Raw genomic sequence first — 56,683 nt, 5'->3', positions numbered from 1 at the left:
TGCAGCCTCCCTGGTTGTTCTTGTTTCCGGCGTTGATAGTCCGCCGGCTTTCGCCCTCGTCCACGTCGCAGCGCCGCAAGAACAGTGCCGCGTCGGGGCATGTTGTAGTTGTTTGTATTGCCACATGACGTTAACGGCAAGTATCACCCAACGTCACCTCGCAGGCCGAATTTTAGGATTCGCAGTTATATAGGTCGGCGCTGGCAACAGCCCCCGAATTGCCATCCCCAGCGATGATATAACTTGGCGCGGCGGAATCTAACGCGAAGTGCAAATGCCCAGCCAGGCAATGGAAAACGCTACTTTTCGACTATTTCGAAGTCATCTGTGGGTAAATTATTCTGCTTACCAAAGGGCAGGTAGGCGGGGAGTTCCAAAGCTGGGTAAACGGTGCTTATATGCGCGCCTGCGAGCCTGACGGGTAGGGCTTGGGAAAAATCATAGGGAGTGTTCAATGTTGAAAAAAACGACCTTTGCGGCCGCGTTGCTGGCTGCAACCGTCCTCAGCGGTGCGGCGAGCGCAAAGACGTTCGTCTACTGCTCGGAAGGTTCGCCGGAAGGCTTTGATCCGGGCCTCTACACCGCCGGAACGACCTTCGACGCCGCCGCGCACACCGTCTACAACCGCCTGCTTGAATTCAAGAAGGGCACCACCGAGACCGAGCCGGGCCTGGCCGAGAGCTACACGGTTTCCGATGACGGCCTGGAGTACACCTTCAAGCTGCGTGCGGGCGTCAAGTACCAGACCACCGAGTTCTTCACGCCGAGCCGTGACTTCAACGCCGACGACGTTGTGTTCTCGTTCGAGCGCCAGCTGAAGGCTGACAATCCGTGGAACAAGTACGTGACCGGCGCTTCGTGGGAATACGCTGCCGGCATGGGCTTCCCGGAAGTGATCAAGTCGGTCGAGAAGGTCGATGACCTGACCGTCAAGATCACTCTGACCCGCAAGGAAGCACCGTTCCTCGCCAACATCGCGATGCCGTTCGCTTCGATCGTGTCGAAGGAATATGCCGACAAGCTGCAGGCTGACGGCAAGATGAACCAGATGAACCAGCAGCCGCTCGGCACCGGCCCGTTCTCGTTCGTCGCCTACCAGCAGGACGCCATCATCCGCTACAAGGCCAACCCGGACTATTGGGGCGGCAAGCAGAAGATCGACGACCTCGTCTTCGCGATCACCCCTGACGCATCGGTTCGCTACCAGAAGCTAAAGGCTGGCGAATGCCACCTGATGCCGTTCCCGAACGCTGCCGACGTGGCTGCGATGAAGGCCGATACGAACCTGAAGGTCGTCGAGCAGGCTGGCCTGAACGTCGCCTACCTCGCCTACAACACCACCCAGGCTCCGTTCGACAAGGCTGAGGTCCGCACGGCTCTCAACCAGGCCATCAACAAGCAGGCCATCGTCGACGCCGTGTTCCAGGGTGCTGCAACGCCGGCTACCAACCCGATCCCGCCGACCATGTGGTCGTACAACAAGGCCGTCGAAGACGACAAGTACGATCCGGAGGCATCGAAGAAGGGTCTTGAAGCCGCTGGCGTCAAGGACCTCAAGATGAAGGTCTGGGCGATGCCGGTTTCGCGTCCCTACATGCTCAATGCCCGCCGCGCGGCGGAGCTGATCCAGTCCGATTTCGCCAAGGTTGGCGTCACGGTCGAGATCGTCTCCTACGAGTGGGCCGAGTACCTCGACAAGTCGAAGGCCAAGGATCGTGACGGTGCCGTCATGCTCGGCTGGACCGGCGACAATGGCGATCCGGACAACTTCCTCGACACCCTGCTCGGTTGCGATGCCGTCGGCGGCAACAACCGCGCTCAGTGGTGCAACAAGGAGTTCGACGATCTGGTAACCAAGGCCAAGGAGACCTCCGACGTGGCCGAACGCACCAAGCTCTACGAGCAGGCGCAGGTCGTGTTCAAGAAGGACGCTCCCTGGGCAACCATCGACCACTCGCTGTCGATCGTTCCGATGCGCAAGGGCGTTGAAGGCTTCGTTCAGAGCCCGCTCGGCGACTTCGCTTTCGACGGTGTTGACATCACGGAGTAAGGTTGCCTAAACAGGCCAACCTTGGGTTGGGGCGCTTGGATCACAAGCGCCCCAATGCACATTTTGTGCTACCCTTACCTTTTCTCGGAACATTCACTTAAAGGTTCGACATGCTCCGGTTCCTGTTGGGACGGCTCGCCGTCCTGATCCCGACATTCATCGGGGTCTCAATCATCGCATTCTCCTTCATCCGTCTGTTGCCCGGCGATCCGGTCGCCCTGCTTTCCGGCGAGCGCGTCATGTCGCCGGAGCGCCACGCGGAAATCTCCGCCCAACTCGGTTTCGACCGGCCCATCGTCATCCAGTACCTCGACTATCTCTGGGGCGTGGTGCGTGGCGATTTCGGTACCTCGATCGTCACCAAGAGGCCTGTCGTCGACCAGTTCTTCGAATTGTTCCCGGCGACGGTCGAGCTGTCGCTCTGCGCTATCATCTTCGCCGTCGTGCTCGGCGTTCCGGCAGGCATCATCGCTGCGATCAAGCGTGGTTCCTTCGCCGATCAGGCGATGATGGGCACTGCACTCGTCGGCTTCTCGATGCCGATCTTCTGGTGGGGCCTGCTGCTGATCATGCTGGTATCGGGCATGCTCGGCTGGACGCCTGTCTCCGGCCGCATCTCTCTGATGTTCTATTTCCCGCCCGTCACCGGCTTCATGCTGATCGACTCGCTGCTTTCAGGCCAGGCTGGCGCGTTCAAGTCGGCTATCAGCCACCTGATCCTTCCGACCATCGTTTTGGGTACCATCCCGCTCGCTGTCATTGCCCGCCAGACGCGCTCAGCGATGCTGGAAGTGCTGTCGGAGGATTATGTCCGCACGGCGCGCGCCAAGGGCCTGTCGACCTTCCGCGTCGTCGGCGTCCATGCGCTGCGCAACGCCATGATCCCGGTCGTCACCACCGTCGGCCTGCAGGTCGGCGTGATGCTCGCCGGCGCTATCCTGACCGAGACGATCTTTTCCTGGCCGGGTATCGGCAAGTGGATGGTCGATTCCGTGTCGCGGCGCGACTATGCCGTCATCCAGGGTGGCCTGCTCATGATCGCTGCGGTCATCATGCTGGTGAACCTTGCGGTCGACCTGATGTACGGCCTCATCAACCCGCGTATCCGGCACTAGGAGGGCACGATGTCTCAAGCTGCTGCAACCAGTGCTGTCTCGACCGACCCGTCCCGCCGGGCGCGACTGGCCGAGTTCTGGTACTATTTCTCTGAAAACCGCGGCGCCGTCATCGGCCTCGTGTTCTTCATCTTCCTCGTGCTCTTGGCGATCTTCGCACCACTGATCGCGCCACATGATCCGACCCAGCAATACCGCGACGCGGTTCTGGTTCCGCCGGTCTGGCAGGAGGGCGGCCGCGCCGACTACCTGCTCGGCACCGATGCTGTCGGCCGCGACATGCTTTCGCGCCTGATCTTCGGTACCCAGTTCTCGCTGTTCGTCGGCGTCATCGTAACGACCCTGTCGCTGGTCGTGGGCGTCGTCTTCGGCGTCATTGCCGGCTACTTCCGCGGCTGGGTCGACACCGCCATCATGCGGGTCATGGACATCATCCTGGCCTTCCCGTCGCTGCTGCTGGCACTCGTGCTGGTGGCGATCCTCGGGCCGGGCCTGGTCAATGCGATGATCGCGATTTCGCTCGTCTACCAGCCGCATTTCGTGCGCCTGGCACGTGCTGCGGTGATGAGCGAAAAGTCCCGCGACTACGTCGTCGCCGCCAAGGTGGCCGGTGCGGGCCATACCCGCCTGATGTTCAAGACCATCCTGCCGAACTGCATGGCGCCGCTGATCGTCCAGGCGACGCTGTCGTTTTCTTCCGCCATTCTCGACGCCGCCGCACTCGGCTTTCTCGGCATGGGTGCGCAGCCGCCGACGCCGGAATGGGGCACCATGCTGGCCGAGGCCCGCGAGTTCATCCAGAGCAAGTGGTGGGTGGTGACGCTTCCGGGCGTGGCGATCCTCATCACTGTGCTGGCGATCAACCTGATGGGCGATGGCCTGCGCGACGCGCTCGACCCCAAGCTGAAGAGGTCCTGACATGGCGCTTCTTGAAATCGAAAACCTGGTCGTCGAGTTCGAGACGGCATCCGGTCCCTTCCGCGCCGTCAACGGCGTGTCGATGAAGGTGCACGAAGGCGAGGTTCTCGCCATCGTCGGCGAGTCCGGTTCGGGCAAGTCGGTGTCGATGCTGGCCGCGATGGGGCTTTTGCCCTGGACGGCGAAAGTCACCGCCGACAAGCTGACTTTCAACGGCCGTGACCTGCTCGCCATGCCCGCCAGTGAGCGGCGCAAGATCATCGGCAAGGACATTGCCATGATCTTCCAGGAGCCGGTGGCGAGCCTCAACCCGTGCTTCACCGTCGGCTTCCAGATCGAAGAAGTGCTGCGTGTGCACATGGGCCTCGACAAGGCGGCGCGCCGCAAGCGCGCGATCGAGCTGTTCCAGGCCGTCGGCATTGCCGATCCGGCCGAGCGTCTCGGTTCCTACCCGCACCAGATGTCGGGCGGCCAGTGCCAGCGCGTGATGATCGCCATTGCGATTGCTTGCAACCCGAAGCTGCTCATCGCCGACGAGCCGACGACAGCACTCGACGTGACGATCCAGAAGCAGATCCTCGACCTGCTGATGAAGCTGCAGGCCGACCATGGCATGGGGCTGATCATGATCACCCACAACATGGGTGTCGTGGCCGAGACCGCCGACCGCGTGGTCGTGCAGTACAAGGGCCGCAAGATGGAAGAAGCCGACGTGCTGACGCTGTTCGAAAACCCCAAGAGCAACTACACGCGCGCGCTGCTGGCGGCACTGCCCGACAATGCGACCGGCGACCGGCTGCCGACGATCTCGGAACTGTTCGTCGACGACCAGGTGGAAGGGGCTGCACGATGAGCGTCATTCTCGAAGCGCGCAACATCGTGCGCGACTACCATGTGCCCGGCAGCTTCCTGAAGAAGGCCAAGACCGTTCACGCCGTCAAGGGCGTGAGCTTCCAGGTCGAGAAGGGCAAGACGCTGGCGATCGTCGGCGAAAGCGGCTGCGGAAAGTCCACGCTGGGCCGCATTCTGACGCTGATCGACCCGGCGACGTCGGGCGATCTGCTGATCGAAGGCAACAAGGTCGACATCGCCAAGGGCGACCTGACGCCCGAGATGCGCCGCAAGGTGCAGATCGTGTTCCAGAACCCCTATGGCTCGCTCAACCCGCGCCAGAAGATCGGCGACATCCTGACCGAGCCGCTGGTCATCAACACCAAGACGCCGGCCGACGAACGCCGCGACCGGGCGATGACGCTGCTGAAGAAGGTCGGTCTCGAAGAGAAGCACTACAACCGCTACCCGCACATGTTCTCCGGCGGTCAGCGCCAGCGCGTCGCGATCGCCCGTGCGCTGATGCTGAACCCGAAGCTTCTGGTGCTGGACGAGCCGGTTTCGGCGCTCGATCTGTCGGTGCAGGCACAGGTGCTGAACCTGCTCGCCGACCTGCAGGACGAGTTCCAGCTGACCTACGTCTTCATCAGCCACGACCTCTCGGTGGTGCGCTATATCGCCGATGAGGTGATGGTGATGTATTTCGGCGAGGCGGTTGAATATGGCAGCCGCGACGAGGTCTTCGCCGACCCCAAGCACAGCTATACCAAGACGCTTTTTGCCGCGACGCCGCGCGCCGACGTCGACAGCATCCGCGCCCGCCTGGCCAAGAAGAAGGCCGCCTGAACGGCGACCTGAAGTCGACTGACTGATCGCTGCTTCGGCCCGGAAATCGCAGACGGTTTCCGGGCCGACGCATTTTCGGAAGCATTCGCGTGCCAACGGGCTGCTCACGTAGCACAATGTTTTGGGCCAGCGGGTTAAAACGCCAATTTCGTCTCTCGCAAATCGGCTTTCCCGGATCATAATCCAGGCCATCACTACAGCGCCGCGCGACTTTTTGGACGCGCAACGGACGCTGTGAATTTTGGATCGGTGCATGATCCTTTCCGAAAATCGATTCCGATTTTCGGCGTCATGCACCAGGGCCGGCGATGTCGCCGTGCCGGGGGCATGGAGGCTGACATGGCGGGAATAGAGATTTCGAGGCGCAAGGTTCTGGCGGGGTCGGCGTTCCTGCTGGCCTCGACGGCGCTGCCGTCGATCGGCTGGACGCAGGCGAAGAAGGGCGGGCGCCTTGTCGTCGCTGCCGATTCCGAGCCGCGCAATCTGAACCCGGCGATTGTCGCTTCCAACGGCGTGTTCTTCGTAGCGAGCAAGGTTGTCGAGCCGCTGGCCGAAGCTTCCTTCGACGGCGAAGACGGGCTGGCGCCGCGGCTGGCGACGAGCTGGGAAGGCTCGGCCGACGGGCTTTCCGTCACCTTCAAGCTGCGCGAGGGCGTGACCTGGCACGACGGCAAGCCGTTCAGCTCCGCCGACGTGGCGTTTTCTGCGCTCAACGTCTGGAAGCCGCTGCAGAACCTCGGTCGCGTCGTGTTCAAGAACCTCGAGGCGGTGGAGACACCGGACGCGAACACTGCCGTCTTCAAGTTCTCCAAGCCGACGCCGCTGCAGCTGATCAAGAACGCGCTGCCGGCGCTGACTTCGGTTGTGCCCAAGCACGTCTACGAGGGCTCCGACATTGCCGCCAACCCGGCCAACAATGCGCCCGTCGGCACCGGACCGTTCAAGTTCGCCGAACACAAGGCGGGCGAATATTACCGGCTCGAGCGTTACGACAAATACTGGGGCGACAACGCGCCGGCGCTCGACGAGATCATCTACCGCGTGCTGCCCGACCGTGCCGCAGCGGCCGGCGCGCTGGAGGCTGAAGAAATCCAGCTGGCGGCGTTTTCTGCGGTGCCGCTGGCCGACCTCAAGCGCATCTCCAAGGTGGCGGGCATCAAGGTCATCAGCGAAGGCTACGAGGCGCTGACCTACCAGCTGGTCGTCGAGATCAACCACCGCCGCAAGGAGCTGGCCGACGCCAAGGTGCGCCAGGCAATCGCACATGCCATCGACAAGGACTTCGTCGTCAAAACGATCTTCCTCGGCTACGCCAAGCCGGCGACCGGCATCGTGCCGCAGAACGACAAGCAGTTCTACGCACCCGATGTGCCGACCTATGGCTTCGACGTCGCCAAGGCCAATGCGCTGCTCGACGAGGCGGGCTATGCGAAGAAGGACGACGGCAAGCGTTTTGCCCTGAAGCTTCTGCCGGCACCCTATTTCAACGAGACCAAGCAGTTCGGCGACTACCTGCGCCAGGCGCTAGCCGCCGTCGGCATCGATGCCGAACTGGTCAACAACGACTCGGCCGCGCACCAGAAGGCCGTCTACGCCGACCACGCCTTCGATCTCGCTATCGCACCTCCGGTGTTCCGCGGCGACCCGGCGATCTCGACGACGATCCTGGTGCAGTCAGGCATTCCCGACGGCGTGCCGTTCTCCAACCAGGGTGGCTACAAGAACGACGAGCTCGACGGACTGATCGACAAGGCGGCGGAGACGCTGGACCCCTCGGCGCGCATCGAGCTCTACAAGGAGTTCCAGAAGAAGGTGGCAGCCGACCTGCCGCTGATCAACGTCGCCGAATGGGGTTTCATCACGGTCGCGCGCGACACGGTCAAGAACGTGTCGAACAACCCGCGCTGGGCGGTTTCGAACTGGGCGGACACCTATGTCGAAACGTGACATCATCGCCTGAGCTGGATGATGATCCGTTACTGAGCATGCCCTTCGCATTTGTGGTGCCTTACGTTGCTTCCCTCTGGCCTGCCGGACATCTCCCCCTCAATGGGGGAGATTGGCCGCCGCGGGCGCATTCGAGCGCGCCTGCCACGGTCAAGGAAAGCGGCGGCGTCGATGACAACCGATCTCCCTCTCTGAAGGGGAGATGGCCGGGAGGCCAGAGGCCTGGGCCGCAATATCTCCTGTTGTGCGCGACCATTCGCGTTCGACGCCTGACGAAGATGGGACGCGCATGACCCGCGCCTGGCGTTTGCTGAAACGCCGGCTGGTCGGCAGCATTCCGGTGCTGCTGATCGTGGTCGTCGGCTCGTTCCTGCTGCTCGAGGCAGCGCCTGGCGATGCGGTCGATGCCTATGTCGTATCGGTTGGCGGCGACGCCGGCATGATCGAGGCCTTGCGTCAGAACTGGGGGCTGGACGCCTCGCCGATGACGCGGCTTGCCGCCTATCTCTGGGCGCTGCTGCATCTCGACCTCGGCCACTCGGTCGCTTTCTCCCGGCCGGTGCTGGATGTTGTGCTCGAACGGCTGCCGAACACGCTGCTTTTGATGGGGGCTGCGACGGCATTGTCTTTCGCGCTCGGAACCGCGCTCGGTATCCTTGCCGGCGCGCGGCCGGGCAGCGCCCGCGACCGGCTGCTGTCGATCGGTTCACTGGCGCTTTATGCCGTGCCCGGCTTCTGGCTGGCGTTGGTGCTGACGATCGTCTTTTCGGTCGAGCTGCGCTGGCTGCCCTTGTCGGGCATGGAGACCATCGCGTCCGGCAAGACCGGCATCGCCCGCGCGCTCGACATCGCCTGGCACATGGTGCTGCCGGTGACGAGCCTCGGCCTGATCTATCTCGCGCTCTATCTCAGGATGATGCGGGCGGGCATGGCCGAGGTCTGGCGCATGGATTTCACGCTTGCAGCGCGCGCCCGCGGCATCCCGAGGCGTCGCATCGTGCTTGGCCATGTCGCGCGCAACGCGTTGCTGCCGCTGGTCACCATGCTCGGCCTGCAGTCGGCCCAGATGCTGGGCGGCAGCGTCGTCATCGAAAGTGTCTTTTCGGTGCCGGGACTGGGCCGACTGGCGCAGGAGGCGGTGGGCTCACGCGACACGCCGCTGCTGATCGGCATCATCCTGGTCAGTGCCGTGCTGGTGATCGTCATCAACCTGCTGGTCGATATCGCCTATGCCGCGCTCGACCCGCGCGTCGACGCGAGCGAGGCCAACGCATGAGCCTCGGCCGCCTGTTCCGCTCGCCCGAGGCTGTCGCCGGTTTCGCCATTCTTGGCCTGCTCGTCGCCATTGCCTTATTGGCGCCTGTGCTGTTTCCGGGCGATCCTTTGGCCATCGCCGGCCAGCCTCTCACGAGACCGTTCCAGGATTGGACACTGCCGCTCGGCACCGACCGTCTCGGCCGCGACGTGCTGGCTGGGCTGTTCCATGGCGCGCGCACCTCGCTGGCCGTCGGGCTCGCCGCGGCTGCCGCCTCGATCCTCGTCGGAAGTGTCGTAGGCACTGTGGCAGGTTTTGCCGGCGGGCTGGTCGACGAAGTGCTGATGCGCATCACCGACGCCTTCCAGACGGTGCCGGGTTTTTTGTTGTCGCTGGCGCTGGTCAGCGTCGTCGGGCCTTCGCTTGGCGTGGTGGTGGCGGCGATCGCACTCAGCGCTTGGACCGGGCCCGCGCGGATCGCCCGGGCCGAGGTGCTGTCGATCCGCGAGCGCGACTATGTCGCCTCGGCGCGCGTCATCGGCATGCACCCGGTCGAGATTGCCTTTCGCGAGGTGTTGCCCAACGCGCTGCCGCCGGTGCTGGCGCTGTCGTCGGTGATCGTGGCGGCCGCGATCCTGACCGAGGCGGCACTGTCCTTCCTCGGCCTCGGCGACCCCAACCGCGTCACCTGGGGCGGCATGATCGCGGAGGGCAGGGCGGTGCTGCGCTCGGCGCCCTATCTGTCCGTCATCCCCGGTATCGCCCTGGTGCTGGCCGTGCTCGGCGTCTACCTCGCCGGCGAGGGGGTGGTTGAAGGTACCGCGGCGCGGGAGGGGCAGGCATGACGCCACTGCTCGAACTGCGCGGACTGGGCGTGCGCTACAAGGGGGCTGTGGCGCCGGCGCTCGAAGGCGTCGACCTCGATCTCGCAGCCGGTGAACGGCTGGCCATCATCGGCGAGAGCGGGTCGGGCAAGAGCACGCTGGCGCGGGCCGTCGCCGAGTTGTTGCCACAGACGGTGATCCAGCAGGGCACGGTCGCCTGGCCGGGCCTCGACCAAAAGGCGCGCAATGGCCGCGATATCGGCTTCGTGTTCCAGGATCCGGCATCGAGCCTCGATCCAGTCATGCCGGTCGGCGACCAGGTGGCCGAGGTGGCGCATGCCAATCTCGACATGGACTGGCGCGCAGCACGGCGCCTCGCGGTCGAACTGCTCGACAGGGTCCGCTTGCCCGAGCCGGCGCTGCTGGCGCAGGCCTATCCGCATCAGCTCTCGGGCGGGCAGAAGCAGCGTGTGGCGATTGCGGCGGCGATCGTGGCGCGGCCACGGCTGCTGATCGCCGACGAGGCAACGAGCGCACTCGACACAATCGTCCAGGCCGAGATCATGGCGCTGATCAGCGCCCTGGTGGCCGAGGACGGCATGGCGCTGCTGTTCGTCTCCCACGACATCGCGCTCGCTGCCAACCTCGCTGACCGCGTCGCCGTTTTCCGCCACGGCCGTTTGGTCGAGCAGGCGGCAACGGCCGAGCTGGTGTCGCAGCCGAGGACCGACTACAGCCGCGCCCTGCTGGCAGCACATCTGGGGCTGCACGCATGAGCACGCTGCTTCAGGTCGAGGGGCTGTCGAAACGCTACCGGCGCGGCAACCAGGAGGTTGCCGCGCTTGACGGGGTCTCGTTGTCGATTGCGCCGGGCGAGACGTTGGCGCTGGTTGGTCCTTCCGGCTCGGGCAAGTCGACGGTGGCGCGCATCCTGCTGCGGCTGGTCGAACCCGATGCCGGCCGGATCAGCTTCAACGGTGAGGCATTGCTTGGCCTGCGCGGTGCAGCGCTCCGGGCGATACGCGCGAATTTGCAGATGGTGTTCCAGGATCCGATGGCGGCATTCAATCCGCGCGCCACCGTGGCCGGCCTGATCGACGATCCGCTGCGGATCCATGGCATTGTCGGTCGCGCCGAACGGCCGAGGGCGATCGCAACGCTGCTTGAGCGCGTCGGCCTGGCTACCGAACTCGCCGGCCGCCGCGTGCATGAAATCTCGGGCGGCCAGCGCCAGCGCGTGGCGATCGCGCGCGCGCTTGCCACTAGGCCGGCGCTGATCGTGCTTGACGAGGCGGTGTCGGCGCTCGACGTGCTGGTGCGCGCCGACATCCTCAGCCTGCTCGCCGAACTGCAAAGGGACGAGGGCGTCGCTTATCTTTTCATCTCGCACGATCTGGGAGCGGTGCGCGCCATAGCCCACCGCATTGCCATCATGGATGGCGGTAGGATCGTCGAGCAGGGCGAGGCTGCCACGGTGATTGCTGCCCCGGCTTCGGCCACCGGCCGGGCGCTGGTCGCGGCCACGCCCGAGCTGCCTGTTTTCAAGGAGACCGTTTCGTGACCGAACATGCCATACGCGCTGAAAAGCTCGCTGCCGAACTGGACTCTGCCTTTCGCAACCGCGCCGACCTCTACCGGCTGATGCTGGACGAGCTCGCTGCCGAACTGGGCGACGACAGGGCAGAAGACATCCTGGTGCGGGCGATCGAAAAGCGCGGCCGCGAGGTCGCCGAGATGGCGTTCGCGCGGTTCGGGCCTAACGATGCTCGGGTCATCGGCGAAGCCTTCCTTGCCGTCAGCCCCGACGGCGGGCGAATGTACCCGACCGACGTCGAGCGCAGCGACCACCACATCGCCTTCAAGGTCAAGCGCTGCCCGCTCAAGGATGCCTGGGTCGGGGCCGGCGTTGGCGACGACAGGCTGGCGACCTTGTGCCGGATCGCCGGGGCATTTGACCGCGGCCTGTTCGAGGCGACCGGCGTGCGTTTCGACAACGTCACCTGGACGCCGGGCCACGGCACCGGCTGTTGCCACATCTGCCTGACCGACCGCGACGCCTGAGCTTGCCTGGGGCCGAGTTGCAGCTGTGATGGACTTTCGCCGCCCGCTTGTGCGACGATTCGTCCAGCGGCGTGAGTCGCGAACCGGCAGATACGAGGAAATGCGATGTACAAATTCGAGGTCTACAAGGACAAGGGCGGCGAGTTTCGCTTCCGCTTCAGGGCTTCCAATGGCGAGGTCATGTTCAGCTCCGAAGGCTACTCGGCCAAGGCGTCGGCGCTGAAGGCGATCGAATCGATCAAGAAGAACACGCCGGGCGCCGCCGTGGACGATCAGACAACGGCCGTCGCCTGATCTCGCAATGCCGCGGGTCCAGCTGGACGCGCAACGTCTTTGAACCGGCGTGTCGTGCTTTCAGGAACTCCATGCCGGAGTCCGGGCCGATGCGCGAAATCAGGAGAGGTCTATGGGTATCGAAAGCCTTCTTATCTTCCTCATCGTCGGTGCGGTCGCCGGTTGGCTCGCGGGGCAACTGGTCAAGGGTTACGGCTTCGGCCTGATCGGCAACATCGTCGTCGGCATCGTCGGCGCGCTGATCGCCGGCTGGCTGTTTCCGGCCATCGGCATCAGCCTCGGCACCGGCATCATCGCCGCCATCATCCACGCAACGATCGGCGCGGTGATCCTGCTCGTGCTGCTCAGGCTGGTGAAACAGGCCTAGCCGCCTTCCACAAAGCTACAAAGCAAATCGCCGGCAAGCACAGCTTGCCGGCGATTTTGTTTTCCTCGATGCCTCTCGGGTCGCTCCCGGCGCTAGTGGTCGTGCCGCCTTGGCTCGGCGATCTTGCTTGCAAGTCCAAGCAGTCCGAGCAGCCGGATCGACAGGTAGGTGACGTCGAACTCCCACCAGTGATGGCCGTGGCGCGCCGAGCGGGGGTCGGCATGGTGGTTGTTGTGCCAGCCCTCGCCGTTGCTGAGCAGACCGACGATGACGTTGTTGGTGCTGTCGTCTGTGGTTTCGTAGTTGCGGTAGCCCCAGACATGGGTGACCGAATTGACCGACCAGGTGATGTGCCAGGTGATGACGGTGCGCAGGAACACGCCCCAGACCAGCAGGCTGAGGCCGAACTGCACCGCTTCGCCCGTGGTCTGCCCGGCGATCAGGCTGGCGGCGACGCCGCCGCCGAAAAACGCTGCCCACGACGCCAGGATGATGCCGAGATAGACATGCGGCTTGTCGAGCTTGCGGTAGAACGGGTCGCGGACGATGTCCTTGGCGTAGCGGCCGTAGATCTGCATGCGCTCCATGTCGGGCGATTTGACCAGCAGCCAGCCAATATGAGCCCAGAGGAAGGTCACGATCGGGCTGTGCGGGTCGGGCTCCTCGTCGGCATGCTCATGATGGCGGCGATGCACCGCCACCCAGCGCGCCGGCGTGTCCTGGAAGGCGCAGACGGCGATGATCGCGAGCCCGTGTTCCAGCCATTTCGGGCAGATGAAGCCGCGATGGGTGAGCAGGCGGTGATAGCAGAGATTGATGCCGAGCGTGCCGAAGACATAGATGCCGACGATGCAGAGGATGACGCCGGTCCAGCTGAAGAACCAGGGCAAAAGCGCGTAGAGCGCCACAAGATGGTAGAAGGCGAGGCCGCTGACATTGAGCCAGTCGATACGCGCCAGCAGCGGCTGACGCGCGACGGGGGGCGTGGCGGCAGACACCGCAATCTGGTCCGACATAGATGCTCCCCGTTGCGGCCCGTATCGTTTCGTAACGATCGAGCCACCTCCTCAATTTCAGGCGAGGTTGCGCAGTTTCTAATTCAGGGTCAAGGCACGTTTGGAATTGTCCCGAAATATGCACGTTGGGAGGGGACGACGTGTTGAGCGCGCCTGTCGTGATTGTGGATGCGACGTTGGCCGGATCCTTGGGGCGTGGATTGTCGCCAGACATGCGCTGAGGTCGGCGATGAAGGTCGGCGCGGTCACGAGCATGGCGGGCAAGAACAAGTTGTTCACGCCACACCCTCCATCAGGCTACCGCGCAATTTCCGGCAGTCAGTCGTGATGCAGGCAATCGTCGCAGAGACCGAACTTCCAGGCAGCCGCCGTGACGCCAATGAAGCGATTGTGGCAATGGACGCATTCCATGTTGCCTCCTTCTTCACCGCGCGAAGGCTGTGAAAGGATTTTTTGTATCGCGAAATAACTTTCGCGCCGGCGAAGCAATGCGTCCCGAGCCTCCCGCCGCGTGTGAGATAGTTGAATTGCCATGCCAAGAACCGCCCGCTGTCTGATCTAGCCCCGTGTAATAGTCGCTGATGTTTCCCTTGGGTCAATTAGATCGATGGATTGACGTGCGCCGCAGCGAGGTCGGAGATTTTGCGTCAAAATTGCACTTTTTCTGGCGAATTCGACTTTCCATGTGCGGGGAAGGTGGCGTTGCTGATCGCGCAATTTGCCGTGATGACGGCGTTATGGACTTCGGGCACTGCGGGTGGTTGCCGCGTGTTTCCGCCTGACCTTGAAGCCAGCTTCTGCTATCAGATTTCCGGGATACACATGCATCTGCTGATCGAGACCTGCAGAGATGTGTCTCGAAGCCCCTGCCGGGCCTGGAGCCGCCAACGGCGACGGCTACCGCCGCAGCACCTGCTTGCGGCCGGTGGGTTGGTAAGCGAAGTCCTCGACCACCACGCCGCCAAGCAGATGTTCGCTGACGATGCGGTCGATGGCGGCTTCGGTGACACCGCCGTAGTAGGTGCCCTCGGGAAACACCTGTAGCACCGGCGCCAGGTTGCACGGGCCGAGGCAGGTCGACTTGGCGGTCATTGTGCCGTCGCCGGTGATGCGAAGCTTCTGGCGATCCTGCTGGTTGCGCAGGTGGCCCCAGATCAGGTCGGCGCCGGCGGCGTTGCATGGGCCGCCCTGGCAGACCAGCACGCGCCGTTTCTGCGCCGGCACAAGCGAGCCCTCTGGCGTGAGCTTTTCGAGCGGCGGGACAGTCGTCGCCGCATCGGCACCGGCAACGAGTTCGGCCATCAGCACCGGCAGCAGCGGACTTTCGGCGAGACCCTGGGCGATGCGCATACTCGGCCACGGCGCACCGTCCTCGGCCTGCCAGCGGCGCAGCGATTTGACGAGCCAGGCGGTGAAGCTTGGCTCGACCGGCAGCATCAGCGGCAGGATGAGGATGTCGGAGACGTTGGTTTGCCGAAGTGCTGCCAGTGCCTCGCGCAACGACGGCGTGCCCTGTTCGGTGAAGCCGAAGCTCGCATGATCGACACCGGGCAATGTCGCGGCCAGATCGGCGAGCCGCTGCATCTGCTTGTATGGGGAAGCCGCGAAGGCCGACTTGGCGACGAGCACGACGGCCCGTTTGGCATCTGACTGCGCGGTCTCAACTTCGGTACTGGACAAACGATTCGATCCCTGCCTGGTCGAGGCGGGGATTGCGGCAACGCATGTCGGTGGAGGCCAAGGCCGATGCGCCCGCCTGCACGAACCTGCGTTCCGGTGGTACACCCCGCCCTCGGAACATCATTCGGTCAGGCAGGTCTCCTGGCTCGCGGGTCCCGGCTTCATCGCCTGTCTTCCCGGCATCAACGCCAGTGACAAGATCGGCAATGCGGCTCGCCGCTTACAGTTGCGGGGCAGCTTCGGTGTCACACCGAATTCCCTCTTAGCTCCCGCCCGAAAGCGGAAGAACCATAACCGCGCGGCAAGCTATAGGCGGGTCGGGCCAAGTCAAGGGATATCCGAGGTCACAAAATCAAGTCGTGGTGTCGGCGACGCGTCAACGCTATCTCGCCAGACTGGCCGGAAGGGGCTGGCTTGAGCATTTCGAATGCATGTCTCGGGCGAATTGCTTTCGCATCTTGGCTTGATGCTGCTTGCCGGCCATTGCAATGCCAAGCCCGTATGGGCCGAGGAGCAGGCCGGCGGATATGCTCATGGTCTTCTTCTCGCCCGCCTCATAGTTCGATGCCGCTTGCCGGGCTCTTGCGCATTCCGGAGAGCGCCATTTGGGATCCTGGGTCGAGAGTTTTGCGGCATGCTCGGCTGGCTGGGTCGTGCAGCCGACGACGGCGAGCATTGTCATGGCCGCCAACAGTTTTGCTTTCATCTATAAGCCTTTGCTAAATCTGCTCCTATCATCACCGGCAGGGGTAATTCCGCAAGGGGCGGGCTTCAAAGCGCACAGCGTCGCAGTGTCTTGGAATTTATCACCAGGAAACTAAGTTGCCCGCGGTGGGCCCGTCGGCTATTCAGAAGTGTCTGAAGAAGGAGGAAGATACCATGGCGCATAAAACCATCCTCAAGTTCGGCCAGCCGGAAGGCGCCGACTCCAGTGACCTGCCAGGCTGGGTGGTGGTCGAAGGAAAGCCGACGATGAAAACCGCCGTCCAGCACACGACCAGGGATGGCAAGGTGCTGTCGGGAACATGGCAGGCGACGCCAGGCACCTACCATGCGAGCTACACCGACTATGAGTTCGTCCACATGATCTCGGGCCGCATTGTCATCACGCCCGACGGGGGCGAGCCGGTCGAGGTTGGGCCGGGCGATGCGTTCGTCGTGGAGGCCGATTTCAAGGGTACCTGGAAGATCATCGAGCCCGTGACGAAACACTTCGTCGTCACTGTAGGGTCGTAGGAACGCAATCGCGCATTCGGCTGGGACACCGCCCGTTCGCTAGAGGATGGGAGACGGAGTGCCAGTCGGTGCGCACATGGGGGCAATGCCCTTTGCTTCCGCGTTGGTTTCGACATTGCATGCAGAACCTGGGCGGATGGCCCGATGCGTACCAGTGATTTTCTTCTGAGATAGCTGGTGCCGCTTAGGTGACTCGAACACCTGACCCCATCATTACGAATGATGTGCTCTACCAACTGAGCTAAAGCGGCTTCCAGGCTTCGCGACCCGAGGGGCGCGAGACAGTGAGCGCGTGATAACTTCATTGCGCGCGGATTTCAAGCGGCCTTTGCAGGGTTTTGACAAGAGGCGAACATGTCGCCGCCTGTCGTTGGGGAAAGCCGCTGCTGGTCAAGGGCGGCTCGAAAGGACGAGGTTTCCTATCGCGCCGGCTCTATTCAACCGGCGAGGCGGGCTTTCGCCGCAGCGTATTCGCTGGCCAGACGCTCGACCAGCTCCGCCACCGGGGCCACCTTGTCGACCGCGCCGATGCCCTGGCCACAGCCCCAGATGTCCTTCCAGGCCTTGTATTTGTTGTCGCCCTCGAAATCCATGTGGGTGGGATCGGAGACGGCGAGGTTGTCGGGGTCCATGCCGGCGGCGCGGACCGAGCCCTTGAGGTAGTTGCCGTGAATGCCGGTGAACAGGTTGGAATAGACGATGTCGGCGGCCTTGGATTCGACGATCATCTGCTTGTAGGCATCGGCGGCGCGGGCCTCCTCGGTGGCGATGAAGGGCGAGCCGATATAGGCGAGGTCAGCGCCCATGGCCTGGGCGGCGAGCACGGCACCGCCATTGGCGATGGCGCCCGACAAAAGCAGTGGGCCGTCGAACCACTGGCGGATTTCCTGGATCAGCGCGAAGGGCGACAGCGTGCCGGCATGGCCACCGGCGCCGGCGGCGACCGCGATCAGCCCATCGGCGCCCATCTTGATCGCCTTGCGGGCGTGGCGGTCGTGGATGATGTCGTGCAAAACGATGCCGCCATAGGAGTGGACGGCCTGGTTGACCTCCTCGACGGCACCGAGCGACGAGATGACGATCGGCACCTTGTACTTCACGCACAGGCGCAAATCATGCTCGAGCCGCTTGTTCGACTTGTGCACGATCTGGTTGACGGCGAAAGGTGCGGCCGGCCTGTCGGGATTGGCGGCGTCGTGGGCGGCGAGATCCTCGGTGACCTGAGCCAGCCACTCGTCGAACTGGGCTTCGGGGCGGGCGTTGAGGGCAGGAAACGAGCCGACGATGCCGGCCTTGCACTGCGCCAGCACCAGCGGCGGATGCGAGATGATGAACAAAGGCGCGCCGACGACGGGAACACGCAAATTCTTCTTGAGGATTTCAGGCAGTGCCACGCGTCTCTCCCGGCTCTCGATTTTGACGTTTCCGTAAACGTCACTCCATACAACAGATTGCATCGTCTCGACAATGGATCGGTCGCGGGCTCCGCCCGAGTTGTTTTGCCGGCCTTGCGGCGCATTGCACCCATTTTTGGCCGACAATTCGCCAACGGTGCCGTTGATTGATGCCTTTTCTGCCGCTAACCATCTGGCAACACAGGCGCGTTGCGAGGAACATCGGTTGGATTCGATCGAAAAGGCGATCCGGAACGCTTTCGAAAAGGGCGATCCCGAGAACCGCGAGTTTCGCGAAAAGGTCTATCGCGCTGCGTTCGGCGCGCTCGACCGCGCGCTCAAGGCCAATCCGGCGATGACAGTCGAGGCGGCGATCAACCGCCGCAAGTCGCTGCAGGCCACGATCACCGAGATCGAATCGGAATTCATGCCGGCAGCGCCCGCGGCCTCGCTGGGCGCGGCGGACGCTGCAGCAGCACCCGAAATATCGCTCAACGGCAATGGCGCCAGCAGGGCGCCGTCCGTCTCCATCGGCAATCCGGCGGCGGGTGTGACGCCCGTGGTGCCCGACATCATGCCCGATGCGACCTTGCCCGGCGGCCCGCCGGTCGAGATCACCGAAAAGCGCAGCCGGGCGGAGCGGCGTGCCGCCGACCGGGCCAGCGCGCGTGCGGAAAGACGGCGGCCTTATGCGGCGATGTTCTTTGCGGTGACACTTCTCACCATGGGCGGCATCGGCGCCTGGTGGGCGGTGCAGACCGACCAGTTCAAGTCGGCTGCGGAAATCGACACCTCGGTGCACAACCCGCCCAAGCAGCTCGAGAGCGAGGATTTTTCGCCCACCGATGCCGGGCCGGCGCGGCCGGGCGAGGTCGACCAGGCGCGCAACTGGATCACCGTGTTCACGCCGACGGACCCGACCGACGTCAGCGCCCCAAGTGGCACATCGGCCGAAGTCGCCAAGGACGATACCGGCAGCTTCCTGCGCATCCGCTCCGGCAACACCGGCTCAGCGATCGTCTTCGATGTCGGCCGCGGCGTGCTCGAACAGATCGCCGGCAAGCATGCGGTGTTCGACATCATCGCGCGCGCTGAGGACGGCAAGGAAACGCAGATGGCCGTCGACTGCAATTTCGGCGAACTTGGCGACTGCGGCCGCAAGCGTTATCTCGTCGGCTACCAGCGCGGCGAATATCTGTTCGAGATGGATGTGCCGGACAAGGAGCCAGGTGCTGCCGGCACCATCGCCATCAACTCGGACCTGACCAAGGAAGGCAAGGCCGTCGATATCTACGAAATCAGGGTCTCGGTGACCGAATAGCCGGCCTTTGGTAGGGCATGGTCCTGTCCGACAACCGGCGCCCGCTTTTCGGGATCATGCCTTAGTCGAGCAGCGCCTGCAGCGTTTCGATGCGGTCGGCTTCCGCTGGCGGTTTGTCCCAACGCAGGCGTGAGATCCGGGGAAAGCGCATGGCGACGCCCGACTTGTGGCGCGTCGAGCGGTTGAGGCCTTCGAAGGCGACTTCCAGCACCAGCCCGTTCGCCCTGTCGGCGCGCACCGAGCGCACCGGCCCGAAGCGCTCGATGGTGTTGTCGCGGACGAACTTGTCGATCTGCTTGAGCTCCTCGTCGGTGAAGCCGAAATAGGCCTTGCCGACCGGCACCAGCTCTTCGGCGCCCACGGCACCCGACCAGACACCGAATGTGTAGTCGGAGTAGAAGCTCGAACGCTTGCCGTGGCCGCGCTGGGCATACATCAGGACGGCGTCGACCGTGTGCGGATCGCGCTTCCACTTGAACCATGGGCCTTTGGGGCGGCCGGCGAGATAGGGCGAGTCGAGCCGCTTCAGCATGACGCCCTCGATGATCGGGTGCGGCGGCGTGCTGCGCATCTTTTCAAGTTGTTCCCAGCCGCTGAAGGCGACGAGCGGCGACAGGTCGAAGCGATCTGGATCGAGCGTGGCGATGAAACTTTCGAGGCGCTGGCGGCGCTCGATGAAGGCGAGGCCGCGCAAATCCTCGCCACCGAGCTGGAGCAGGTCGTAGCAGCGCACGAAGGCCGGATAGCGGTCCTGCATCTTGACTGAGACGGTCTTGCGGTTGAGCCGCTGCTGCAGGGCGGAAAAGGTGCCTGTCGCCTCGCTGGGTACGCCGACGAGCAACTCGCCGTCGAGTGCTGCTTCGAAGTCCATGGCAGCGACCACGTCGGGGAAGGCACCTGACACATCGTCACCGGTGCGCGAATAGAGCCGGCGGATGCCGCCCTCCGAAACCGCCTGGACGCGGATGCCGTCCCATTTCCATTCGGCGGCGTAGTCGGCCGGGGCGAGCTTTTCGAGGTCGCCGTCACTGATCGGGTTGGACAGCATGACAGGGCGAAACAGTGCCTTGGCAGCCTTTTCCGGTTTCGGCGCCTTGCCCTCCAGCCAGGCGAAGAGTTCGCCATAAGGCGGCGCAAGGCCGTGCCAGAGCTCCTCGATTTCGGTGACGTCGACGGTACCGAAATCGGCCAGCGCCTGCTTGGCAAGGCGGGCAGAGACGCCGATGCGCAGGCCGCCGGTGACGAGTTTGATGATGGCGAAACGGGCCGAGACGCCGGCCTGGTCGAGCAGGCGGGCAAGCACAGCCGGGCCGTCGGAACGGCTCGCCGCTTGTAACTTTTCGACCACTTCGGCGAGCGTGATGTCGTGGTTGGGCCGGCTGCCCGGCGCCTCGGGCCAGACCAGCGATACGGTCTCGGCGAGGTCGCCGACATAATCGTAGGAATAGCCGAACAGCACAAGGTCCATGCGCTCGGAAACGAGCTGGCGCAGCATCGCTGGCTTGACCGAGGCGATGTCGAGCTCGCCAGTGAGGGCAGCGAGCGCCAGGCCGCGATCGGGGTCTTCGACCACGCGGAAGTAGTCGGTGATGAGCTTGAGCTTGCCGTTGCGCGATGGCGTCAGCACAAGGCGGTCGAGGAGTTCGGCGAAGCGGTTCATGGGAGTGCCGTCCCCGATCGGCGTCGCGTTCCGTCCCACCCCCCTCTGGCTTGCCGGCGGGGGAGATCGGCAGCTTCGCTGTTGGCGCTTGTTCTGCGACGATGGCGATTGGCGAAAGCGGTAGTGACAGCTGATCTCCCCCCTTGCGGGGGAGATGGCCGGTAGGACAGAGGGGGGTGCTGTCCCGCAAGCCAAACAGTCTCCCGTCGGGCAGGCCAGAGTGGGGTAGGAAGGATCGCGACGCTATCGGGATGGACCATCCTCAATCCCCCTCGTCTTCATAGCCGACGAGGTGCAACGGCCGAGCCGCTATCCCGCTCAGCTCGCACCAGCGCACCAGCGCCTCCTCGCGGCCATGGGTGACCCAGACCTCGCCGGCGCCGGTGTCTTTGATCGTGGCCGTGAGCTCGTCCCAGTCGGAATGATCGGAAATGATGAGCGGCAGCTCGACGCCGCCTTGCCTGGCGCGCTGGCGGATGCGCATCCAGCCCGAGGCGAAGGCGGAGAGCGGATCGGGGAAGCGCCGCGCCCAGCGGTCGGCGAAGCTCGACGAAGGGGCGACGATGATCGCGCCGGCGAAATCGGCCTTGTCGCCGTCCTCGATGGTCGCCGGCTGGAGGTCGCCAAGCGCGATGCCCTGGCTCTCGTAATATTCGCTCAGCCGCGCGATGGCACCGTGGATGTAGATCGGCCGGTCATAACCTTGGTCGCGCAGCAGCCGCATGACCCGCTGGGCCTTGCCGAGCGCATAGGCACCGACGAGATGGGCGCGCTCGGGAAACTGCCGGGTGGACTTTAGCAGCTTGGCGATTTCGTCCGATGCATCGGGATGACGGAAGACGGGCAGGGCGAAGGTCGCCTCGGTGATGAAGACGTCACAGGGCACCACCTCGAAGGCAGCACAGGTCGGGTCGGTGGCGCGCTTGTAGTCGCCCGAGGCAACGATGCGCAGCCCGTTGTGCTCGACCGATATCTGCGCCGAGCCGAGCACATGGCCTGCAGGGTGGAATGAGACGGTGGCGTCGCCAAGCTTGATCTTGCCGCCCAGGGCCATCGCCTGGGTGGCACCGGCGAAATCCGGCCCACAGCGGATCGCCATGATGTCGAGCGTCTCACGTGTCGCCAGCACCTTGGCGTGGCCGGGGCGCGCATGGTCGGAATGGCCGTGCGTGACCAGCGCGCGCTCAACCGGCCGCACCGGGTCGATATAGAAATCGCCTGATGGGCAGTAGAGCCCTTCGGGGCGGGGATGAAGCAGGTCGCTGGCGCGCATCTTTGCAAGATAGGCATTTGTCGCTTGCGTGGAAGGCCGCTTTGGCAGTAATGCGCGCCACTCTCCTCATTATGGAAACGCGCTTGACGCCGCTGCAGCTCTCTTCCAACGACCTGCTTGCCGACCGGCGGGCGGACTATGCCGAAATGCTGTTCGCTTCGGGCGAGCATGCCGCTGCGGCCGAACTGATGCTTGGGGCGCTTGAGCTGGCGCCGAACTGGGCCATGGGCTGGTTCCGCGCCGGCGAAATGCACGAGGCCGCCGGCCAGTCGGAAGCCGCCGCCGCAGCCTGGCGCATGTCGCTGAAGCTCGAGCCGGCTGACCGGCCAGGGGCGACGCTCAAGCTGCAGCTGATCGGCGCGGCACCTGCCGCCGACAGCCCGCCCAGCGCCTTTGTCGAGATGCTGTTCGACCAATATGCCGAAAAGTTCGATCACGCGCTGGTTGAGACGCTGCACTACCGCGTGCCGGAGTTGCTGACGGCGGCCATCGCCGCGACTGGGCGCAACGCATTCGACCATGCCGTCGATCTCGGCTGCGGCACCGGGCTGATGGGCGTCAAGCTCAGGCCGGTGGCACAACGCCTCGACGGTTACGACATCTCGGCCGAGATGCTGCGCAAGGCGCGCGACAAGGGCGTCTACGACAGGCTTGAAAAGGCCGACCTGCAGAAGCTGGAGTTTTCCGGCGAGGCGGCCGACCTCGTCACTGCTGCCGACGTGTTCATGTATCTCGGCGCGCTCGACCGCGTTTTTGCGCGTGTCGTGAAGATGCTGGCGCCTGATGGATTGTTTGCCTTTTCGGTCGAGCGTCTGGCCGGGGAGGGTGTCTTCGAGCTGCAGGGATCGCGCCGCTATGCCCATTCCGAAGCCTATGTGCACGGGCTGATCGCGGCGGCGGGTCTGAGGCTGCTGTCGCTCGACCGTGCCGTGATCCGCCAGGACCGCCGCGAGCCGGTCGAAGGCCTGATCGTGGTGACGGAGCGGACGGCCTAACGCTGCCGGCTGCTGCTCGGGCTACCGAGCATGCCGCGCGAACGCAGCGGTTTTTCCACCGGCTTGGCGGTGATGCCCGCCTGCTTTTGCAACACTTCCAGTTGGGCCTGAAGGTCGTGGACGAGTTTTTCGAGCTCGGCGATGCGGGATTCGTGGGAAGAGGTGTCGGACATGGGCGGGCTCGATTGTTCGGTTTCGATCATGTGAAGCGGTGCAGCGCAAGACGCAAGCCGTATAGGTTTCATTGCCAATCGCCTCCGTTGTCGAATGGCGGCGGGGCAGCCGCCGCTGCTAATCTCCCCCCGAGAGGGGGAGATGGCCGGCAGGGCAGAGGGGAGGCGCGAAAGAACGCGGCTTTTCAGGGGGCGCGGCGCACCATGTCGAGTATCTTGATCCCTTTTTGTTCCAGATTTCGCTTGGCGCGGCGATGCGCCCGCGCTAGGCATGGGGCGTGACGAGCCAAGCGCGACTGGAGCCGAATTCGACTGCCGCGATGCTGCCGGAGCCATTCGTGCGATGGTTCACCGAGCGCGGCTGGTCGCCACGTGCCCACCAGCTCGATTTGCTGGCGACAGCCCAGCAAGGAAACTCGGTGCTGCTGATCGCGCCGACCGGTGCCGGCAAGACGCTGGCCGGGTTCCTGCCGGCGCTGACCGATCTTGCCATGCGGCCGAAGAAACGCCCGGGCGAGGCGCATCGCGGCGTGCACACGCTCTACATTTCGCCGCTCAAGGCGCTTGCCGTCGACATCGAGCGCAACCTCGGCAAGCCGGTCGCCGAGATCGGCCTGCCGATCACGATGGAAACGCGCACCGGCGACACCCCGCAGCACAAGCGCGCGCGCCAGAAGCTGTCGCCGCCCGAAATCCTTTTGACGACGCCCGAGCAACTCGCGCTGCTGATCGCATCGTCCGATGCCGAGCGCTTTTTCGCCGACTTGCGCTACATCGTGCTCGACGAGCTGCATTCGCTGGTGACCTCCAAGCGCGGGCACCTTTTGTCGCTTGGCCTCGCGCGCCTCAGGAAGTTCGTGCCCGACCTGCAGGCGATCGGCCTGTCGGCGACGGTGGCCGAGCCCGACGAGCTCAGGCGCTGGCTGGTCAACCAGAACCCGGCAGGCGAGATGGCCGAGCTGATCACGGTGTCGGGCGGCGCCAAGCCTGAAATATCGATCCTCGATTCAGACGAGCGCGTGCCATGGTCGGGTCATTCGGCGCGCTACGCCATTCCCGATGTCTATGAGGCGATCCGCAGGCACAGGACGACGCTTTTGTTCGTCAACACGCGCAGCCAGGCGGAGCTCTTGTTCCAGGAGCTTTGGCGCGTCAACGACGACAACCTGCCGATAGCGCTTCATCACGGCTCGCTCGATGTCGGCCAGCGCCGCAGGGTCGAAAAGGCGATGGCCGACAATGTGCTGCGTGCCGTCGTCGCCACCTCGACGCTCGACCTCGGCATCGACTGGGGCGACGTCGACCTCGTCGTCCATGTCGGGGCGCCGAAGGGCGCGAGCCGGCTGGCCCAACGCATCGGCCGCGCCAATCACCGCATGGACGAGCCGAGCCGGGCGATCCTGGTGCCGGCCAACCGCTTCGAGGTGCTGGAGTGCCGGGCAGCCCTTGAGGCCAACTATCTCGGCGCCCAGGACACCCCGCCGTTGCTCGACGGCGCGCTCGACGTTCTGGCACAGCATGTGCTGGGCTGCGCTTGCGGTGCGCCTTTTCGTGCCGACGATCTGTTCGCCGAGGTGAGGGGGGCAGAACCTTATGCGGCGCTGGACCGCCAAAGCTTCGACCGCGTCGTCGATTTTGTCGCCACCGGCGGCTACGCGCTGCGCAGCTATGAGCGTTATGCCCGCATCCGCCTGACCAAGGACGGCACCTGGCGGGTGTCGAATCCACGCATCGCCCAGCAGTACCGGCTCAATGTCGGCACCATCATCGAGGCGCCGATGCTGAATGTCCGTTACACCCGCGCCAAGGGCAAGTCGGGTGCCGGCAGCGCTCAGTCGCTGGCCCTGCGCGGCGGACCGGTGCTCGGCAAGATCGAGGAGTATTTCGTCGAGACGCTGTCGGTCGGCGACATGTTCATCTTCGCCGGCAAGGTGCTGCGCTTCGAGGGCATCCGCGAGAACGAGTGCTACGTCTCGACGGGCGGCGGCGGCAATGTGCTGGTGCCGTCCTATGCCGGTGGCAAGTTCCCGCTCTCGACCTATCTCGCCGAACAGGTGCGCGGCATGCTGGCCGATCCCGCGCGCTGGAAGGCGCTGCCCGAGCAGGTGGCGGACTGGCTGCGCATGCAGCAGCTGAAATCGATCCTGCCGCGGCGCGAGGACCTGCTGGTCGAGACCTTTCCGCGCGGCGAGCGCCACTACATGGTGGTCTATCCGTTCGAAGGCCGGCTGGCGCACCAGACGCTCGGCATGCTTTTGACCCGGCGGCTGGAGCGCATGGGTGCGAGGCCGCTCGGCTTCGTCGCCACCGACTATTCGCTGGCCATCTGGGCGCTCAGTGATCTCGGCGCGATGTTTAGGGCCAAGAAACCTTCGCTCGCCGAACTGTTGGACGAGGACATGTTGGGCGACGATCTCGAGGCGTGGCTCGCCGACAGCTGGTTGCTCAAGCGCACCTTCCGCAATTGCGCTGTCATTTCGGGCCTGATCGAGAAACGCTTTCCCGGCCAGGAAAAGAATGGGCGGCAGGTGACGGTATCGGCCGACCTAATCTATGACGTCTTGCGCAGCCATGAGCCCGACCACATCCTGCTCCAGGCAACGCGGGCGGATGCGGCATCCGGCCTGCTCGATGTCAGGAGGCTGGCCGAGATGCTCTCGCGCATCCATGGCCGAATCGTTCATAAGATGCTGGACCAGATTTCGCCGCTGGCGGTGCCGATCATGCTGGAAATCGGCCGCGAACCGGTCAATGGCGAGGCCAACGACACGCTGCTGCTCGAAGCAGCCGACCTGATCGAAGAGGCGATGGGAAGCGCATGAACATAGCCGCGCGCGAACTGACCAGGGCCGGTTGCGAGACTATCGCCATTTCAGGCATGCGCGCCATCTGCGACCCGCGCGCAGCACTGCATTTCCCTGATGTCGGCCTGCTCGTGGTCTCGGACCTGCATCTCGAAAAGGGTTCTTCCTTTGCCCGACGCGGCCGGCTGCTACCGCCCTACGACACCGCGGCGACGCTGGCACGGCTGGCCTCGGTCGTGGAAGACTATGCGCCGAAGACCATCATCAGTCTCGGCGACAGTTTTCACGACGGCGAGGGTGCTGCGCGCCTGCCGGAGCCTTTTCGCGACAGCCTGATCGGCATGATGAAGGGGCGTGACTGGTTCTGGGTTGCCGGCAATCACGATCCCGATGCGCCCGACGACTTGCCTGGCGAGACCGTGCAGGAACTCGCCGTCGGCGGGCTGGCGTTTCGCCATGAGCCGTCCAAGGGGCTGGTCGAGGGTGAGGTCGCGGGCCACCTGCATCCTTGCGCCCGCATCGTCCAGCGCAGCCGCTCGGTGCGCCGACGCTGCTTCGCCAGCGATGGCCTGCGGCTGGTGATGCCGGCTTTCGGCGCCTTCACCGGCTCGCTCAACGTGCTCGACCGCGCCTACAAGGGCATGTTCCGCAACGGCGCGCCGACCGCCTACATGATCGGCACAAGCCGCGTTTATCCGATCGCCGGGTCGTTGCTGAGGCCGGGGTAGGCCGCTGGTTTGCGCCGCTATTCGGCAGCGCTAACGCCTTTATGCTGTCGCCAAGTCCTCTGAAATTACGGCATGGTTTCCCGACACTCTCCGCTCGTTCCTCGCTCACGAGGTCGGGAATGACGGACTGCGGGGCCGCCTTCGCAAATCTTCGACATCGGCGATTGGCACAAGCGATATGCTGAGGAAACGTCGAAGGTTGGCCGACGCGCTTTTATCATCCGTCATTCCCGACCTCGTGAGCGAGTGAAACGAGCGGAGAGTGTCGGGAAACCATGCCGTGACAGAGACGGTGTCAGCCGCGGCGCAGGACTTGGCACTCCCCTCCAGAGAGGATCAGACAGTGGTTCGGGCACGGACGATCAGGCGAAAAGCGGGGCATTATACTTCTTGGCGGGACATGTCCCGGCAGTTGGACGAAGTGACGACTCCAGAACAGGAGCATGCCGCAGAGGCACCAAACGCGGCTGAGCACGTCGCCCCGCCGCCTTAGTCCTTCCTGAACACGATCCTTCCGAGCCAACCTGTGAGCATGGCGAGGCCAATGGCGAAGAGGCCGTATCCGAAGCCGTGGTCGGTGGCGAAGCGGTAGATGGTCTGCTCGAAGCCTGATTTGACGATGGCAAGCTGGGCCGAGGTTTCCTTGATGAAGATGCCGTTGCGAAACAGGAAGGCGCGCGCCTTGTGGGTGCCGACTGGCACGTTGGGAGCAAGGTGCAAGGTGGCGCGAAACAGGCTCTGCGACAGGAACTGCACGCCGCCGATGTTGTCGGAGTAAAGCCCGGTCGCCTGCTTGCGGTCACGCAACGCGTCGGTGAACTCCTGGATGGTCAGCGGGCTGTCGCGTTTGTCTTCGGGCTCCATGTAGATGTTGTTGGCGCCGAGTGACAGCTGGCGGTAGTTGTTGGGATCGGTGATGTCCTGCGGCTGGCGGGTGGTTGCCACCGAATACGACATCGGCACGTTGACGAAGGTTTCGGACTGGGTGTTGATCCACATGCCGAGCACGCGGCTCTTGCGCCGTACCACCACCGGCCGGGCCGGGCCCTCGAGCACGACATAGACGTCGTAGCGGCCCTGGCGGTTGATCAGCGGATCGGCGTTTTCAAGCGCGCCGAAGATGGTGAGGTCGGCACCGGCGAAATCGGCTGTGATGGCGACGCGGTCGGTGGACAGCCCGATCTGGATGCTTTCAGGATGCGCCGGCTCCTGCGCGCGCGCCGGAAATGCGGTCGCCAGCAACAGGGCTGCGAGACATGTCGCCGCCCGCATCACAACAGCCCGCTCACGCCGGTCAGCGAATAGAGGTTCTGCGGCTTGACGAACAGGTCGAAGCCAAGGCGCAAGGCAACGGCAAGCACCAGCAGTGCCAAGAGCGCGCGCAGCTGTTCGCCGCGCAGCTTCTGGCCGGCCTTGGCGCCATATTGCGCACCGGCAACACCACCGACCATCAGCACCAGCGCCAGGATGATGTCGACCGTCTGGTTGGTCGAGGAGTGCACCAAGGTGGTGAAGGCCGAAACGACGACGATCTGGAACAGCGAGGTGCCAACGACGACGTTGGTCGGCACCTTGAGCAGATAGATCAGTGCCGGCACCATGATGAAGCCGCCGCCGACGCCCATGATGGCCGACAAGAAGCCGATGCCGGCGCCGATGCCGAGCACCGGGATGACCGAGACGAACAGCTTCGAGGTGCGAAAGCGCATCTTGAAGGGCAGGCGGTGGATCCAGTTGTGCTGGCCCGACTTCTTCAAAGCCGGCGGCACCCCACCCTTGGTCAGGCGCAGCGCATTGACGCTTTCGATCAGCATCAGTCCGCCGACGGTGCCCAAAAACACGACATAGAGCAGCGAGATGAACAGGTCGAGCTGGCCGAGCGCGCGCAACAGCGCAAAGACAAAGCCGCCGGCGGCGGAACCGGCGATACCGCCGATCAGCAGCACGGTGCCGAGCTTGAAGTCGAGTGTGCCGCGCTTGAGATGGGCGAGCGCACCGGAGAATGACGAGGCGATGACCTGGTTGGCGCCGGTGGCGACCGCGATCGCCGGGGGGATGTTGTAGAAGATCAAAAGCGGCGTGATCAAAAAGCCGCCGCCGACCCCGAACATGCCCGACAGGAAACCGACCGCCGCGCCCATCGCCAGCAGCACGAACACATTGACCGACATTTCCGCAATCGGGAGATAGATGCCCACCCGTCAGACTCTGCAAAATGAACTGTTGCCGACGCCCATCCCTGGGAGCTTGTTGGCTACCGGGTACTTGCGCCGACATTACGGCGAAGTCAAACTTCACCGCGCACAAAACGAAAAATAACTCAATCAGTTAACCCGCCGGTAAAGGCGGGCCACTGAATGCCGGTCATGGTGAACTATTTGCGCGCCAAGAGCGCCTCGACCAGCGGCTCGTCGACATTGCCGGTGGGCGCCAGCGCGTTGTCCTTCTGGAACGCCATGATCGCGTCCTTGGTCTTCTGGCCCATCATGCCGTCGGGCTTGCCGGCCTCGTAGCCGTTCTTGTTGAGGATCGCCTGGATGTTCTGCACTGCCCGCTTCATGTCGATGTTGGCGGCGGGCGCATCCGCCCAGGCCGCAGGCACATCGACCGAATTGGCGGACGGGTCGAGTGGCTTGGGCTGCCACAGTGCGGTCGTCTCCTCGGCACGCTTGAGCTGGTCGGGCTTGAGCGCCTTGGCAATCTCATCGCGCTTGGCGGCGGCATCCTTGTCACCCTCCCTGGCGACGATGGCGAACCATTTGTAGGACTCTTCGAGGTTCTGCTTCATGCCGACGCCCTTGGCGGCAAGGATGCCGAGATTGAACTGGCTGTCCTTGATGCCGAGTTCGGCGGCGGAGGTGAACCAGCGGTTGGCCGAGTCGTTGTCGACGGTGCCGTCCGCACCCATGGCGAGCAGCACCGCCAGGTTGTGCATCGCATTGGCGTTGCCCTGGGCTGCGGCGAGCTGGTACCAGGTCTTGGCCTTGACGGCATTGCGTTCGACGCCGGTGCCCTTCTCGTACATGTTGCCGATGCGGTACTGGGCCGGCGCGAAGCCGAGCTCAGCGGCCTTTTCGTACCACTGGGACGCGGCCTTCATGTCGGCATTGGCGCCGCGGGCTTCGGCATAACGCGAACCCATCTCATAGAGGGCCTTGGCGTCGCCGGCATTGGCGGCCTGGCGCAGCGCTTCCGGGCCGACCGCTTCGGGCATGAAGGCGGCCGGGGTGACGGAGGGCTTGATGGTCTCGCTGGTGACCGGCAGGGCCGGGATCGACTGGGTGCTGGTGTTGTCGAGTGCCGCAGCTACGGGCACCGAGTCCGTCGAGGTGTCTGCCATCTGCTCGGGTTCGGCGAGCGGGACACTGGCGACGTCTGTTTTGTCGACATTGCGAACCGGAAGCGCGGCGAGTTCGGCTGGCTTTGCCGGCGCTGTCGCGGCTGCCTTGACCGACTGCGACACGGCAGGCGCCACGATGACGCTTGCCGTCTGGATCGGATCGCTGAGGAAGGCCTTGCCGAGCTGCATGCCGGCAAGCGCCAGCATCACGGCGCCGACGGCCATCAGCACCGACTTGCGGCGCTTCTTGATGAGGTCGCCGATGCGCAGCGCGCGCACCGGGCCCTTGAGGTCGGAACTGCGCTTGGCGGCATCGGCCTCGGCGGCGGCGGCCTGGGCGGCGCGCCGGGCAGCGGCGATGAAGTCGGATTTCGACGCGTCGGGCTCGTTTGCACGCACCGTCTCGCCACGTTCATCGCGGACGCGGCGCATGATGGCGTTGAGGTCGGGCGCGCCGGAGCCGGGCTCCAGTGGACGGTTGGCGATCTTGGGATCTAGCGGCGCATCGAGCATGACACCCGGCGCCGGCGTCTCGACGACAGGCTCGGCCGTTTCCGTGGCGACGGGCTGCTGCTTGTCCTTCTTGCTGAAGGCGCGGGCGAGCCCACTGAACATCGAGGTCTTGGCCGGCTTCTGCTCTTTCTTTTCGGTGCGGACACCGTCAAGCGCAGCGACTGCCGCGGCGGCTTCGGCGGCGGCCTGGGCCGGGCTGCGTGCAGCGCGGTCATCGTCACCCGGGCGGTCGCTGGCGCGGCGGCCGAAGGTATGGGTGGCCTCGGGCAGCGGTGCCGGTGCTTCCGAGTCAAGCGCCGGCGTTTCACTGAGCGACAGCTTCGGTGCCGGCGACAGCATGGTCGTCGACAGCAGTTCGGCCACCGAAGCGGGCGGAGCCTCGACAGGTGCCGGTGCTTCGTTGGTCTCAATCGAGCCAAGCCGGTCGACGATCTTCAGCAGCGTGTCGTGGATCGCTTCGAAGGTCTTGCCGTTGCGTTCGTCGGAGCGGCGGGTCAGCGTTTCCAGCGCCTTCAGGTCCTGGGCAAGGCCGGTGACGGCGGCCGTCTCGGTGGTCGAGCCGGAGAAGGTGCGCACGGCATTTTCGGCGGCCTGGCGGGCCGCTTCGACAAGTGCGTGATGGTTGCCTGATATCGAACGTTCGATCTCGTCGAGGCGCGGGCGGATGTCTTCGAGCTCGGGCAGCGGCGAGCCGGGGCGTGCCAGGTGGTTGGTCAGTTCGCTGACCTGGGCCTCAAGGCCGCGGATCAGCTCGGGGTCGATGCTCGACACCTGTGCTGCCGACATTTCCAGGCGGCCGGAGATGTCTTCGAGGCGGGCTTCGAGGCCACGCATCGCCAGCTCGGTGGCCGGATCCGGCTGGCGGTTGGTCTCAAGCCGCTGGGCGAAAGCCGTGAAGCGGGCGTCGATGGCCTCCATGATGCCAGACTGGTCGGCGGGCTGGGCGGCCTGGCGGTCGAGACGGTCGCCGAGATCCTCGAGACGGCGCTCGAGATCGCGGAACAGCACGTTGCCATGTTCGAATGCGTCGCCCTGGCGGCGCTCGAACACGTCGGCCAGCGCGTCGAAGCGCTGCTCGATGCCCTGGAAGATAAGGCCGGCATCAGGTGTTTGTGGCGTGCGTTCAATCTTTTCGGCGATCAGCGAGATCTGGCGCGTCAGGCGCTCGACGGTCTGCTCGGGGATGTCGCTGCGCATGGCGATGTCGTCGACGCGCTCGGAAAGCACATTGAGCCGGTCGATGATTTCGGCGGTCGGCTGCTCCGAGGTGATCTCTTCGATCTGGTGGGCGAGGGCTGCGATGCGCACTTCGATCCGCTCGAACGGCTCGGGATTGAAATGCGGCGTCTGCGCTGCGACCGTCGAGGCGACGATGGCGCGCGAGATTTCGTCGAGGCGCTCGTCGATGAGGCTGAACATCTCGTCGCCATGGCTGTCGCGCTGGCGCACGAACTGGTCGACCGCACCGGCAAGGGTGCGGACCTTGTCTTCGATCGAGCGCAGCGACAGCGATTCGGGCAGGCTGTTGACGGCGTCGTTGATCTGTTCAAGGCGACCTGCAAGGGCGGCAAGAGCCGGGTCTTCGGGGCGCTGGCGGACATCGGCTGACATGCGGTCGGCAAACTCGACCCAGCGGCGGTCGAAATCGTCCCAGCGGCGATCGACCGACAGCACGGTCTCTTCGCGCGCCAGATCGCCGAGCGAGCGGCGGACCTGTTCGAGTTCGAGGCGCAGCGTGTTGACGCTCTTGTCGTCGCTGCGTTCGGCAAGCGAGTGGATGGCGCCCGACAGCCGCTCCAGCTCGAGCCCGAGCTCGACGGCCTGGCCGCCGGCGGCACCTGCCTGGCTGGCGCGGTCGATGTCCTTGCGCAGCAGGTCGAACTCGCGCTGCAGCCCGGTGCTCATCTGGTGGCGCATCTCTTCGCGCAGCGCGCGGAGCTCGCCGGCGATCTTGCCGACGGCGGCAACGCCGTCCTCCTGGCCGCGGGCGCGGTCGATGTCGCGGGCAATCGTCTGGTAGGGGCGCTCATAGGGGGCGGTGCGGCCATATTCGCCGCGCGGCGTGTAGCCGGCCGGGGGGGCCTGGCGCGGCGGCGCGCGATAGGCCTCGGCACTTTCCTCGCGGGCGCGTTCGAGCCGCGCTTCGAGATTCTCCAGGGAACGGTTGAGCTGGTCGAGCGACGCATGCGGGCGGCGCTGCCTGCCTTCGTTGAGGGTGTCGAGATAGGACCGCTTGCTGTTCATCGAAACGCCCGTTGGCCAGAGTGCTGGTGTCGGAACCAGAAGTCTCAAATCCGCGCCGGGAACGGAGACTGCGTCAGGCCACGGATCTAGGCTTCCGGGGCTTTTCGCCGCCCTCCGAAACCGTGAACAATTCGATACATGATGACCACGGGGGAACCGACACGCGTACATTTCCCTCAACGTGGTAAACAAGCTCTTAACCAAACTTAAGAAAGTGCGACGTTGTGTAACCGTCTTGGCGGTGAAATCGGCCAGATTTCCCTTGCGTAGGGTAGGCGGTATCGTTATAGCATTTACGTAAACGTAAGACGTGTACAGATCGCCGTCTTTGGAAGCATTTACATAGAAACCACGATCGGAAGCCCCGCCCCCTGCGGCTTCCATCAGAGCACCTGGCCGGCCCCGCCGCCTTTGCTCGCAATTGGGGATAGCAGAGTAGATGATGAAGCTTGTATCGGTCGCCGATGTCGCGGCCAATGAAAACAATCTCTCCGGCGAGGACTATGTCCGCATCGGCGAAATGGCAAAGAAGTATGGCGTCACCTTGCGGACGCTGCGTTTCTACGAAGACAAGGGGTTGCTCAACCCCAAGCGTGAGGGTGCGACGCGCCTTTACACCCGTCGCGACCGCGCCCGGCTGAAGCTGATCCTGCTCGGCAGGAAGGTCGGTTTCTCGCTGCGCGACGTCAAGCAGATGATCGACCTCTACGATCCGACCGGCACCAACGCCAAGCAACTGCGCCTGACGCTCGACAAGTCGGACAAGCAGCTCGGCCGTCTGCAGAAGCAGCGCCAGCTGCTCGACGAGGCGATCGGCGAACTGAACAACCACATGAATGTCGTCCGCCAGCTGCTTGCCGAGCGCACCGCCGTGCAGGCAAGCGCTGCCAGCTAACCAGGCGTTTTCGCTTTTCTGAAACGACCCGGCGCGGGAGACTGCGCCGGGTCGTTTTGCGTTTGGGGGCAAAGCGGGCCCCTTTCGCGCTTGTCGGCGGCCCATTACGCAACAATTTCATCTAAAAATTGGTCGCTACGAAAATTGACGTTTACGCAAACGTCAATTTTTGCTAATCGCGGTTCGACAAGCGGTTCCCCGTCGCATACCGTCTGGCCGGAACCGGCTCACATTTGCTGGAGGAAGAGCAATGCCGATATTCCGCGCGCCGGTCCAAGACACCCTTTTCGTGCTCAACGACGTGCTCGGCTACGAGCGCTACAGCAACCTCGCCGGCTTCTCCGACGCCAGCCCCGACGTACTGGAGGCGATCCTCGCCGAGGGCGCCAAGCTCTCCGAAAACGTCATGCATCCGCTCAACCGCGTCGGCGACATGGAAGGCTGCGTCCGCAACGACGACGGCTCCGTCACCACGCCCAAGGGTTTCAAGGAAGCCTTCGACCAGTATCGCGAAGGCGGCTGGATGGGTCTCGCCGTGCCGGTCGAGCATGGCGGCCAGGGCCTGCCTTACACCGTTCACTCGGCGGTCGGCGAATACATGTCGGCGGCCAACATGGCGCTGATGATGTATCCCGGCCTGACCCAGGGTGCGATGGCTGCGATCCTCGTGCATGGCTCGGACGAGCAGAAGGCCACCTGGCTGCCCAAGATGGTCGAGGGCGCCTGGACCGGCACCATGAACCTGACCGAGCCGCATTGCGGCACCGACCTCGGCCTGCTGCGCTCCAAGGCCGTACCGAACGGCGACGGCTCCTACAAGATTTCCGGACAGAAGATCTTCATCTCGGCCGGCGAGCACGACATGTCTGATAACATCATCCATCTGGTGCTGGCCCGCATCGAGGGAGCGCCGGAGGGCGTGAAGGGCATCTCGCTGTTCATCGTGCCGAAGTTCAATCTCGATGCTTCAGGCAATCCCGGCGCCCGCAATGCTGTGTCGTGCGGCTCGATCGAAGAGAAGATGGGCATCCACGGCAACTCGACCTGCGTCATGAACTATGACGAGGCGAACGGCTTCCTGCTCGGCGAGGCCAATGGCGGCCTGAAGGCGATGTTCACGATGATGAACGAGGCCCGCCTCGGCGTTGGCCTGCAGGGCCTGGCGGTCTCCGAGGTCGCCTACCAGAACGCCGTCGCCTACGCCAAGGATCGTATCCAGGGCCGTTCGCTGACCGGCCCGAAGGCGCCTGACAAGAAGGCCGACCCGATCATCGTCCACCCCGACATCCGCCGCAAGCTGATGACCATGAAGGCCTTCAACGAGGCCGGTCGCGCTCTGGTGCTGTGGACCGCGATCAACTCCGACGTCGCCCATCGCTCCGAGGACGGCGGCGAGCGCCAGGCCGCCGACGACCACATGGGCCTGATGACGCCGGTGGTGAAGGGCGTGCTGACCGACAAGGGCTTCGAGCACGCCGTGATGGCGCAGCAGGTGTTCGGCGGCCACGGCTACATCGAAGAGCATGGCATGAGCCAGTTCGTGCGCGATGCCCGCATCGCCATGATCTATGAAGGCGCCAATGGCGTGCAGGCGCTCGACCTCGTCGGCCGCAAGCTCGGCCTCAATGGCGGCCGCGCCGTGCAGGCCTTCTTCAAGGAAGTCGGCGAGTTCTGCGAGGCCAATCGCGGCGACGAGCAGATGGCGCCTTACACCAAGGGGCTGAAGAAGGGGCTCAACGACCTGCAGGCCGCGACCATGTGGCTGGTGCAGAACGGCATGGCCAATCCGGACAATGCCGGTGCCGCCTCGACCGACTACATGCATCTCTTCGGCCTCGTGGCGCTCGGCTACATGTGGGGTCGGATGGTCAAGACGGCGCAGGACAAGCTGGCGACAGGCGCCAACGGCTCGGCCGATTTCTACGAGACCAAGCTGGTGACCGGCCGCTACTTCATGGAGCGCGTCATGCCCGAGACCTCGGCGCATCTGGCGCGGCTCTCGACCGGTTCGGCGACGATGATGGCGCTCTCGGCGGAGGCGTTCTGATCGAATAGCCGGACGGCCGTTCGCGGCCGTCCCATATTTTGCGGCGTCGAAACGCGGAGGAGCACGTGGCGACCAATCCATCTGATATCTTGGGGCTGCCCAAGCCCGCCTGGGCGGCGGACGACGTGGCGATGCTCTACGACATGGCGCATCGCTTCATGTCGGAAGAAATCCTGCCGCATTACGACGCGTACGAGAAGAACGAGATGGTCGACCGCGCGAGCTGGGAAAAGGCCGGCGCAGCCGGCCTGCTCTGTGCGTCGATGCCGGAGGAATATGGCGGTTCGGGCGGCACCTTTGCCCATGAGAGTGCGATCATCGAAGCGATCGGCCATGTCGGCGTCGACGGCTTCGGCATCGCCCTGCACAATTCGATCGTAGCGCCCTACATCCTTCATTACGGCTCCGAAGAGCAGAAGAAGAAGTGGTTGCCCAAGATGGCGACCGGCGAGCTGATCGGCGCCATTGCCATGACCGAGCCGGGAGCTGGCTCCGACCTGCAAGGCGTCAAGACGCGCGCCGAAAAGGATGGCAACCACTACCGTATCAACGGTTCGAAGACCTTCATCACCAACGGCCAGCACGCCAACCTGATCATTTTGGTGACCAAGACGGACCCGTCGAAGGGCGCCAAGGGTACGTCGCTGATCGTTGTCGAGACGGATGAGGTCGATGGCTTCGAGCGCGGCCGCAACCTCGACAAGATCGGATTGAAGGCCAACGACACTTCCGAGCTGTTCTTCAACGACGTGCGCGTGCCGACCTCCAACCTGCTCGGGCAGGAGGAGGGGCAGGGCTTCGTCCAATTGATGCAGCAGCTGCCGCAGGAGCGGCTGCAGATCGGCACCGGCGCGATCGCCATGATCGAGCGCGCGCTCGCCGAGACCATCGATTACGTCAAGGACCGCAAGGCCTTCGGCAAGGCGATCCTCGACTTCCAGAACACCCAGTTCAAGCTGGCCGAGCTCAAGACCGAGGCGACGATCGGGCGCGTCTTCTACAATGACTGCGTCGCCCGTCACATTTCTGGCGGGCTCGATCCGGTAACTGCTTCGATGGCCAAGTATTGGCTGTCGGACCTGCAGTGCAAGATCGTCGACGAATGCCTGCAATTGTTCGGCGGCTATGGTTATATGAACGAATACCCGATCGCCCGCATGTATCGCGACGCTCGCGTACAGCGCATCTATGGCGGCACCAACGAGATCATGAAGTTGCTGATCGCGCGCTCGCTCTGAGAAGCCGGTCCGGAAACCAAGGAGCAAGAAAATGGCTGACGCTTTTGTCTATGACGCCGTGCGCACGCCGCGCGGCAAGGGCAAGAAGGACGGATCGCTGCACGAAGTGCCGGCGGTGCGCCTTGGCGCCAAGGTGTTGGAAGCGCTGCGCGACCGCAACGGGCTCGACACCGCTGAGGTCGACGACATCATCTTCGGTTGCGTCGACCCGGTCGGCGAAGCCGGTTCGGTGATCCCGCGCTCGGCAGCCTTCGAGGCCGGCTACGACAACAAGGCGCCGGGCATGCAGATTTCGCGCTTCTGCGCGTCGGGCCTCGATGCCATCAATTTCGGCGCGGCCAAGATCGCCCAGGGCGCCGACGAGATCGTCATCGCCGGTGGCGTCGAGTCGATGTCGCGCGTCGGCATGGGCATGTCGGGCGGCGCCTGGTTCATGGATCCTTCGGTCGGCATGCCGGCCTGGTTCATGCCGCAGGGCGTTTCCGCCGACCTGATCGCCACCAAATACGGCTTCTCGCGTGACGACGTCGACGGCTATGCGGTCGAGAGCCAGAAGCGCGCCGCCAAGGCGTGGGAGAAGGGTTACTTCAAGAAGTCGGTCGTGCCGGTCAAGGATCAGAACGGCCTGACCATCCTTGACCATGACGAGCACATGCGCCCGACCACCGACATGCAGTCGCTCGGCCAGCTCAACCCGTCCTTCGTCATGCCCGGCGAGATGGGCGGCTTCGACGCGATCGCCGTGCAGCGCTATCCCGAACTTGAAGAGATCAACCACGTGCACCATGCCGGCAACTCGTCGGGCATCGTCGATGGTGCGGCAGCCGTCCTGCTCGGCTCCAAGAAGGCCGGCAAGACGCTCGGCCTCAAGCCGCGCGCCCGCATCCGCGCCTTTTCCAACATCGGCTCCGAGCCGGCGATGATGCTGACCGGTCCGGTCGACGTCACCGAGAAGCTGCTCAAGCGCGCCAAGATGAAGATCTCCGACATCGACCTGTTCGAGCTCAACGAGGCTTTCGCCTCGGTGGTGCTGCGCTACATGCAGGCCTTCGAGATTCCCCACGACAAGATCAACGTCAATGGCGGCGCGATTGCCATGGGCCACCCGCTGGGCGCCACCGGTGCGATGATCCTCGGCACCGTGCTCGACGAGCTCGAGCGCCGCGACCTGAACACCGCGCTCGTGACGCTGTGCATCGGCGCCGGCATGGGCACCGCAACGATCATCGAACGCGTTTGATTTCGGCCGGAAGGAGACAGACATGACCTATACCAACTTCACGGTCGAAACCGATGCCGATGGCGTCGCGCTCGTCACCTGGAACATGCCCGACCGTTCGATGAACGTCTTCACCGAAGAGGTGATGAACGAGCTCGACAAGATCATCGACCAGGTGGTGGCGGATGCCGGCATCAAGGGCGCTGTCATCACCTCGGGCAAGGAGACATTCTCCGGTGGCGCCGACCTGACCATGCTGCAGAAGATGCTCAAGATCTTCGCCAAGGAAAAGGCCAAGGACCCGGAAAAGGCGGCCAAGCTTTTGTTCGACAATGCCGGTCGCATGGGCGGCCTGTGGCGCAAGCTCGAGACTTCCGGCAAGCCGTGGGTCTCGGCGATCAACGGCACCTGCATGGGCGGCGCATTTGAGTTGTCGCTGGCTTGCCACGGCCGTGTCGCGGCGGACTCAGACAAGGTCAAGATGGCCTTGCCGGAAGTCAAGGTCGGCATCTTCCCGGGCGCCGGCGGCACCCAGCGCGTGCCCAGGCTGACCGACACGCAGCAGGCGCTGCAGATGCTGACGTCGGGTCAGACACTTTCGCCGCAAAAGGCCAAGAGCATGGGCCTGATCCACGAGATCGCCGAGCCCAAGAAGCTGATCGAAACCGCCAAGGCGATGATCAAGAACGGCCTGAAGCCGGTCCAGCCCTGGGACGAGAAGGGCTTCAAGCTGCCCGGCGGCCCGGTCTATTCGGCGGCGGGCGCCAATCTGTGGCCGCCGGCAATCGCCATCCTGCGCCGCGAGACCTATGGCAATTACCCGGCCGCGACCGCGATCCTGAAGTCGGTCTATGAGGGCCTGCTGGTGCCGTTCGACACCGGCCTGCGCATCGAGCAGCGCTACTTCACCGAGATCATGCAGACCAAGGAAGCAGCGGCGATGATCCGCTCGCTGTTCGTGTCGCTGCAGGAGCTGAACAAGGGCGCGCGCCGTCCCGACGGCATCGCTGATACCAAGTTCAAGAAGATCGGCATCATCGGTGCCGGCTTCATGGGCGCTGGTATCGCCTATGTCACGGCCAAGGCCGGCATCCCGGTTGTGCTGGTCGACCGCGATCAGGAATCGGCCGACAAGGGCAAGGCGCATTCCGACAGCCTGATCTCGGAACAGGTCAAGAAGGGCCGCGCCAAGGCCGAGGATCGCGAAAAACTGTTGTCGCTGATCACGCCGAGCGCCGACTATGCCGACCTCGCCGGATGCGACCTGGTGGTCGAGGCGGTGTTCGAGGATTCGGAAGTCAAAAAGGTCACCACCGAGAAGGCGGAAGCCGTGATCAAGTCGTCGGCGGTGTTCGCCTCGAACACCTCGACCATCCCGATCACCTCGCTCGCCAAGAACTCGGCCCGCCCGAAGAACTTCATCGGCATCCACTTCTTCTCGCCTGTCGACAAGATGATGCTGGTCGAGATCATCATGGGCAAGAAGACCGGTGACAAGGCGCTGGCGGTGGCGATGGACTTCGTCCGTGCGATCAAGAAGACGCCGATCGTCGTCAACGACACACGCGGCTTCTACGTCAACCGCTGCGTGCTGCGCTACATGTCGGAAGCCTTCAAGATGCTGATCGAAGGCGTGCCGGCTGCGATGATCGAAAACGCCGCCAAGGCTGCCGGCATGCCGGTGGGACCGCTGGCGCTGACCGACGAGACGGCTGTCGATCTCGCCCAGAAGATCATGAAGCAGACGATCAGGGATCTCGGCGAAAAGGCCGTTGATCCGCGCCAGATGGCGTTGATCAACACCATGGTCGACACCCACGGCCGCCTCGGCCGCAAGAACATCAAGGGCTTCTACGACTATCCGGCGAAGCCCGCGAAGAAGAAGCTGTGGCCGGGCCTCAAGGACCTCTATCCGCAGCTTGCTCCGGAAAAGGTCGATGTCGAGGAGCTCAAGCAGCGCCTGCTTTCCGTCATCGCACTTGAAGCGGTGCGGGTGATGGAAGAGGGCATCGTCACCGACCCGCGCGAAGCGGACGTCGGCTCGATCCTGGCCTTCGGCTTCGCGCCCTACACGGGTGGCGCGCTGTCTTACATCGACGGCATCGGCGCCAAGAAGTTCGTCAAGATCGCCAAGGAGCTGCAGAAGAAGTACGGCGCCGAGTTCAAGGCGCCCAAACTTCTCATAGACATGGCCGAGAAGGGCGAGACCTTCTACCAGCGCTTCGACCCCTACGCGAAGGCTGAGGAAAAGAAGGCGGCCTGAGGCACGATGTACGTCTGGGCAAGACTGGCACGCATGGCCGCGACGAAAGCTCGTCGCGGCCCTTACCGTTTTGGCGATGAGGGCCGGCTGTCGTTCCGCTGCCTGCCGACCGACATCGACTTCAACATGCATCTCAACAATGCGCGCTACATGATGCTGGCCGATGTCGGCCGCATCGACATCTTCATGCGTTCGGGCCTGATCGAGCTTGCCCGCAAGCGCGGCTGGGCGCCGATGCTGGGTGGGCTGCAGACGGTGTTCGTGCGCGAGATCAGGCTGTGGAAGAGCTTCGAGGTAGTGTCTTCGATCGAGACCTGGAACGGCTCCGAGGTCATCGGCAAGCATCGCTTCGTGCTCGACAATGGCGAGACCGCGGCACTGATCATGACCAGTGCTGGCGTCTACGACCGGTCCAACCGCCGTTTCGTGCAGATCGACGAGCTGGTGCGCGAACTAGGCTACCAAGGGGCTGCGCCACGCGATGTGAGCGAGGAAGAGCGCATCTTCATCGCCTCGCACAAGGGACTGCGGACGCTCGCCAAATCGGGCGAATGAGGCGGGCCGCGCCCCCACCTGACGCCCTTCAGGTGAGGCGGGCGAGGTCGCTGCGCACTGGACATTCCGGAAAGGCGTGGTTAAATGCCGAAAGGTATTTTTTCCTGTCCGAAAGGGAGCGCCATGCTCTCGCATGAACGTGTCTGGGCCGCGATCGACGCTCTCGCCGAGCGCTATTCGCTTTCGGCATCGGGCCTCGCCAAGAAGGCCGGGCTCGACTCGACCGCGTTCAACAAATCCAAGCGCCAGTCCGTCGACGGACGGCCGCGCTGGCCTTCGACCGAGTCGCTCGCCAAGATCATCGAAGCCACCAACTCCTCGCTCGAGGAGTTCCTGGGGTTTGTCGAGCCCGCGAGAACAGTCAACAGGGCCAGGGCGCGGGAACGGGCGGCCGGTGTGCCGTTGCTCGGTTTCGCGCAGGCTGGAGCGGGCGGGTTCTTCGACGATGCCGGCTTTCCCGCCGGGCAGGGCTGGGACCTGATCGAGCTTCCGGCACGGGCGACCGAGAGTTCCTATGCGCTTGAGGTGCAGGGCGACTCGATGCTGCCGCTCTACCGCAATGGCGACGTTCTGATCGTCGAGCCGGGTGCCGTCGTGCGCAAGGGCGACCGCGTGGTGGTCAAAACGATCTCGGGCGAGGTGATGGCCAAAGTGCTGGAGCGCCAGACGCAGGGCGTCATCGAACTGGTGTCGCTCAACCCCGAGCATCCGATCAGGCGTTTCCAGACCCACGAGGTCGAATGGGTGGCGCGCATCGTGTGGGCGAGCCAGTAAGGTGCGCCCGGCCGCCATAGCTGTCGCCGCCGCCGGGTTCGGCATCGCGGCCTCGCTCGTCACCATCGGCGGGCAGAGGCTCGCGGCGATCGAAGCGCCCGAGATCGACGTCATCGACGAAAGCGACATCCCTGAAATGCTGCCGCCGGAAGAAGGCAGCACATCGGCGGTCGCGCCCGAGACGCCGGATGCCGAGCCGGCTTCGCGCCCGGTCGCGCCCGAGGATATCGCGCCGCCGCCGCTCGAACAGGGCGACCTCGTGCGCGCGGCGCCGCGCCCGCCGCTGAGCGAACTCAGCCTGGCTCTGCCGCCCAAGCCCAAGATGCCCGACGACTGGGACGGCACGATGCTGTTCCAGCCGGTGGCATCGGCGGCCGGGTTGATCAAGGCCAAGGGTTTCAGCGTGGCGCTATCGGGCGTGACCGCGGTGGATGCGAGCGAAAGCTGCACCTACGAAGGCAAGGAGTGGAACTGCGGTACCCGCGCGCGGACGGCGTTTCGCGGCTTCCTGCGCTCGCGCGCCGTGGTCTGCGACGTGCCGCCTGACTCCGAACGCGGCCTGATCGTTGCCCGCTGCCGCATCGGCAAGCAGGACGTCGGCGAATGGCTGGTTGCCAATGGCTGGGCCAAGGCCGACATCGGTGGTCCTTATGCCGAGGCGGGCCAGAAGGCCGAGGCTGACAAGAAGGGCATCTACGGGCCAGCACCGACGCGCATCGAAATGACGCTGACACCGAGCGGTACGAGCCTGCCCGAAGTCGAAGCGCCGCCGTCTGAGCCGGCCGAGACGTTGGTCCAGTAGGCGCTCACACGTCGGACGGCTGCCGTTCCATGTAGATGTCGAGCTCATCGCTACGCGTTTCGACAAAGCCGTGGCGGTCGTAAAGGCGCTTGGCGTCACTGCCACGCAGCACGTCAAGCCGGACAGCCAGCCCTGCGGCGTCAGCTTCATCAAGCAACTGCCGCAGCACAGCAGCGCCGATGCCGTGGCCCTGTGCCTTCGGCACGAGATAGAAATGCTCGAGTAAAATGGCACCGTCATGCGGGCCAAAGGCGACGCAGCCGATCAGTTGCCCGCCGCCCAAGATCAGCCGTGTATGCTCGGGCCTGAAGCCGTCGCCGAAGCGCCTGCGCGCCCGCTCTGGATCGAACCGGCCGATGCGCTCAAGGCTGTCGCGCATCGCAAGCAGCCTGATGTCGAACAGACGCTCGAAATCAGAAGCTTTGGCGGGCTCGAAGCTGAAAGCCGCTGTCGAGCCGGCGTCTGGCATTTACGCGGCCAGCTTGCCTTCCAGCGCCTTGGTGATCAGCGCACGGGTTTCGGCGATGCCGTAGAGGGCGGCGAACGAGCCGAAGCGCGGTCCGCGTTCCTGGCCGATCAGCACCTGGTAGATCATCTGGAAGAAGGCGCCGGAGACACCGGGGCCGCCTTCCGGGCTCTTCTTGGTATGATCCTGGTAACGTTCGATCTGGCGGGCGACGTTGAGCGAGGCATTCTGGATCGCTTCGCCGTCGGCACCTGCCGGCAGTGCGCCGAGCGTCTTTTCGAGTGTCGCCAGCGCTTCGCGCTCGACATCGTCGGCGGCGCGAAACGTCTTGGTCGGCTTCACGAAGTCGTCGAAGTAGCGGACGGCATAGCCGGTCAGCTTGTCGAGCTCCGGATGCGTCTCGGGCGTTATGCCAGGCGCATGGCGCGAGATGAAGCCCCACAGCACGGCCTTGTCATGCGCGTTGGAGGCGCTGACCAGGTTGAGCAGCATCGAGAACGGCACCGGCATGTCGACGACAGGCGGGTTGCCGTCATGCATGTGCCAGACTGGATTGCCCAGCCGCTCCTTCCATTCTTGCCTGCCATAGGCGGAGAGGAAGGTGTAGTACTCGTCGACGGCGCGCGGAATGACGTCGAAATAGAGCTTCTTGGCCTGGCGCGGGCGCTGGTACATGTAGAGCCCGAGGCTCTCGGTCGGCGCATAGGTCAACCACTCGTCGATGGTGAGGCCGTTGCCCTTCGACTTCGAAATCTTCTGGCCGTTCTCGTCGAGGAACAGTTCGTAGACGAAATGCTCCGGCGCATGGCCGCCAAGCAGGTTGCAGATACGGTCGTAAATCACCGCGTTGGTCTGGTGGTCCTTGCCGAACATTTCGAAATCGACGCCGAGCGCTGCCCAGCGCATGCCGAAATCCGGCTTCCACTGCAACTTGACCTTGCCGCCGGTGACTGGGAGCGTGGTTTCGGTGCCCTCGTCGTCGAAGGTGATGGTACCGGCCTTGGCGTCGACATGCTTCATCGGCACATAGAGCACGCGGCCACTTTTCGGCGAGATCGGCAGGAACGGGCTGTAGGTCGCCTGGCGCTCCTCGCCCAGCGTCGGCAGCATCACCGCCATGATCTGGTCGAAGCGCTCGGCGGCGCGCAGCAGCATCGCGTCGAACTTGCCTGCCTTGTAATACTCGGTCGCGCTGGCGAATTCGTACTCGAAACCGAAGGTGTCGAGGAAGCGGCACAGCATCGCGTTGTTGTGGTCGCCGAAGCTGGCGTAGTCGCCGCCAAAAGGATTGGGCACTGCCGTCAGTGGCTTGTGCAGGTGCGGTTCGAGGAACGCGCGGTCCGGCACGTTGTCCGGAATCTTGCGCATCCCGTCCATGTCGTCGGAGAAGCAAAGCAGCTTCGTCTTGACCTTGTCTTCGGTCAGCACGCGGAAGGCATGGCGCACCATGGTGGTGCGCGCCACTTCGCCGAAGGTGCCGATATGCGGCAGGCCCGACGGGCCGTAGCCGGTCTCGAACAGGACAGTCTCGGGGAATTCCTTGCCTTTATAGCGCTCGACAATCTTTTTGGCCTCCTCGAATGGCCAGGCTTTGCTTTCAGCCGCTGCCGTGAGGAGTTCGGGGTTGAGATCGATGATGTTTGATCTCGTCATGTCGAGAGCCCTTTTCGTTGGGCGGAGTTTCCGCCGAAGAGGGCATGCTCTATGCGCGCAGGCCGCAGGCGTCAACGATTCCGGCCATTTTTCGTTGCAGTGAAGGGGTCGCGTTCCTAAGTTCGGACGGCATTCAACGCTTTGGAGAACTCCATGCCCTTGCCGACCGCCCACGAGGCGCTGATCTATCTGATGGTCATCACATCAGCTTCCGACCGCGACATGACCGATGTCGAGCTGGCGCGGATCGGCGAGGTGGTCAAGTCATGGCCTGTTTTCATGGACTTCGACGACAAAAGGCTGATCGCAGTGGCCCAGGACTGTCAGGAACTACTGCATGAAGAGCCGGGGCTGGAAGGTGCGCTCGAACTGGCGCGCAAGGCAATTCCCGAGCGGCTGCACGACACCGCCTATGCGGCGGCCTTCGAGGTGGCTTCGGTCGACCTGGAAATGCGGATGGAGGAGGTGCGTATCCTGCAGCGCCTGCGCCATCACCTGAGCGTCGACGCACTGACGATCGCTGCGATCGAGCGCGCCACCAAGGCCCGCCACCGCACCCTGACCTGATCAGGACGGGCGCCGCCTAGAAGAAGCTGACCGGGAAGTAGCGGAGATAGAGCTCGGCGAAGGTGCCCTTGGCCGAGATTTCATGCAGCGCATAGTCGAAGGCCGCAGCAAGGGTCGCATTGTCCGGCTTGGTCGCGATCGCAAGGCCGGTGCCAAGATATTCGGGCGCAAGGTAGGGGCCACCGGCGAAGCGGCAGCAGCCCGCGGCGTCGGTGCCGCTCAGCCAGAACGACAGGCGCATGCCGTCGCCGAAGACGGCATCGAGCTTGCCGTCCTTGAGATCGGCGTTGAGCCAGTCGGGCTTGGCGTAGGTGACGACCTTCAGATCGCCGAAATAGTCGCGCAACACCCGCTCATGCGCCGAGCCCGCCAGCACGCCGACACGCTTGTCGCGCAGCTTGTCGACGAGCGGTTCGGTGACAGCTTGCGCCTTCTTCATGATGAAGCGGGCCGGGAACTGGAGATAGGGCCGCGAGAAAGCATATTTTTCGCGCGTTTCGGCCGTTGCCGGCACGCCGGCGATGAGCGCTTCGCCGTCGCCCGCGTTCAGCGCGCCGCCGAGTTCGTCCCAGGGCAGGGCCTGGATCTGGCACTTCTCGGCGATGCCGAGTTCGGCGCAGATGGCGCGGGCGAGGTCGACATGGAAGCCCGACAGACGTCCGGCCTTGTCGATGAAGTTGAACGGCGGGAAGTCGGTCGTGGTCAGGAAGCGCAGCCGCGGCAGCGTCGAAAGGTCCGGCTTCGGCAGCCGTTCCTTGCTATCCCACAGCACCGGCACCTGCGGTTCAGCCGATTGGGCCGGGCCGAGCAGTGCTGCAAGCGACATGACGATCGCAAGCATCAGTGGTGCGGGGTTCATGGCTGCTCCGGGCCCTTCGGTTGCTGCGCACCCGGTCAGGACGCGTCGCGATGATCTCTGGCAAAAGCTTTAGCGTCGTCATTGCGCGCAGGCAAAGCGATTGTGCAGCAACGCACGACAAGGGACGCAAGCCCCACAGCAGAAACAACAATTTATATTAATTAGTCGGCGTCTCACCCATTCGGGGCATGGCCTCAAAGAGGCTAGTATGCATAATCGCGCTCGGGGCATTGCAGCATGGGGGTGTTGCAATGGAACTGGACCGGTCGCCTTGGGGAGGACGCACTTACGCGTGCGGGCTGTCTGAAACAGCTGGCGTGGCTTGGTTCGATTACTGTCGTAGTATCCAAATTTACGGCTCGCAGGCCGTGGGTGCGTGATGGTTGCGGTTGACTCCAGTCACGCGACCATCCGCCCCATTTTTTCTGCGCCCGCCCCGCATCACGCGACCATCGAAGCCTCAGCGTTTGTCGAAGCAAATGACAACGGCATCGACGCCTATGATACCGCGCTGGTAGCCCCTGCCGGAATTGCAGCCGGTGCTCGATCGGCTCAGGGTTTCCGATTCCCTGCGCCTCGGCATCGGGTCGTGCGCGGCCGTCCACGGCGCCACGTTCCAGGCGGAGCTACGGTCTCGGCGTCGCCCTTTGCCTGACGTTGTCAGTCGTTCAGGAACTTCATGCCCTCGGCGATGATCTTGCCATCGGGCCTGCCGACCGCGTCGAGATCGCGTCCTTCATAAGGCAGCGCCCGCAGGATATGGCGGATGACGGCGATGCGGCTGCGGCGCTTGTCGTTGGCCTGGACGACGATCCATGGTGCGTGCTGGGTGTGGGTCTTTTCGACCATCAGGTTCAGCGCCTTGGTATAGTCGTCCCACTTGCTGATGCCGGCGATGTCCATCGGCGAGAACTTCCAGCTTTTGAGCAGGCTGTGGCGACGGTCGTGGAAGCGCTTGAGCTGCATCTCCTGGCTGATATCGAGCCAGAACTTGAAGAAGTGGATGCCTTCGTTGACGACCATCTTTTCGAAATTCGGCGTTTCGTCGAGGAATTGGCGGTGCTGCTCTGGCGTGCAGAAGCCCATGACCGGTTCGACGCCGGCGCGGTTGTACCAGGAGCGGTCGAAGGTGACGAACTCGCCCGATGTCGGGAACTGCGCGACATAGCGCTGGAAATACCATTGGCCGCGCTCGGTTTCGGTCGGCTTGGTCAGTGCCACATTGCGCGCCGTGCGGGGGTTCATGTATTCGCGCACCGCAGCGATGGTACCGCCCTTGCCGGCGGCGTCGCGGCCCTCGAACAAGACAAGCACGCGCTTGCCCGCGGCCTGCAACCAGGCCTGCAGCTTGACCAGTTCGATCTGCAGCTGTTCGAGCGCCTTTTCGTATTCCTTCTGCGGCAGCTTGTCGTCATAGGGATAGCGGCCCGACGTCAGCGCCTTCTTGTCGACCCAGTCCGGCAGGATGGGGTCGTTGATGTCGAAGCTGCGCTCGTCATTGCCGATCCTGATCTCGACCGGGCCGGCGACCGGTGGCGCATCGACCTTAACCGCCGCGCTGGCGGCGTTGTCCTTCTTGCTTTCCTTGTCTTTTTTCATGACCTCGGCACCTTTCCAGCTCGGCAAGTCATGCTATTGGGTGGCTTGGGAGCGGTCCAGAGGCTTCTTGCAGGCGCATCGGAAACGTTCGTATGGCAGAGACCACCACGCAGACGAAGGCCAGGCGCACGGCGCGGATCGGGGTCGGCCGGCTGTACCAGAACCGCTGGATGCTGGCTGCGGCGATCCTCGCTGTTCTTGCTGTTCGCTTCTTCGGCGGCGTCTCCATGCCCTTCACGGTCGCCACAATCGCTGCACTGGTGTTGTTCGCGCTTGTTGCGCCGCGCACGCCGGCTGCCCGGCGGCTGGCCGAGGCCAGCGCGATCGACCGCTCGCCGCTCGACAGGCTGTCGGGCGAAAAGCTGGCGGCAGCGGTTGCCGATCCGCTCATCATCTTCGATCGCGACGGCACGGTGGTGCATGCCAACGCCGCCGCCGAAACCGCCTTCGGCGCGATCAGGCCCGAATTGCCGCTATTGCTGAAGTTCCGTGCTCCCGAGATGCAGGCGCTGATCGAGGCCGTGCTTGCCGGCGGCGGTAACGGGCAGGCGACCGATTATGTCGAGCGTGTCCCGTTCGAGCGTGTCTATCGCGTCACCGCCTCGGCGGTCGGGCGCGGCACCGGACTTTTCGTGCTGGCGTTCAAGGACCAGAGCGAGGCGCGCCGCATCGACCGCATGCGTGCCGACTTCATCGCCAATGCCAGCCATGAGCTGCGCACGCCGCTCGCCTCGATCGCCGGTTTTGTCGAGACCCTGCGTGGTCCGGCCCGCAACGATCCCAATGCACGCGACCAGTTCCTGCAGATCATGCAGAACCAGACCGGTCGCATGGCCCGCCTGATCGACGATCTCCTGTCGCTGTCACGGCTGGAGATGAAGCCCTATCTCAAGCCCGGCGTCCGCGTCGACCTGCGCCAGACCGTGGAAGCGGTCATTGCCTCGCTCGGGCCGCTGGCTGGTGAAACCGGCGTGGTCATCGAGCGCGATTTCGCCGACGGGCCATTCGAGGTTCATGGCGACCGCGACGAGCTGTTCCAGGTTTTCCAGAACCTGCTCGAAAACGCCTGCAAGTACGGCCAGTCGGGCGGGCGTGTGCAGGTGAAGCTGCAGCGGGCGGGGCAAGGCAGCGAAGCCGAGCTCGAGGTCACCGTCCGCGATTTCGGTCCGGGCATACCGGAAGAGCATATCCCGCGCGTCACCGAACGGTTCTACCGCGTCGACGTCGAGACCAGCCGCGCCCAGAAGGGCACCGGCCTTGGCCTGTCGATCGTCAAGCATATCTTGACGCGGCACGGCGCAAGGCTGTCGATCCGCTCGAAGCTGGGCGAAGGCGCTGCCTTCACAGTGCATTTCCCCGTCGCCTGAACGCCAAGAAGCGCGCCGGATGCAGTGCGAATCGACCGCTGGCCGCGGTCGCCGTCATATGCCAATATAATTCGCGTTGACTCTAATTAGAGAAACATCTAAATAAAGCCGCAGACACAATCAGCGGCGGCCAGATGGGCATCAACGCGGTCTTCGAAGCTCTTTCACATCCGGTCCGGCGCAGAATTCTGGCGCTGCTCAAGGACGGGCCGCTGAGTGCGGGCGAACTGGCGGGTCATTTCGACCTGACCAAGCCGACGCTGTCGGTGCATTTCAACAAGCTCAGGGACGCCGAGCTGGTCGCTGTCGAACGGCGCGGCACGAGCCTGATCTACCACCTCAACACATCGATCCTCGAAGAGGCCCTGGCCGGGCTTCTCAGCCTGAAGGACCCCGAGACATGAATCAGGCGTTGTTTTCGCGCATCAACCTCACGCTTGCGGCGGCCCTCGTCACCGTTACGCTTGCCGGTTACCTGCTGGTGCCGGCCGATATGCTGTTGCCGATCCATTGGGGACCAAGCGGCGAGCCCGACGCATTTTGGCCGCGCAACTTGGCCCTGCTGCTGGCGCCGGCGGCGGTTGTTGTGCTGTCGGCACTGCTTGCCTTCATCGGCATGCGCGTGGGCGAGGACCATGTAGCCGCAAGCAGGCATGCCTTTGCCACGGTCATACCGGTCATGACGGGGCTGATGCTGGCGATCCAGAGCTCGATCGTGCTGATCTGCCTTGGCTATCCCGACCAGATGGTGCGTGTCATCACGCTGTCCTTCGGCGTCATGCTCATACTGCTGGGCAACGTCATGCCCAAGACCCAGCCCAATGCCATCGCCGGCGTGCGCCTGCCTTGGATCATGAACGATCCCGTCCTCTGGCGCGCGACGCAGCGGCTGACTGGCATGCTGTTCGTTGCTGGTGGTATCGTGCTGGTGGCCTGCGCCATACTGGTGTCGCACCCGACATGGCTGATCGCGGCGCTGCTCGCAGCGTTCCTGGTGCCGATCGCCATAGGTGGCTTCTACAGCTACCGGATTGCTCACCGCAGCCATTGATCGGCACGGAAAGCCGGCAAATGGTAAATAGGCGGCCCCAACAGGTCAGGATTTGTCAATCCGGCGGCTAAATCCTTCTTCGGTTTCTTTTTTCCGTCATGCGGCTAGCGTAAAGCGCTAGATTCAGGATCACGATTCCCGGACGGGAAGCGACGAAAGAAAATGCGGCCATGCAGTCACAACATATTGTCAGTGCCTATGACGACGAGCTGAAATTCCTGGCGAGGAAGATCGCCGCGATGGGCGGCCAGGCCGAGCGCATGGTCGACCAGGCGATTGCCGCCCTGGTCAATGCCGATCCGGCACTTGGCCACAGGGTGATCCAGGACGACATCGTGCTCGACGAGGCCCAGCGCGAGATCGACGACAAGGCGATCCTGATCATCGCCCGGCGCCAGCCGATGGCGACTGACCTGCGCGAGATCATCGGCGCGATCCGCATCTCCGCCGACCTCGAACGTGTCGGCGACCTCGGCAAGAACATTGCCAAGCGCGTGTCGGCGGTGGCCGAGGGCCGGCAGCCGAACAGTCTGTTCCGTGGCCTTGAGGCGCTGGCGGAACTGGCGCTGACCCAGCTCAAGGAAGTGCTCGACGTCTATGCCTCGCGCTCGGTCGAGCGCATCGGCTTCGTGCGCGATCGCGACGAGCAGATCGACGCCATGTACACCTCGCTGTTCCGCGAGCTTTTGACCTACATGATGGAAGATCCGCGCAACATCACGCCGTGCACGCACCTGCTGTTCGTGGCCAAGAACATCGAGCGCATCGGCGACCACGCCACCAACATCGCCGAGACGATCTATTACATCGTCACCGGCGAGCAGATGCCGCCTGAGCGTCCCAAGGAAGACAAGAGCCATCGCGTGACGCTGGAAGGCGAAGGCAAGCCTGGCTAAGCCACGCGCAAGCAGGCTCTTCTGCGCCGGGTGGTGAAGGTCTAGAATAGTGTCCGATCGGCGGGGCTGATGCCCCGTAGGGGTGCAGCATGACCGAACTTGCCAGGAAGTTCGACAAGGACCCCGAGCTGGAAGGCGGCGTCGTCGCGTCCAGCGTCTATTTCGGCGGTCGCCGCATTGCCGATATCCCCATCGAAGAAGCCGGCAACTGGGCGGCCAAGGAAGGCCACGTCGTGTGGATCGGGCTGCTGGAGCCGGATCGCGAGCTGCTGCTCAGGGTGCAGCGGCAGTTCAACCTGCATGACCTCGCCATCGAGGATGCCGAGCACCCGCACCAGCGCCCCAAGATCGAGCAATATGGCGATGCCCTGTTCATCGTCGCGCGCACGGCGCAACTGGTGCAGGGCCGGGTCGATTTCGGCGAGACGCACATGTTCGTCGGCAAGGGCTACATCGTCAGCGTCCGCCACGGTGTGTCGACGTCCTATGCCGCCGTCCGCCAGCATTGGGAGTCCTGTCCGACAGCACTGGCCAAGGGCGAGGACTTCATCCTCTATGCGATCCTCGACTTCATCGTCGACAACTACATGCCGGTGCTCGAGCAGATCGAAGAGGAGGTCGACGTCATCGAGGACGGCGTGCTGGCGCGGCCGATGACGGCAAAGGACATCGAGCGGCTCTACATGCTGCGCCGCGACCTGTTGCGCCTGCGCAATGCCGCCGGCCCGCTGGTCGAGGTCTGCCGCCGCCTGACCAGTGCGGACCTGCCGCAACTGCGCCCGGCTATGCATCCCTTGTTTCGCGACGTGACCGATCACATCCGCACGGTGCTGGAAAAGGTCGACAATCTGCGCGAGGTGTTGGCCTTCGCCTTTGAGGCAAGCCTTCTCGTCGGGCAGAGCCAGGAAACCGCGATCGCCAAGAAGCTGGCTTCCTGGGCGGCGATCCTGGCGGTGCCGACGGCTCTGGCCGGCATCTACGGCATGAACTTCAACGACATGCCGGAGCTGCATTTCGCTTACGGCTATCCGACCGTTCTGGTCGCTATCGTGACGATCTGCTCGATCCTGTACTGGCGGTTCAAGAAGAACGGTTGGCTGTGAAAAGAGCGAGTAGCACAAAACAAGGGCCTCGGGTCGCCTTGACGATCCGAAGCCCTGAAAACAGTTCTGTTCGCTATTCGCTCAGCGCGAGCGGCGACGCTCCGAAGCCGGCTGGAAGGCAATCTTCGAGTGGTAGCCACAGTAAGGGCCGCTCTCACCGGCTTCGTTGCCGCAGAAGTTGAAGTCTTCGCTCAGCGGATCGCCGTTCGGCCACTTGCAGGTGCGCTCGCTGAGCTGCACGAGCTGCAGGCGGCGCGAGATTGGCACCACCACATTCTCGACCGGGCGAATGTACTGGCGGGCAACCGGCTCGACCTCGAACTGCGCCTGCAGGGCCGTGGCGCCGATGCTGGCGGTCACGGTGCGCGTTGTGGTGACAGTGCGCTGCACCGACTTGGTTGCGGTCGTCGCCTGGGTCGTTTTCTTCTGGCGTGCCGGAGCAGCCGTGGCGCGGCCACGGCTCGACAGCTTCAGGCGGTGAACCTTGCCGATGACGGCATTGCGGCTGACACCGCCCAATTGTGCCGCGATCTGGCTCGCGCTCAGACCTTCCGACCACAATTTCTTGAGAAGTTCGACCCGCTCGTCAGTCCAATTCATGAGACAGTGCTCCTGATTTAACGCGCAGAATTCGGAATCCTTTTCCGTCCCGGCAAGCCGGGTGAACACCACATCTATTCGGTGAGTATGTCCGCCGCACGAAATCTAGTTATTTCTCAATTACAATTACCGATGCGCCGAGTCCGTGACAAGAGTCGCGGAGGCTTTGCGATTCGGTTTTTACGGTTTTCCCCAACTTGCCGATGTAGCGTGACCACATGGCAACGAGTGGCTTGGATTGCATCGCCCTAAGCGACGTTTTCGTTGACTTCATGGCAGAAAAACCTGATATAGCCGCAGGCCGCCGCTCTGAGGCGGCTTTTTGATTTTTTCCGGGTTCGGAGAGACATATAATGAGCGGATCGGCGCTTTTCGAGACGTTTGCCCGTGCACCTTTGGCTTTCGAGCGAGGTGAGGGTTCCTGGCTGATCACCGAGAGCGGCGAGCGATATCTCGATTTTGCTGGTGGCATCGCGGTGAATTCGTTGGGCCACAGCCATCCGCATCTCGTCGAGGCGCTGACCGAGCAGGCCGCCAAGCTGTGGCATGTCTCCAACCTCTACCAGATCCCCGGCCAGAGCCGGCTGGGCGAACGCTTGGCCGAAAACTCCTTTGCCGACCGCGTCTTCTTCACCAATTCCGGTGCCGAAGCGCTTGAGTGCGCGATCAAGACCGCGCGCCGCTACCAGTATGTGAACGGCCATCCCGAGCGCTTTCGCGTCATCACCTTCGAAGGCGCCTTCCATGGCCGCACGCTGGCGACTATCGCCGCCGGCGGGCAGGCCAAGTACCTCGAGGGCTTCGGCCCGAAGGTCGAAGGCTTCGACCAGGTCGCCTTCGACGACATCGATGCGGCGGAAAAGCTGATCGGTCCCGAGACGGCGGCGATCCTGCTTGAGCCGGTGCAGGGCGAGGGCGGCATCCGCCCATTCCCGACGCAGTCGCTGAAGCGCCTGCGTCAGCTGTGTGACAAGCACGGCCTGCTCTTGATTTTCGACGAGGTCCAGTGCGGCATCGGCCGAACCGGCAAGCTGTTTGCCCATGAATGGGCCGGCGTCAATCCAGATCTGATGGCGATCGCCAAGGGCATCGGCGGCGGTTTCCCGATGGGCGCCTGCCTGGCCACCGAAGAGGCTGCGAGCGCGATGACCGCCGGTGTCCACGGCACCACCTTTGGCGGCAACCCGCTCGCCATGGCCGTCGGCAATGCGGTGCTCGACGTTGTTCTGGAGGAGGGCTTCCTGGATGAAGTCAGCCGCAAGGCGTTGTTGATCAAGCAGGGTCTCGCCGCAGTGGCCGACGAGTTCCCCGACGTGATCGAGGGCATCCGCGGTTCCGGCCTGATGCTCGGTCTCAAATGCACCATGCCCAACACCAAGGTGAACATGGCACTGCGTGACCACAAGCTGCTTGCGGTGCCGGCTGGTGATAACGTGATCCGCCTGCTGCCGCCGCTGACGACCAGCGATGCGGATATCCAGGAGGCGCTGGCGCGCGTTCGCGCCGGAGCTGCCAGCCTCTCCAAGGCCGCCGCCAGCGGCGGCTGAACCCAAGGAATTTACATGACCAGCGGGATTCGCCATTTCACCGACCTCTCGGCACTTTCCGGGAGCGACCTTCGCGGGATTCTCGACGACGCAGCAGTGCGCAAGGCGCGCCTGAAAGCCGGCGAGCGATCGAAGCCGCTGGAGGGCAAGGTGCTGGCGATGATCTTCGACAAGCCGTCGACCCGCACGCGCATCTCGTTCGACGTCGGCATGCGCCAGCTCGGCGGCGAAACCATCATGCTGACCGGAACCGAGATGCAGCTTGGCCGCTCGGAGTCGATCGCCGACACCGCCAAGGTGCTGTCGCGCTACGTTGATGCGATCATGATCCGCACCACCGCGCATGACCGGCTGATCGAGCTGACCGAAAACGCGACCATTCCCGTCATCAACGGCCTGACCGACGACACCCACCCGTGCCAGCTGATGGCCGATATCCTGACGTTCGAGGAACATCGCGGGCCGGTGCGCGGCAAGACCTTTGCCTGGACCGGCGACGGCAACAACGTGCTGCACTCGCTGCTCGAGGCATCGGCCCGTTTCAGCTTCAACGTCAACATCGCGGTGCCCGAAGGCAGCGAGCCGGAAGAGAAGTACATCGACTGGTCGCGCGCCAATGGCGGCAAGGTCATGATCACCCGTTCGGCCGAGGATGCGGTGCGCGACGTTGACGCCATCGTCACCGACTGCTGGGTGTCGATGGGCCAGGAGCATCGTGCCCGCGGCCACAATGTCTTCCTGCCTTATCAGGTCAATGTCGAGTTGATGAAGCACGCCAAGCCCGATGCCCTGTTCATGCACTGCCTGCCGGCCCATCGCGGTGAGGAAGTGACCGACGAGGTCATCGACGGCCCCAACTCGGTGGTCTTCGACGAGGCGGAAAACCGGCTGCACGCGCAGAAGGCCGTGCTCGCCTGGTGCCTGGGCGCTTGAATGCGTGATCCCGCGACCCTATCTGGGGCGGGATCATTCAATTATCATCAAAGCTATGTTCTGCGACCGTCGGCGGACCGACCGGGCGCGGAACTCTATAGACGGGATAAGTTCCAGTGACTGAGACCGAACGCAAGCTCGGCGAATTCGGGTTCGCCGGCGACGACCATGTTGTTCCATTCGCGGTGGAGCCGCTCGACGTGCGTGGCCGCACCGTCCAGCTTGGCCCGCTGCTCGACCAGATCCTCGAACGGCACGATTATCCGGAACCGGTTGCCAGGCTTCTGGCCGAGGCCTGCGTGGTCACGGTGCTGCTCGGCACATCGCTGAAGTTCGAAGGCAAGTTCATCTTCCAGACCCGCACCGACGGTCCGGTGGACATGCTGGTCGCCGACTTCACCACGCCGCATTCGCTGCGCGCCTATGCACGCTTCGACGCCGACCGTGTCGACGCGGCAATCGAGGCCGGCATGACCGCGCCCGAGGACCTGCTCGGCAGCGGTGTCCTTGCGCTGACCATCGATCAGGGCGAGCATACCACGCGCTACCAGGGCATCGTCGAACTCAACGGCATTACGCTGGAAGAGGCGGCACGCGCCTATTTCCGCCAGTCGGAGCAGATCCCGACCGAAGTGAAGCTGTCGGTGGCCAAGCTCGTACTGCCGGCCGAAGGCGGTCCGCGCGAGCATTGGCGCGCCGGTGGCCTTTTGGCGCAGTTCCTGCCTGACTCACCCGAGCGCCGGCGCGTCGCCGACATCCATGGCGGCGACGGCGACGAACGCGATGTGGCGGTCCACCCTGACGACAATTCCTGGCAGGAGCTGTTGGCGCTGGTCGGAACCATCGAGCCGACCGAACTGATCGACCCGACCGTTGGCACCGAGAGGCTGCTCTATCGGCTGTTCCACGAGCATGGCGCCGTCGTCTACGAGGGCGTGCGCGTCATCGACGAATGCTCGTGCTCGGGCCAGAAGATCAAGGGCATCCTGCAGGGCTTCACCGCCGAGGAAATCACCGACAGCGTCGAAGACGGCGTCATCCGCGTCGCCTGCGAGTTCTGCTCTAAGTCCTACGAGTTCGATCCCGCCGAGTTCGCGCCGGTTCAGTAGTTCAATCTTACTGCTGGAGCATGATCTTGGTGCCGAATGCTCGGCACCAAGGGCTAGTTCAGCCTGTGCCTGGCGTCGGGCAGGTCGAGCGAGAAGGCGGGAATGGCGATATCGAACATCTCGCCGGCCTCGTTGCGCATGGTGTAGCGCCCGACCATGATGCCTGACGGCGTCGAGAGCGGGCAACCGGACGCATATTGATAGGTGTCGCCGGGATTGAGTTCGGGCTGGTCGCCGACCACGCCCGGGCCTCGA

At 63.9% G+C, this 56,683-nt stretch carries 51 protein-coding genes, 1 tRNA gene and 1 riboswitch (1 of these 53 running past the window's edge); of the genes, 35 read left to right on the top strand and 17 right to left on the bottom strand.

Going from position 1 to position 56,683, the window contains the following annotated elements:
• The first annotated feature begins 454 nt into the window (after positions 1-454).
• From IHE39_RS14780 to IHE39_RS14720, 13 genes are all read left to right on the top strand, one after another.
• Positions 455-2,050 carry an ABC transporter substrate-binding protein gene (locus IHE39_RS14780; RefSeq protein ID WP_192567003.1) on the top strand — a complete coding sequence of 532 codons (1,596 nt, stop codon included), beginning with the start codon at positions 455-457 and terminating at the stop codon, positions 2,048-2,050.
• Positions 2,051-2,160: 110 nt separating this feature from the next.
• Entirely contained in the window at positions 2,161-3,165 is a 1,005-nt protein-coding gene (locus IHE39_RS14775; RefSeq protein WP_192567002.1) for an ABC transporter permease subunit, read from the top strand.
• Positions 3,166-3,174: 9 nt separating this feature from the next.
• Complete coding sequence (locus IHE39_RS14770; RefSeq protein WP_192567001.1) at positions 3,175-4,083, top strand: ABC transporter permease subunit; 909 nt, start codon at positions 3,175-3,177, stop codon at positions 4,081-4,083.
• 1 nt (position 4,084) lies between these two features.
• The gene (locus tag IHE39_RS14765) at positions 4,085-4,936 is read left to right on the top strand and encodes an ABC transporter ATP-binding protein (protein WP_184771954.1); all 852 of its coding nucleotides are present in this window, start codon (positions 4,085-4,087) and stop codon (positions 4,934-4,936) included.
• Entirely contained in the window at positions 4,933-5,760 is an 828-nt protein-coding gene (locus IHE39_RS14760) for an ABC transporter ATP-binding protein (protein ID WP_184771952.1), read from the top strand. The genes IHE39_RS14765 and IHE39_RS14760 overlap by 4 nt, the downstream gene beginning before the upstream one ends.
• 339 nt (positions 5,761-6,099) lie before the next feature.
• Complete coding sequence (locus IHE39_RS14755; protein ID WP_192567000.1) at positions 6,100-7,707, top strand: ABC transporter substrate-binding protein; 1,608 nt, start codon at positions 6,100-6,102, stop codon at positions 7,705-7,707.
• 289 nt (positions 7,708-7,996) lie between these two features.
• On the top strand, positions 7,997-8,983 hold the full coding sequence (locus tag IHE39_RS14750) for an ABC transporter permease (RefSeq protein WP_192566999.1): 987 nt from the start codon (positions 7,997-7,999) through the stop codon (positions 8,981-8,983).
• Positions 8,980-9,807: an ABC transporter permease gene (locus IHE39_RS14745; protein WP_192566998.1), complete on the top strand. Its 828-nt coding sequence runs from the start codon at positions 8,980-8,982 to the stop codon at positions 9,805-9,807. The genes IHE39_RS14750 and IHE39_RS14745 overlap by 4 nt, the downstream gene beginning before the upstream one ends.
• Complete coding sequence (locus IHE39_RS14740; RefSeq protein WP_192566997.1) at positions 9,804-10,562, top strand: ABC transporter ATP-binding protein; 759 nt, start codon at positions 9,804-9,806, stop codon at positions 10,560-10,562. Before IHE39_RS14745 ends, IHE39_RS14740 begins: the two co-directional genes overlap by 4 nt.
• On the top strand, positions 10,559-11,347 hold the full coding sequence (locus IHE39_RS14735) for an ATP-binding cassette domain-containing protein (protein WP_192566996.1): 789 nt from the start codon (positions 10,559-10,561) through the stop codon (positions 11,345-11,347). The genes IHE39_RS14740 and IHE39_RS14735 overlap by 4 nt, the downstream gene beginning before the upstream one ends.
• Complete coding sequence (locus IHE39_RS14730; protein ID WP_192566995.1) at positions 11,344-11,847, top strand: L-2-amino-thiazoline-4-carboxylic acid hydrolase; 504 nt, start codon at positions 11,344-11,346, stop codon at positions 11,845-11,847. Before IHE39_RS14735 ends, IHE39_RS14730 begins: the two co-directional genes overlap by 4 nt.
• 105 nt (positions 11,848-11,952) lie before the next feature.
• The gene (locus tag IHE39_RS14725; protein WP_184771938.1) at positions 11,953-12,141 is read left to right on the top strand and encodes a YegP family protein; all 189 of its coding nucleotides are present in this window, start codon (positions 11,953-11,955) and stop codon (positions 12,139-12,141) included.
• A 112-nt stretch (positions 12,142-12,253) separates the two neighbouring features.
• Complete coding sequence (locus IHE39_RS14720) at positions 12,254-12,508, top strand: GlsB/YeaQ/YmgE family stress response membrane protein (RefSeq protein WP_184771936.1); 255 nt, start codon at positions 12,254-12,256, stop codon at positions 12,506-12,508.
• Between the two features lie 92 nt (positions 12,509-12,600).
• Here IHE39_RS14720 and IHE39_RS14715 read toward each other — a convergent pair whose 3' ends face one another.
• The 3 genes from IHE39_RS14715 to IHE39_RS14705 form a co-directional block, all read right to left on the bottom strand.
• Positions 12,601-13,524 carry an acyl-CoA desaturase gene (locus tag IHE39_RS14715; protein WP_192566994.1) on the bottom strand — a complete coding sequence of 308 codons (924 nt, stop codon included), beginning with the start codon at positions 13,522-13,524 and terminating at the stop codon, positions 12,601-12,603.
• Between the two features lie 897 nt (positions 13,525-14,421).
• Positions 14,422-15,204, bottom strand: a complete 783-nt coding sequence (locus IHE39_RS14710) for a (2Fe-2S) ferredoxin domain-containing protein (RefSeq protein WP_246485493.1) — start codon at positions 15,202-15,204, stop codon at positions 14,422-14,424.
• Between the two features lie 114 nt (positions 15,205-15,318).
• Positions 15,319-15,513, bottom strand: a riboswitch (cobalamin riboswitch).
• A gap of 73 nt (positions 15,514-15,586) precedes the next feature.
• A complete protein-coding gene (locus tag IHE39_RS14705; RefSeq protein ID WP_184771932.1) occupies positions 15,587-15,910 on the bottom strand; it encodes a hypothetical protein in 324 nt (107 codons plus the stop codon).
• Positions 15,911-16,083: 173 nt separating this feature from the next.
• Here IHE39_RS14705 and IHE39_RS14700 point away from each other — a divergent pair, with 173 nt between their 5' ends.
• Positions 16,084-16,440 (top strand): cupin domain-containing protein, encoded by a 357-nt coding sequence (locus IHE39_RS14700; RefSeq protein ID WP_184771930.1) that lies wholly within the window; start codon positions 16,084-16,086, stop codon positions 16,438-16,440.
• Positions 16,441-16,615: 175 nt separating this feature from the next.
• On the opposite strand, the gene IHE39_RS14695 is transcribed toward IHE39_RS14700, so the two are convergent.
• Positions 16,616-16,691 (bottom strand) — tRNA-Thr (locus IHE39_RS14695).
• 186 nt (positions 16,692-16,877) lie between these two features.
• Complete coding sequence (locus IHE39_RS14690; protein ID WP_184771928.1) at positions 16,878-17,834, bottom strand: NAD(P)H-dependent flavin oxidoreductase; 957 nt, start codon at positions 17,832-17,834, stop codon at positions 16,878-16,880.
• 226 nt (positions 17,835-18,060) lie between these two features.
• Here IHE39_RS14690 and IHE39_RS14685 point away from each other — a divergent pair, with 226 nt between their 5' ends.
• A complete protein-coding gene (locus IHE39_RS14685) occupies positions 18,061-19,155 on the top strand; it encodes a hypothetical protein (protein WP_192566993.1) in 1,095 nt (364 codons plus the stop codon).
• Between the two features lie 61 nt (positions 19,156-19,216).
• On the opposite strand, the gene IHE39_RS14680 is transcribed toward IHE39_RS14685, so the two are convergent.
• Both IHE39_RS14680 and IHE39_RS14675 read right to left on the bottom strand, forming a co-directional pair.
• Positions 19,217-20,815, bottom strand: coding sequence for a cisplatin damage response ATP-dependent DNA ligase (locus tag IHE39_RS14680; RefSeq protein ID WP_192566992.1), 1,599 nt, complete (start codon positions 20,813-20,815; stop codon positions 19,217-19,219).
• Positions 20,816-21,077: 262 nt separating this feature from the next.
• On the bottom strand, positions 21,078-22,088 hold the full coding sequence (locus tag IHE39_RS14675) for a ligase-associated DNA damage response exonuclease (protein ID WP_192566991.1): 1,011 nt from the start codon (positions 22,086-22,088) through the stop codon (positions 21,078-21,080).
• An 83-nt stretch (positions 22,089-22,171) separates the two neighbouring features.
• On the opposite strand from IHE39_RS14675, the gene IHE39_RS14670 reads away from it, so the two are divergent.
• The gene (locus IHE39_RS14670; protein ID WP_192566990.1) at positions 22,172-23,083 is read left to right on the top strand and encodes a methyltransferase domain-containing protein; all 912 of its coding nucleotides are present in this window, start codon (positions 22,172-22,174) and stop codon (positions 23,081-23,083) included.
• On the opposite strand, the gene IHE39_RS14665 is transcribed toward IHE39_RS14670, so the two are convergent.
• Positions 23,080-23,286, bottom strand: a complete 207-nt coding sequence (locus IHE39_RS14665) for a hypothetical protein (RefSeq protein WP_192566989.1) — start codon at positions 23,284-23,286, stop codon at positions 23,080-23,082. The genes IHE39_RS14670 and IHE39_RS14665 overlap by 4 nt on opposite strands.
• A 290-nt stretch (positions 23,287-23,576) precedes the next feature.
• Between IHE39_RS14665 and IHE39_RS14660 the strand changes: the two genes are divergently transcribed.
• Entirely contained in the window at positions 23,577-26,078 is a 2,502-nt protein-coding gene (locus IHE39_RS14660; protein WP_192567191.1) for a ligase-associated DNA damage response DEXH box helicase, read from the top strand.
• Positions 26,075-26,788, top strand: a complete 714-nt coding sequence (gene pdeM / locus IHE39_RS14655; RefSeq protein ID WP_192566988.1) for a ligase-associated DNA damage response endonuclease PdeM — start codon at positions 26,075-26,077, stop codon at positions 26,786-26,788. The genes IHE39_RS14660 and pdeM overlap by 4 nt, the downstream gene beginning before the upstream one ends.
• Before the next feature lie 489 nt (positions 26,789-27,277).
• Here pdeM and IHE39_RS14650 read toward each other — a convergent pair whose 3' ends face one another.
• The 3 genes from IHE39_RS14650 to IHE39_RS14640 form a co-directional block, all read right to left on the bottom strand.
• Positions 27,278-28,060: a TIGR02186 family protein gene (locus IHE39_RS14650; RefSeq protein ID WP_192566987.1), complete on the bottom strand. Its 783-nt coding sequence runs from the start codon at positions 28,058-28,060 to the stop codon at positions 27,278-27,280.
• On the bottom strand, positions 28,060-28,986 hold the full coding sequence (locus tag IHE39_RS14645; RefSeq protein WP_184771912.1) for a sulfite exporter TauE/SafE family protein: 927 nt from the start codon (positions 28,984-28,986) through the stop codon (positions 28,060-28,062). The genes IHE39_RS14650 and IHE39_RS14645 overlap by 1 nt, the downstream gene beginning before the upstream one ends.
• A gap of 176 nt (positions 28,987-29,162) precedes the next feature.
• Positions 29,163-32,885, bottom strand: a complete 3,723-nt coding sequence (locus IHE39_RS14640) for an SEL1-like repeat protein (RefSeq protein WP_192566986.1) — start codon at positions 32,883-32,885, stop codon at positions 29,163-29,165.
• A gap of 442 nt (positions 32,886-33,327) precedes the next feature.
• On the opposite strand from IHE39_RS14640, the gene IHE39_RS14635 reads away from it, so the two are divergent.
• From IHE39_RS14635 to IHE39_RS14600, 8 genes are all read left to right on the top strand, one after another.
• Positions 33,328-33,780: a MerR family transcriptional regulator gene (locus IHE39_RS14635; RefSeq protein WP_184772072.1), complete on the top strand. Its 453-nt coding sequence runs from the start codon at positions 33,328-33,330 to the stop codon at positions 33,778-33,780.
• A 250-nt stretch (positions 33,781-34,030) separates the two neighbouring features.
• Positions 34,031-35,827, top strand: coding sequence for an acyl-CoA dehydrogenase (locus IHE39_RS14630; RefSeq protein ID WP_192566985.1), 1,797 nt, complete (start codon positions 34,031-34,033; stop codon positions 35,825-35,827).
• A 65-nt stretch (positions 35,828-35,892) separates the two neighbouring features.
• Complete coding sequence (locus tag IHE39_RS14625; protein WP_192566984.1) at positions 35,893-37,065, top strand: acyl-CoA dehydrogenase family protein; 1,173 nt, start codon at positions 35,893-35,895, stop codon at positions 37,063-37,065.
• Positions 37,066-37,096: 31 nt separating this feature from the next.
• Positions 37,097-38,305: an acetyl-CoA C-acetyltransferase gene (locus tag IHE39_RS14620; protein WP_184771904.1), complete on the top strand. Its 1,209-nt coding sequence runs from the start codon at positions 37,097-37,099 to the stop codon at positions 38,303-38,305.
• Positions 38,306-38,327: 22 nt separating this feature from the next.
• Positions 38,328-40,547, top strand: coding sequence for a 3-hydroxyacyl-CoA dehydrogenase NAD-binding domain-containing protein (locus IHE39_RS14615; RefSeq protein ID WP_192566983.1), 2,220 nt, complete (start codon positions 38,328-38,330; stop codon positions 40,545-40,547).
• A 6-nt stretch (positions 40,548-40,553) separates the two neighbouring features.
• Positions 40,554-41,102, top strand: coding sequence for a thioesterase family protein (locus IHE39_RS14610; protein ID WP_184771900.1), 549 nt, complete (start codon positions 40,554-40,556; stop codon positions 41,100-41,102).
• 123 nt (positions 41,103-41,225) lie between these two features.
• Positions 41,226-41,876: a S24 family peptidase gene (locus IHE39_RS14605; protein ID WP_192566982.1), complete on the top strand. Its 651-nt coding sequence runs from the start codon at positions 41,226-41,228 to the stop codon at positions 41,874-41,876.
• 1 nt (position 41,877) lies between these two features.
• The gene (locus IHE39_RS14600; protein WP_192566981.1) at positions 41,878-42,678 is read left to right on the top strand and encodes a thermonuclease family protein; all 801 of its coding nucleotides are present in this window, start codon (positions 41,878-41,880) and stop codon (positions 42,676-42,678) included.
• Between the two features lie 4 nt (positions 42,679-42,682).
• On the opposite strand, the gene IHE39_RS14595 is transcribed toward IHE39_RS14600, so the two are convergent.
• On the bottom strand, positions 42,683-43,147 hold the full coding sequence (locus tag IHE39_RS14595; protein ID WP_192566980.1) for a GNAT family N-acetyltransferase: 465 nt from the start codon (positions 43,145-43,147) through the stop codon (positions 42,683-42,685).
• On the bottom strand, positions 43,148-44,797 hold the full coding sequence (locus tag IHE39_RS14590) for a lysine--tRNA ligase (RefSeq protein ID WP_192566979.1): 1,650 nt from the start codon (positions 44,795-44,797) through the stop codon (positions 43,148-43,150).
• A gap of 153 nt (positions 44,798-44,950) precedes the next feature.
• On the opposite strand from IHE39_RS14590, the gene IHE39_RS14585 reads away from it, so the two are divergent.
• Positions 44,951-45,364 (top strand): tellurite resistance TerB family protein, encoded by a 414-nt coding sequence (locus IHE39_RS14585; RefSeq protein ID WP_184771891.1) that lies wholly within the window; start codon positions 44,951-44,953, stop codon positions 45,362-45,364.
• Between the two features lie 16 nt (positions 45,365-45,380).
• Here IHE39_RS14585 and IHE39_RS14580 read toward each other — a convergent pair whose 3' ends face one another.
• On the bottom strand, positions 45,381-46,205 hold the full coding sequence (locus IHE39_RS14580) for an ABC transporter substrate-binding protein (RefSeq protein WP_184772071.1): 825 nt from the start codon (positions 46,203-46,205) through the stop codon (positions 45,381-45,383).
• Between the two features lie 678 nt (positions 46,206-46,883).
• Positions 46,884-47,822 (bottom strand): polyphosphate kinase 2, encoded by a 939-nt coding sequence (gene ppk2, locus IHE39_RS14575; RefSeq protein ID WP_192566978.1) that lies wholly within the window; start codon positions 47,820-47,822, stop codon positions 46,884-46,886.
• A 92-nt stretch (positions 47,823-47,914) separates the two neighbouring features.
• Here ppk2 and IHE39_RS14570 point away from each other — a divergent pair, with 92 nt between their 5' ends.
• The 5 genes from IHE39_RS14570 (at position 47,915) to IHE39_RS14550 (ending at position 52,239) form a co-directional block, all read left to right on the top strand.
• Positions 47,915-49,189 carry an ATP-binding protein gene (locus IHE39_RS14570; protein ID WP_192566977.1) on the top strand — a complete coding sequence of 425 codons (1,275 nt, stop codon included), beginning with the start codon at positions 47,915-47,917 and terminating at the stop codon, positions 49,187-49,189.
• A 134-nt stretch (positions 49,190-49,323) separates the two neighbouring features.
• Entirely contained in the window at positions 49,324-49,593 is a 270-nt protein-coding gene (locus IHE39_RS14565) for a metalloregulator ArsR/SmtB family transcription factor (RefSeq protein WP_210327577.1), read from the top strand.
• Entirely contained in the window at positions 49,590-50,240 is a 651-nt protein-coding gene (locus tag IHE39_RS14560) for an SdpI family protein (RefSeq protein WP_192566976.1), read from the top strand. Before IHE39_RS14565 ends, IHE39_RS14560 begins: the two co-directional genes overlap by 4 nt.
• A 170-nt stretch (positions 50,241-50,410) precedes the next feature.
• Entirely contained in the window at positions 50,411-51,136 is a 726-nt protein-coding gene (phoU, locus tag IHE39_RS14555; RefSeq protein WP_184771883.1) for a phosphate signaling complex protein PhoU, read from the top strand.
• Between the two features lie 89 nt (positions 51,137-51,225).
• On the top strand, positions 51,226-52,239 hold the full coding sequence (locus tag IHE39_RS14550) for a magnesium and cobalt transport protein CorA (RefSeq protein ID WP_184771881.1): 1,014 nt from the start codon (positions 51,226-51,228) through the stop codon (positions 52,237-52,239).
• 81 nt (positions 52,240-52,320) lie between these two features.
• Here IHE39_RS14550 and IHE39_RS14545 read toward each other — a convergent pair whose 3' ends face one another.
• Entirely contained in the window at positions 52,321-52,839 is a 519-nt protein-coding gene (locus tag IHE39_RS14545; RefSeq protein WP_184771879.1) for a GcrA family cell cycle regulator, read from the bottom strand.
• 353 nt (positions 52,840-53,192) lie between these two features.
• Between IHE39_RS14545 and IHE39_RS14540 the strand changes: the two genes are divergently transcribed.
• The 3 genes from IHE39_RS14540 to IHE39_RS14530 all read left to right on the top strand — a co-directional run bounded on the left by IHE39_RS14540 (position 53,193) and on the right by IHE39_RS14530 (position 56,428).
• On the top strand, positions 53,193-54,386 hold the full coding sequence (locus IHE39_RS14540; RefSeq protein WP_184771877.1) for an aspartate aminotransferase family protein: 1,194 nt from the start codon (positions 53,193-53,195) through the stop codon (positions 54,384-54,386).
• A gap of 15 nt (positions 54,387-54,401) precedes the next feature.
• Positions 54,402-55,319, top strand: a complete 918-nt coding sequence (argF, locus tag IHE39_RS14535) for an ornithine carbamoyltransferase (protein WP_184771875.1) — start codon at positions 54,402-54,404, stop codon at positions 55,317-55,319.
• Between the two features lie 116 nt (positions 55,320-55,435).
• A complete protein-coding gene (locus tag IHE39_RS14530; RefSeq protein ID WP_184771873.1) occupies positions 55,436-56,428 on the top strand; it encodes an Hsp33 family molecular chaperone in 993 nt (330 codons plus the stop codon).
• Between the two features lie 53 nt (positions 56,429-56,481).
• On the opposite strand, the gene apaG is transcribed toward IHE39_RS14530, so the two are convergent.
• Positions 56,482-56,683, bottom strand: partial view of a Co2+/Mg2+ efflux protein ApaG gene (gene apaG, locus IHE39_RS14525; protein ID WP_184771871.1) — the 3' portion only. 191 nt of this gene lie beyond the right edge of the window; the window shows 202 of its 393 coding nt (coding positions 192-393); its start codon lies beyond the right edge, outside the window; it ends in the stop codon at positions 56,482-56,484.

The organism is Aminobacter carboxidus, from assembly GCF_014863355.1.
Lineage (GTDB): Bacteria > Pseudomonadota > Alphaproteobacteria > Rhizobiales > Rhizobiaceae > Aminobacter > Aminobacter carboxidus.
The sequence above is the reverse complement of the archived record's forward strand: the minus strand, read 5'-3'. Positions and strand labels throughout refer to the sequence as shown.

What these genes read in the sequence shown, in the direction of transcription:
- IHE39_RS14780 (WP_192567003.1), top strand. Translation starts at nt 455, where the DNA reads ATGTTGAAAAAAACGACCTTTGCGGCCGCGTTGCTGGCTGCAACCGTC.
- IHE39_RS14775 (WP_192567002.1), top strand. Translation starts at nt 2,161, where the DNA reads ATGCTCCGGTTCCTGTTGGGACGGCTCGCCGTCCTGATCCCGACATTC.
- IHE39_RS14770 (WP_192567001.1), top strand. Translation starts at nt 3,175, where the DNA reads ATGTCTCAAGCTGCTGCAACCAGTGCTGTCTCGACCGACCCGTCCCGC.
- IHE39_RS14765 (WP_184771954.1), top strand. Translation starts at nt 4,085, where the DNA reads ATGGCGCTTCTTGAAATCGAAAACCTGGTCGTCGAGTTCGAGACGGCA.
- IHE39_RS14760 (WP_184771952.1), top strand. Translation starts at nt 4,933, where the DNA reads ATGAGCGTCATTCTCGAAGCGCGCAACATCGTGCGCGACTACCATGTG.
- IHE39_RS14755 (WP_192567000.1), top strand. Translation starts at nt 6,100, where the DNA reads ATGGCGGGAATAGAGATTTCGAGGCGCAAGGTTCTGGCGGGGTCGGCG.
- IHE39_RS14750 (WP_192566999.1), top strand. Translation starts at nt 7,997, where the DNA reads ATGACCCGCGCCTGGCGTTTGCTGAAACGCCGGCTGGTCGGCAGCATT.
- IHE39_RS14745 (WP_192566998.1), top strand. Translation starts at nt 8,980, where the DNA reads ATGAGCCTCGGCCGCCTGTTCCGCTCGCCCGAGGCTGTCGCCGGTTTC.
- IHE39_RS14740 (WP_192566997.1), top strand. Translation starts at nt 9,804, where the DNA reads ATGACGCCACTGCTCGAACTGCGCGGACTGGGCGTGCGCTACAAGGGG.
- IHE39_RS14735 (WP_192566996.1), top strand. Translation starts at nt 10,559, where the DNA reads ATGAGCACGCTGCTTCAGGTCGAGGGGCTGTCGAAACGCTACCGGCGC.
- IHE39_RS14725 (WP_184771938.1), top strand. Translation starts at nt 11,953, where the DNA reads ATGTACAAATTCGAGGTCTACAAGGACAAGGGCGGCGAGTTTCGCTTC.
- IHE39_RS14720 (WP_184771936.1), top strand. Translation starts at nt 12,254, where the DNA reads ATGGGTATCGAAAGCCTTCTTATCTTCCTCATCGTCGGTGCGGTCGCC.
- IHE39_RS14715 (WP_192566994.1), bottom strand. Translation starts at nt 13,524, where the DNA reads ATGTCGGACCAGATTGCGGTGTCTGCCGCCACGCCCCCCGTCGCGCGT.
- IHE39_RS14705 (WP_184771932.1), bottom strand. Translation starts at nt 15,910, where the DNA reads ATGAAAGCAAAACTGTTGGCGGCCATGACAATGCTCGCCGTCGTCGGC.
- IHE39_RS14700 (WP_184771930.1), top strand. Translation starts at nt 16,084, where the DNA reads ATGGCGCATAAAACCATCCTCAAGTTCGGCCAGCCGGAAGGCGCCGAC.
- IHE39_RS14680 (WP_192566992.1), bottom strand. Translation starts at nt 20,815, where the DNA reads ATGAACCGCTTCGCCGAACTCCTCGACCGCCTTGTGCTGACGCCATCG.
- IHE39_RS14675 (WP_192566991.1), bottom strand. Translation starts at nt 22,088, where the DNA reads ATGCGCGCCAGCGACCTGCTTCATCCCCGCCCCGAAGGGCTCTACTGC.
- IHE39_RS14665 (WP_192566989.1), bottom strand. Translation starts at nt 23,286, where the DNA reads ATGATCGAAACCGAACAATCGAGCCCGCCCATGTCCGACACCTCTTCC.
- IHE39_RS14660 (WP_192567191.1), top strand. Translation starts at nt 23,577, where the DNA reads ATGCTGCCGGAGCCATTCGTGCGATGGTTCACCGAGCGCGGCTGGTCG.
- pdeM (WP_192566988.1), top strand. Translation starts at nt 26,075, where the DNA reads ATGAACATAGCCGCGCGCGAACTGACCAGGGCCGGTTGCGAGACTATC.
- IHE39_RS14650 (WP_192566987.1), bottom strand. Translation starts at nt 28,060, where the DNA reads ATGCGGGCGGCGACATGTCTCGCAGCCCTGTTGCTGGCGACCGCATTT.
- IHE39_RS14640 (WP_192566986.1), bottom strand. Translation starts at nt 32,885, where the DNA reads ATGAACAGCAAGCGGTCCTATCTCGACACCCTCAACGAAGGCAGGCAG.
- IHE39_RS14635 (WP_184772072.1), top strand. Translation starts at nt 33,328, where the DNA reads ATGAAGCTTGTATCGGTCGCCGATGTCGCGGCCAATGAAAACAATCTC.
- IHE39_RS14630 (WP_192566985.1), top strand. Translation starts at nt 34,031, where the DNA reads ATGCCGATATTCCGCGCGCCGGTCCAAGACACCCTTTTCGTGCTCAAC.
- IHE39_RS14620 (WP_184771904.1), top strand. Translation starts at nt 37,097, where the DNA reads ATGGCTGACGCTTTTGTCTATGACGCCGTGCGCACGCCGCGCGGCAAG.
- IHE39_RS14615 (WP_192566983.1), top strand. Translation starts at nt 38,328, where the DNA reads ATGACCTATACCAACTTCACGGTCGAAACCGATGCCGATGGCGTCGCG.
- IHE39_RS14610 (WP_184771900.1), top strand. Translation starts at nt 40,554, where the DNA reads ATGTACGTCTGGGCAAGACTGGCACGCATGGCCGCGACGAAAGCTCGT.
- IHE39_RS14605 (WP_192566982.1), top strand. Translation starts at nt 41,226, where the DNA reads ATGCTCTCGCATGAACGTGTCTGGGCCGCGATCGACGCTCTCGCCGAG.
- IHE39_RS14595 (WP_192566980.1), bottom strand. Translation starts at nt 43,147, where the DNA reads ATGCCAGACGCCGGCTCGACAGCGGCTTTCAGCTTCGAGCCCGCCAAA.
- IHE39_RS14590 (WP_192566979.1), bottom strand. Translation starts at nt 44,797, where the DNA reads ATGACGAGATCAAACATCATCGATCTCAACCCCGAACTCCTCACGGCA.
- IHE39_RS14585 (WP_184771891.1), top strand. Translation starts at nt 44,951, where the DNA reads ATGCCCTTGCCGACCGCCCACGAGGCGCTGATCTATCTGATGGTCATC.
- IHE39_RS14580 (WP_184772071.1), bottom strand. Translation starts at nt 46,205, where the DNA reads ATGCTTGCGATCGTCATGTCGCTTGCAGCACTGCTCGGCCCGGCCCAA.
- ppk2 (WP_192566978.1), bottom strand. Translation starts at nt 47,822, where the DNA reads ATGAAAAAAGACAAGGAAAGCAAGAAGGACAACGCCGCCAGCGCGGCG.
- IHE39_RS14570 (WP_192566977.1), top strand. Translation starts at nt 47,915, where the DNA reads ATGGCAGAGACCACCACGCAGACGAAGGCCAGGCGCACGGCGCGGATC.
- IHE39_RS14565 (WP_210327577.1), top strand. Translation starts at nt 49,324, where the DNA reads ATGGGCATCAACGCGGTCTTCGAAGCTCTTTCACATCCGGTCCGGCGC.
- IHE39_RS14560 (WP_192566976.1), top strand. Translation starts at nt 49,590, where the DNA reads ATGAATCAGGCGTTGTTTTCGCGCATCAACCTCACGCTTGCGGCGGCC.
- phoU (WP_184771883.1), top strand. Translation starts at nt 50,411, where the DNA reads ATGCAGTCACAACATATTGTCAGTGCCTATGACGACGAGCTGAAATTC.
- IHE39_RS14550 (WP_184771881.1), top strand. Translation starts at nt 51,226, where the DNA reads ATGACCGAACTTGCCAGGAAGTTCGACAAGGACCCCGAGCTGGAAGGC.
- IHE39_RS14545 (WP_184771879.1), bottom strand. Translation starts at nt 52,839, where the DNA reads ATGAATTGGACTGACGAGCGGGTCGAACTTCTCAAGAAATTGTGGTCG.
- IHE39_RS14540 (WP_184771877.1), top strand. Translation starts at nt 53,193, where the DNA reads ATGAGCGGATCGGCGCTTTTCGAGACGTTTGCCCGTGCACCTTTGGCT.
- argF (WP_184771875.1), top strand. Translation starts at nt 54,402, where the DNA reads ATGACCAGCGGGATTCGCCATTTCACCGACCTCTCGGCACTTTCCGGG.